Here is a 55,306-nt window from a genome sequence, read left to right on the forward strand (position 1 = left end):
GTTGGTGGTCAGGCGCTCCTTGGTGCAGCGCTCCCCGCCCGCTTTGCTATCGCCATAAAAAATGCCAAACGGCAGCTTGTGGGCAGCGTCCCGCGCCTTCAGCTCAACGCTTAAAGCCTGCATCTGATGAAATTGTTCCTTATTGTAAGGCATATCGCCAAACACGAGGAAATGCGTGTCCGCCGCCATGGCGTTTGCGGTTAACACCGCAGAAAGAAGCGTGGTTTTAATGACGGCTTTTAGCATTTTTCATCCCCTGCAAACGGCGCTCAAACGATCCCGCATTGATGCAGAGACTAATGACACAACCGTGACAGGCCAAACAAAAAAGCCCGGCAAAACCGGGCTTTCTCAATGACTGTAGCAGAAAAGGCTTAGACTTCCGTGTCCACCTTTTGCACTTCACCTTTGGCAACACCCACCATGGCCGGGCGCAACAAACGGTCCTTGATCACATAACCGGGCGCGATCACCTGCATGATGCTGCCGGGCACATGCTCGGTTGTGGGAGTTTCAAACATGGCCTGATGGAATTTATGGTCAAACGGTTCACCCACCTCTGGGTTAACCTTCTTGATGCCGTGACGCTCGAGAATGTTGAGAAGCTCCCGTTCGGTCATATCAACACCGTCGATGAAGCCTTTGAGGTCATCCGCCACTTTTTCAGGCATGCTATCAAGCGCGCGGCGCAGGTTATCTGAGATATTCAGCATATCGCGCGCGAAATTGGTAACACCGTATGCGCTGGCGTCCGCCTTGTCTTTCTCGGCGCGGCGGCGCACGTTTTCCGTCTCTGCCACAGCGCGCAGCAAGCGGTCCTTGAGGTCCGCGACCTCTGCTTTCAGCGTCGCTACCTCGTCGTCCGCACCAGCATCTTCCTGGCCCGTAAACGCGTCTTCAGCAAACTCTTCTTCCTGCACTTCTGGGTTTTCTTCTGGCATGTCGTTTGTCTGCTCTTGGCTCATATGTCTGCCCTACTCGTGTTTACTCTTCATCGCCTTAGAGAAGGCGGCCCACAACGCGCGCGGTATAGTCTACCATGGGCACGATGCGGGCATAATTCAGTCTCGTCGGGCCGATCACTCCGATCACACCGACAATTTTGTTCGCGCCATTCATATAGGGAGAAACAACGAGAGAAGAACCCGAAAGGGAAAATAAATTGTTCTCTGCCCCAATAAACAGGCGTACACCGCGCCCGTCTTTGGCAAGCTCCATCAGTTTGATCAAGTCTTTTTTGCGCTCAAGTTCGTCAAAAAGCTGGCGGATACGCTCAAGATCCTCCGCCGCCTGTACACTTTCAAGCAGGTTGCCCTGGCCTGAGATAATGAGGGACGCTGGCGCTTCCCCCCCGGTCCAGACAGCCAAGCCATCTTCCACCACTTTACTGGTGAGCGCATCAAGCTCTGCCTGCTTGGCGCTCAGCTCCGCCTGCACGGCACTTGCCACATCCTCAATCGAGCGGCCCACAAGCCGCGCGCTCAGGTAATTTCCCGCCTGAATAAGCGCGGACGCTGGCAAACCAATGGGTATATCAATGATGCGGTTTTCAACGCTGCCATCTTCTGCCACCAGCACCACAAGGGCGCGGCCCGGTGCGATGGGCACAAATTCGATATGGCGGACGGAAAGCTCCTGCTTTGGCACCATCACCACCGAAGCGCAGCGCGACAGGCCCGACAGCGCGCGGGTGGCTTCCGAGAGCACATCCTCCACCGCGCGGCCCGTTGTGGCGCATTTCCCGCGGATTGCCTCACGCTCCGATTTGGTGAGGTTACCCACCTCCATCAAACCATCCACAAAAAAGCGGAGGCCGATGTCGGTCGGGATACGGCCGGCAGAGGTATGGGGTGCGGCAAGCAGGCCCACATCCTCAAGGTCCGCCATCACATTGCGGATGGTGGCGGGCGAAACGCCAAGGCTGCCGGTACGGCTGATGGTGCGCGAGCCAACGGGATCGCCAGTTTCGAGATAAGTCTCGACAATCTGGCGGAAAATCGCCTTTGAGCGTTCATTGAGGTCAGCAAGCGACATAGGCATACTCTCCAATCACAGCAGTGAATGTAGGTATGCCGCCCCGCTTCGTCAATCACTCTAGATGCCGCTTCACACCGCAAAACAGGTGTGGCCCGAGTGAGGCGCAGCTGTGGCATAAGTGTGCGCGAAAGTGCGGCGCATATATGGGGTATGTGTGGCGTAATGTGTGGCATTTATGCGCACACCGCGCGAGAGCTTTACCGAGAGGTACCGCAAGGCTTTGACCTCGGAGGTCGGGCAGAGTAGAACGGGCATCTGTTGAAGCATAAAGAAGGATACCTCATGCGACCGAGCGGCCGTTCAAGCGACGAAATGCGTACCATCGAAATGACACCCGGCTTTGCCAAACATGCGGAAGGCAGTTGCCTGGTGAAATTTGGCGATACCCACGTGCTGGTGACCGCAACGTTTGAGGACCAGACACCGCCATGGCTACGGAACACCGGCAAGGGCTGGGTTACGGCCGAGTATGGCATGCTGCCACGGTCCACCCACGGCCGTATGCCGCGCGAAGCCGCAAAGGGCAAACAATCTGGCCGCACGCAGGAAATCCAGCGCCTGATCGGCCGGGCCATGCGCGCGGTTGTTGACCTCACCAAGCTTGGCGAAAAACAGATCCGTATCGACTGTGACGTTATCCAGGCTGATGGCGGCACCCGCACGGCGTCCATCTCCGGCGCCTATGTCGCCCTGCATCAGTGTTTTGAATGGATGATCAGTGAAGGGTACATTGAGGAAATGCCGTTTACCGATAGCATCGCCGCCATTTCCTGCGGTATCTATCAGGGTACCCCGGTGCTTGACCTCGACTATGACGAGGACAGCTCTGCCGAGACAGACGCAAACTTCGTGCTGACCGGCAAGGGCGGCATTGTGGAAATTCAGGGCACGGCAGAAGAAGAACCCTTCTCGGAAGAAGAGTTCCTGCGTCTCCTCCGGCTCGCCCGCATCGGCTGTGATGAGATCAAAGCTGCGCAAAACAAAGCGCTCGGGAAATAAACCCCATGGCCCGGCTTTTTGACGGCAACAAACTGGTGATCGCCAGCCACAACAAAGGCAAGGTGCGCGAGATAGGCGAGCTTTTGGCTCCCTTTGGTGTTGAAACCATCTCAGCCGGTGACCTTGGCCTGCCCGAACCCATAGAAGACGGCCTCACCTTTATCGCAAACGCGGAAATCAAAGCGCTGGCGTCCGCCAAGGCGTCCGGCTTGCCGTCGCTCGCGGATGATAGCGGTTTGGAAGTAAGCGCGCTGGGCGGTGAGCCCGGTATCTATAGCGCGCGCTGGGCGGGTGAAGAGAAAGACTTCACCATGGCCATGAAAACCGTGACAGAGAAGGTGGGCGATAATCCCGACAAGGGGGCCAACTTCACCTGCGCCCTCACCCTTGCCTGGCCCGATGGGCATATGGAAAGTTTTGAAGGCAAGGTGTTTGGCACCATCACCTGGCCCATGCGCGGTGAAAAAGGCTTTGGCTACGACCCGATTTTTATCCCCACCGGGCATACCACCACGTTTGCTGAAATGGAGCCTGAGGCCAAACACGCCATGAGCCACCGCGCTCATGCCTTCAAGCAACTGATCGATGCCTGCTTTAAAAACAGTTGAGCCACCTCTACTCGAAGCGAGCAACTATAAGGGGCCAGCCGCCATTTATGTGCATTGGCCTTTTTGCCTCAAAAAATGCCCTTACTGCGATTTCAACAGCCATGTGCGCGATGAAGTAAGCCATGACCGCTGGCGCGCCGCACTTGTGCGCGAGATTGATACATTCGCCGAGCACTTCCCGCACCTGACCGCCAGTTCCATCTTTTTTGGGGGCGGCACCCCAAGCCTGATGGAGCCTGAAACCACCCATGCGGTGATAGAGCGTGTGCGCCATCATTGGGGGAAACACGACTGGGGCAAGGACGATATTGAAGTCACGCTGGAGGCCAACCCCTCAAGCGTGGAAGCGGGTCGTTTCAAAGCTTATGCGGATGCAGGTGTGAACCGCATTTCTGTTGGTATTCAGTCACTTAAGGATGATGTGCTCAAGTTCCTTGGGCGGCTGCATTCCGCCGATGAGGCCCTCAAGGCCCTTAAAGTCGCGCAAGACAACTTTGAGCGCGTATCGTTTGACCTTATCTACGCGCGACCTCAACAAACACTTGAAGATTGGCGCAGAGAGTTAACACAAGCGCTTTCTTTTTCCACCTCGCACCTGTCGCTTTACCAGCTGACGATTGAGGAAGGCACCGCGTTTTACCATCAGTTTCACCGGGGCAAATTCACCCTGCCGGATGAAGACGAAGCTGCAGCGCTTTTTGACGTGACAACCGAGCTGACCACACTTGCGGGCCTGCCGCCTTATGAAACCTCAAACCACGCGAGGCCGGGTCAGGAAAGCCGCCATAACCTGAGCTATTGGCGCGGCGACTATTATGTGGGCATTGGCCCCGGCGCCCATGGCCGCATCCCGGCCCACAGCCATGGCGCCGCTTTTGCCCACGCGCAGGTGAAACGCCCCGAAGACTGGCTCGACCGGGTGGAGGGTTTTGGGCACGGCACCCTGGAGCTGGAGCATATCGACGCAAGCGACCGCATGGTGGAAGCCATCATGATGGGCCTGCGCCTCACAGGCGGTATTGAGATTAAAACCCTTGAAGACCGTTTCGGCGGCAAGGTGGAAGACATCATCAGCCTGGAAGCGAAAGATGACCTGATCGCGAGCGGGCATCTGGACGCAGACCCAGGCCATCTCAAGCTGACCCATAAGGGTCGCCCACTCCTCAATTTCATTATTGGGAAGCTGATCGTCTGAGCAATCTTTAAAAAAACCTTGCCTAAACAAAGAGTTGACCTATAACTTTTGTTTATAGTGTCATGAGTTCGGAGTTAAACAGCATGCGTTTCAGACAACTGGTTGTCCTTGCCCCCCTTTGTTTTTTCCTGATTTCTGAAGGGTCTTACGCTGCTTTTCCCGTGCCCCAAGCCTGCAAGGGTGCCACGATTGATATCGAACGTTATGAACGCGACGCCATCTACCCACCCGCGTGCACAAAAAATAAAAAATGCGGAAACAAAGACGCCATCCAAATAGCCGACTGGTTTGATGCTGTCTCAGAACAGATGGCCTCAACGCTGCGCGTTATTCCAAACTATTACGCAGGCGAGACCCAAAACACCCTGTGTACCGGGGTGTTTGCCATTTATACCCGGATTGGTGCCTTCACGGAGGTCGAGTTTGAAGAGCTCACCCCGGCTAGAGAACAGCTGATTTCTGAGGCGATTGCCTATGCTGCGCAAACGGCGGAGCGCGAAGTTGCCCGCCATTCCATGTCAAGGAATGACCTAAATAAAGCGAAGCGTAAAGACAGGGAAATTGTCAACGCGCGCAGGGAAGCACGCGCCGCCGCCAATGCTCGTGTTCAAGAAGAAGACAGACTAAAAGCTGCAAAGGCCGCAGAGCGTGCCAAAGCAGAGCATGACGCAGCGATAGCCGCTTTTCAGAACAAGGTAGTGGCTGCGCTGCTTCAGGATACGGATCAGGGTTTTATCCTCGACGAAGGCACCATGCGTTCAAACTATGAGGTACTTCCGGAAACCACATTCAATGACCTTATGATGTGGGCTGTCAGTCACTGGCACGCCAAGCGCAGCAACGACGCTAACGAAGACAGCTTCAAGCAGCCCTCAAAAGGCGAATTTGAAACCACCGCACAATATGAAGAACGTGTGGCTACAGCAAAAGCAGCCCATGAGAGAGACGCCGCAGCCCGCGCCCGCGAGGCTGAACAGATGCGGCTGGCGGACCTTGATGACAGTGTGGCCGCCGCAACCGGCGCATTCAAGGCCGATACCATTCGCTATGACGCGGATAACCAGCGCTTCATGGTCGAGATCAAAACAGGCAACGGTGTGTATGTGGGTGAAGGCTATATCGCCGTACCGCTTGATATCGCCCGCGAGGTGAAAAGCAGACTTGAGCGAGCAACTCTCATCGCTGGTTTCATGGCCACGGGCGATACCTTAAGCCTGAAACGGTTTGTCCTTGTCAATCAGGACAATGAAAGCCCGGCAAAGTCGGAAATTCACCAGATTGAGATGGAACCGCTACAGTTCGACATGTCACCAACCCGGGCCGCAGTGTGGCGCCAGGCCTATGAGGCAGCAAAACAGGAACGCAAACGACAAGCCGAGGCCGCAGACCTCGCCGAACGCAAGCGCATTGCCGAACTTTATCCATATCAGGCTCGGTTCAGCTGCAACCTCGGACAGATTTATATCTGTCTCGGGCGGGACGGCGGTATCAGTGTCCGTAGCGGTTCAGAGAGCAATCACTATACCGCCCATGACCTCACCGGCAGGTCTACCCTTGAAGTTTTCCTCATGAAAGATTTCGAGATCGCAGCACAAACAGGAAGCGGCAATGGCCGCAAGATGTCACTGGAGATTCGCGATTATGTTAGTGGCAAAACGCTCTACAGCGAAACAACGGCTGGTCCAAATGCGGTGATCAGGGTGACAGACTAGGCTGCCTCTACTCTGCCGGGCGTCAATATCGCTATTGCGAAGCTGATCGCCTGAGCGAATAGCCAAAGGCCGGGAAAGCAGTTGGCGCGGGGTCAATCACCTGCAAGCCCCTGCGGTGCACCTCAACAATCGCAAGTGCGCGCTCGTTGGTGCCGTCCGGCAACAAGCGGAAAAGGCCATCAATGCCGATGAAGCCATAACTTGCGGTCAGCCGGTCCTCAGAGAAGCGGTTTTTCTTCTTTGCAGTTTCATCGCGCGCAAGGGCAGCCACAAGGCTCATGGCGTCATAAGCGATGGAGGCAAGCCTTGGCGCTGGCTCACCATAGGTTTCCCGGTACCGATTGAGGAATGCGGTTGGTGCATCTGGGGTCGGGGCCGCGAACCAGGCGTTTTGAAGGGGTGGCTCCCTGAGGATGCTTTCATCATTCCAGAGGCCTGTGCCCAGAAGTTTCACCACATTGGGGTCAATCTCATAATAGGGCAACAGGGGCGCCACCGTGCGCAAAAGCTCGCCGCCCTCGGGCACAATCACCGCGTCGAACGGCACGGGGTCAAGTGCTTCCGCCGCCTCCAGCCGATTGGCGACCTCATCGGTCATGTCATCATTGAGGCTGCGCAGGAAGCGTATTTCATCACGGAGCGCCTGACGGCGTTCGTCATAGTTGCCAAGGCGTTTCACCGGCTCAAACACCGCTTCCGGGTCCGGCGGGTAGGTTTCCAGCGCTGACAAACGCCCGCCACCAAAACTCACAGCCTCCCCAAACGCCATCCGCACACGGTCACCATATTTGCCTTCAGGCAGCAGCGCCGCAAAACGCGAATGCCCGGCCTCAAGCGCATAGTCAACCACGCGCTGCACTTCGCTTTCAGGCATGAAACCAATGATATAGCGCCCAGGCGCGGCCACGCTTTGGTCGTTTGAGAAACCGATCATCGGGATACCCGCGCGCGCCAGCACATTGCCAGCGGCGGTAACGTTTTGCCCAAGAAGCGGACCAAGCACGATATCCGCCCCCGCTTCCACAGCCAAGCCCGCCACACGCTCGCTTTCCGTATAGTCGGCCTTGGTATCAAAGGGCAGCATCACAAGCCGGGGATCATAGGCATCAAAAAGCGCCATGGTAGCCGCACGCAACAGCGCATTGCCGGTAATGCCTTCTGCACCGCTAAGCGGCAGCAGGATGGCAACCTTGATCTTGTCGGCTTCATCTGCGGTTTTCAGCTCTTCCGGCGCTTGGTCCTCTGTGCCTTCCGTCACCGACCGCTCGGGCACAGGGCGCATGGGCACAGGGCTCGTGCGCGAGCTTGGCGCCGGGGTCTGGCCACCACACGCAGCCACAAAGACCAACAGGCTTATGGCCCATAAAGCTTTGCACTGTTTGAAGAAGCGGCTTGCAACCATATCCATCCTTGGTGTTATCTGATGCCCATATCGGTGCGCGGCGAAGCTCGTAACCGGTAGCCCGAGCGCCGAACCTAGTCTGAAATCAATCGGCTGTAAATCTGCGCCCTTGAGGGACACGGAAAAATTTAACGCCGATCAGCCTCGGATACCATAATGGGAGAGAAAAATGGCCGAATTCGGGTCTCAGCAGATCCTTAAACCCGGACTTTATGTGGTGGCCACCCCCATTGGCAATCTGGGTGATATCAGCGCGCGCGCAAAACATGTGCTGGGCCAGGTTGACGCCATTGCGTGCGAAGACACCCGTGTGACCGCAAAGCTGCTGACCGCCAACCTGATCAAAAAACCGCTCCTTGCTTACCACGAGCATAACGGCGCGGTGCAGCGGCCCAAGCTTCTCGCCATGCTGGCTGAGGGCAAGAAGGTGGCGCTGGTCTCAGACGCGGGCACACCATTGATTTCCGACCCCGGTTTCAAACTGGTGGCGGACGCGCAGGATGCTGGCCATTATGTAACCGCTATCCCCGGCCCTTGCGCCGCGATCATGGCGTTATCGCTCGCTGGTCTTCCCACCGACCGTTTCCTTTTCCTCGGTTTTCCGCCCAATAAATCAAAAGCACGGCAAACATGGTTTCACGTGGAACGCCAGACCCACGCGAGCCTTGTGTTTTATGAAAGCGCCAAGCGGTTGCCAGATTGCCTGCGGGACGCAGCAGAAGTTTTAGGCGCGCGGGAGGCTGCTGTGTGCCGTGAACTGACTAAGCGATTTGAAGAAGTCGTTCGGGGCGACTTGATGACACTTGCTGCGCATTATGCAGAAACAGGCGCCCCAAAGGGTGAGATTGTTGTGGTGATCGGCCCGCCGGAGAAATCCGTCCCTTCTGACGCCCAGGAGATGGATGCGGAAACCCTGCTCACCGCCGCCCTTAAGCATATGAGTGTGAAGTCCGCCGCCGCTTTTGTGGCCGAGCTTTCAGGCGTTCCCAAAAAACAGCTCTATAGCCGCGCGTTAGAGCTGAGCGGTAAGGGCTGAGCCTTTGCGGGCGCGACAAAAGGCGGAGAAACGCGGTCGCAGGGCCGAAAGCGCCGCTTGCATTCTTCTGTTCCTCAAGGGATACCGTATTCTTGAGCGTCGGTGCCGCACCCGCTATGGCGAGCTGGATATCGTGGCCGAAAAGGCGGGGCGCATTGTTTTTGTTGAGGTGAAACACCGCAAAAACAAGAGCTTGGCGCTTGAGGCTGTCACCCATAAACAGCGCAAACGCATTGAACGGGCGGCGCTTTCCTGGATGCAAAATCACCGCAAATTGAAGCAATCACTTCGCTTTGATGTGATAACCATTGCATGGCCGTACCTGCCGACCCATATCAAAGACGCCTGGCAGGCTGATCTTCAAGCAATGCTTTAAAGAATTACGTTTAACAGTGAGGTTTTTTCATGTCGAAACAAGGGCTTAAAGTCGCTTTTCAAATGGACCCGATGGAAGGGGTCAACATTCAGGGCGACAGCACATTTGTTCTGGCCCTTGAAGCGCAAGCACGCGGCCATAAGCTTTGGCATTATGTGCCGGAAGACATGAGCTATGTGGAAGGCAAGGTAATCGCGCACGCGCACCCGATGACCGTGAAACGTGAACTGGGTGCTCACTTTGAATATGGCGAACGGGAAGTCATCGACCTTGAAGACATGGACGTGGTGTGGATGCGCCAGGACCCACCGTTTGACATGGCCTATATCACCGCGACGCACCTCCTTGAACTTGTGCACCCGCGCACGCTGGTGCTCAATGACCCCGGCGAGGTGAGAAACGCACCTGAGAAGCTTTTTGTTACGAAATTTCAAGATCTTATGCCACCAACGCTGATCACCCGCCATGTAGGCGACGTGAAGGATTTCCGCGCCAAGTATGGCGAGATCATCGTCAAGCCGCTTTACGGCAATGGCGGCGCCGGTGTGTTTCACCTGCGCGGCGATGACAGCAACCTCTCAAGCCTCTTGGAGCTGTTTTTCGAGAATAGCCGCGAACCGGTGATGGTGCAGAAGTTCCTGCCCGAGGTGCGACACGGTGACAAACGCATTATCCTGATCGATGGTGAAGTAGCAGGCGCCATCAACCGTGTGCCGGCCAAAGGCGAAGTGCGCTCCAACATGGTGGTTGGCGGTGTGGCGGAACGCTCAACGCTGACGGCGCGGGAGCAGGAAATTTGTGACCGCCTGAAGCCCGAGCTGAAAGCACGCGGGCTTATTTTTGTGGGTATTGATGTGATTGGCGACTGGCTGACCGAGATCAACGTCACCTCCCCCACAGGGCTACAGGCTGTGAACCGCTTTGACGGCGTGAAGCTTGAAGCTGATATCTGGAACGCAATTGAGGCCAAGCTTTAACAAAAACCGCTGTCACTCCCGCGCAGGCGGGAGTCCACAGGCAGGCAGCCAAAACACAGAGCTTTAACTTATGGGCAGCGATGTTATTGGATGCCCGCCTTCGCGGGCATGACAGGAAAGCGTGCTAAAACCCGCAAACGCCGAGTTTTGAGCAAAGATCGTCCAGCTCTTCAAGCGTTGCGTAAGAGATGGTGACCTTGCCGCCCTCACCTTCATGGTCGATCGACACCTTCATGCCCGTGGCGGCAGACAGGTCTTTCTCAAGCGCGACCGTATCCGCATCCTTTTTGGCCGCAGAGGAACTGCTGCCACCCGGGCGCGGCTCACGGCGTGTACGGCCCTTGGCTTCACCTGCCAATGCTTCTGTCTGGCGAACGCTAAGCCCTTCATCTACAATACGTTTTGCAAGTGTGAGCGGGTCTTCGGCGCCAATAAGTGCCCGCGCATGCCCCATGGAGATTTTACCCTCATCCACCATGCCTTGCACTTTTTCAGGCAAGCTGAGAAGGCGTAGCAGGTTGGTTACATGGCTGCGGCTTTTGCCCACGCCTTCGGCCACTGCTTCCTGCGTGTGGCCAAATTCTTCAATCAGCTTGCGGTAGGCAACTGCTTCCTCGATCGCGCTTAGGTCCTGGCGCTGGATATTCTCGATAATGGCAATCTCAAGCACTTCACCGTCGGTGAGATCCTTGACGACAACCGGCACTTCATGAATGCCAGCCTTTTGCGCCGCGCGCCAGCGGCGCTCACCCGCCACGATCTGATACTGGTTTGGGCCAAGCTCACGCACCAGAATAGGCTGCAAAAGCCCCTTCTGTTTGATCGAGGTGGCGAGGTCAGCAAGCGCGTCTTCATCAAAATGATGGCGAGGCTGGTCTGCGTTCCGCTCCAGAAACTCGATCGGCAGCAGGCGGCGGCCTGAATTTGGGCCCGCAGACGGTGCAGCACCATCCGCGCTATCTTCAAACACCGGCCGGTCATCACCCAGAAGGGCCGACAGCCCCTTACCCAGTCCCTTACGTGCAGCTTTACTCATGATATACAGTCTAACCTATTGATTTTATTAAATATTATGCAGCTACTTTGCGGTCACGCCCGAGCAGTTCCCGCGCCAGTTTTATATAAGCCTGGCTGCCCACACAGCGGTGATCATAAAGAAGAACCGGCTTGCCGTGGCTTGGCGCCTCAGACACCCGTACGTTACGCGGGATCACCGTGCGGTAAACCTTGTCACCCAGATAATCACGCACGTCTGCGGCCACTTGCTCAGAGAGATTGTTGCGTTTGTCAAACATGGTCAGCACCACACCGTTGATGGTGAGATGCGGGTTGAGGCTGCCGCGCACCTGCTCAATGGTTTTGAGAAGCAGGCTCAGGCCCTCAAGCGCAAAAAACTCACACTGCAGCGGCACCAACACCGAATCGGCCGCGACAAGCGCATTGATGGTGAGAAGCGACAAGGATGGCGGGCAATCAATGAGGATATAATCGTATTCCTGCCGCGCGACGGCTTTCTCAAGCGCATACCGCAGGCGGAAATTACGGTGCGGCAACTCTGCAAGCTCAAGGTCAGCGCCAGACAGGTCAACGGTTGACGCCACAATCGAAAGCCCCGGCACTTCGGTGACAACAATGGCGTCCCCAAGCGGCGCGGCACCAAGTACAACATCATAAGAAGTGATTTCACGCGCACTGCGGTCAATGCCAAAGCCCGTGCTGGCGTTGCCCTGCGGGTCGAGATCAAGAATCAGCACGCGTTTTTTCACGGCTGCCATGGCCGTCGCCAGATTGATGGTTGTTGTGGTTTTACCCACGCCACCCTTTTGGTTGGCAACCGCGATGATATGTGCCCCCGCACCTGATTTTGACTGCATTTCCAACGACATGCGGTCACTCTCCCCTTGTGGGCCCACAGTGTGAACCCATGATCTGAACTGTTACAACCGTTGTATCGCTGAAAGCCTGAGGATGACCCCGGCCGGGTCTGAGAGGCTTTGATACCGATTGACGTCCATCTTCCAACAAGCTTGCGCTTCGGTCAATTCTTCTTCCGCCCCTTCTCCCTTGAGGAGCCACATTTCTACGCCTTCGTTCAAAAACGGCGCGGCCCAGTTCATCAACTGCAACACCCGCGCGCAGGCCCGCGAGGTGACAATATCAACCGGGAAAGGCTCGATCGCCTCGATTCGCTCGTTATGAATGGTGGCCGCCAGCGATGTTTCACGTGAAACCTGGTTCATGAAAACACATTTGCGGCCATTGGCTTCCACCATATGCGCGTGGCCGACATCCATCGCTGCCAGCACCAGACCGGGGAATCCGGCGCCCGAGCCGATATCAAGCATGGTGAGCTTACGCTCCCCAAACACGGCTTTCAGGTGCGGTGCCATTTGTGCCGAATCGAGGAAATGCCGCTGCCACATGGCGTCGAGCGTGGAGTTGGCGATAAGGTTTTTGGCTTTTTGCCATTTGGCGAGCAAGGCCGCATAGGTCTTGAGCCGCTCCAATGTTTCACGTGAAACATCGATATCGCGGGCAAGATCATCTGGTCCGTACATATAGGGTATTCCGGGAACTAGGCCGCGCGGCGGCGTTTTTTCACATGAGCCAGAAGAAGCGTGAGTGCAGCGGGAGTAACACCTGCAATGCGCGCTGCTGCACCAAGGGTCGCGGGTCGTGCCTCGCTGAACTTCTGCCGCATCTCATTTGAGAGCCCAACAACTTTGTCGAACTCAAGATCATCGGGGATCTCAAGCTGCTCGTCTTTCCTGAACGCTGCAACATCCTGTGCCTGCCGCTCCAGATAGCCCGCATACATGGCGTCGATCTCAAGCTGGCGCGCGATTACCGCGTCAACAGCCCCAAGCGCGTCAGGCCACACTTCTTTGAGCCGATCAAAATCGATGGTGGAGAACGCAAGTAATGCTTCACCGTTGCGGCGCACACCGTCCTGATTGATCTGGATACCAACCTTGGCAGCTTCATTTGGGGTGAGCGATAGTGACTTGAGTGTCGCATGCCCGGCGTCCAGCGCAGCTTTCTTTTTCAGGTAAGCTTCGGTGCGCTCCTGCCCCACAAGGCCAATGTCCATGGCTTTTGCGGTCAGACGCTGGTCCGCGTTGTCCGCGCGCAAAAGCAGCCGGTATTCGGCGCGGCTCGTAAACATACGGTAAGGCTCGCGCGTGCCTTGCGTGACAAGATCATCGAGCATCACACCGATGTAGGCATCCGCGCGGTCAAGCACAAAAGTCTCGCCCTCACCCTTCGCCCGAAGTGCCGCATTCACGCCCGCCATCAGGCCCTGGGCCGCTGCTTCTTCATAGCCCGTGGTGCCATTGATCTGCCCCGCGAGATACAGCCCCGGCGCACGGCGGGTCTCAAGTGTTACCTTCAACTCGCGCGGGTCAATAAAGTCATATTCAATCGCGTAACCGTGGCGGATGATACGCACATTCTCAAGGCCTGGTATCGAGCGGATCAGCTCTTCCTGAACTTCTTCCGGCAGGCTTGTGGAAATGCCGTTCGGGTAAACCGTGTCATCATCCAGCCCTTCAGGCTCAAGGAAAATCTGGTGGCTGGTTTTGTCTGCGAAGCGCACGATCTTGTCTTCGATCGAGGGGCAATAGCGCGGGCCCTTGCTTTCGATCTGGCCGGAATACATGGGCGAGCGATGAAGATTTTCTCGGATCACCTCATGAGTGCGGGCGCTCGTGCGGGTCATATAACAGCTGATCTGTGGCACGGTGATTTTGTCTGTAAGGAAGGAGAACGGCACCGGCGGTGTGTCGCCCGGCTGTTCTTCACACACTGACCAATCAATGGTTTTGCCGTCAAGCCGCGCGGGTGTGCCGGTCTTCAACCTGCCGAGCGCAAAGCCGATCTCCTCGAGCGTATCAGAGAGACCAAGCGCCGGGGCTTCATCTGCCCTGCCCGCCGGGATCTTCTTTTCGCCGATGTGAATGAGACCCCGCAGGAAGGTGCCGGTGGTGAGGATCACCGCCGCGGCTGTGATCTGTTTACCGTCCGCCGTGATCACACCTTCAACCACAGGCTTGTCGCCTGAGCGGTTTACAATAAGGTCTTCAACCGCGCCTGCTTCAATGCTCAGGTTTTTATAATCTTTAAGCGTGGCCTGCATGGCTTCACGGTAAAGCTTGCGATCGCTTTGGCAACGCGGGCCCTGAACGGCTGGCCCCTTGCGCTGATTAAGAAGGCGGAACTGGATGCCGCTCGCATCCGCCACACGGCCCATAATGCCATCAAGCGCATCGATCTCGCGCACCAGATGGCCCTTGCCCAAACCACCAATCGCCGGGTTGCAGGACATCTCGCCAATGGTTTCAACCTTGTGCGTAATAAGAAGCGTTTTCGCGCCCATGCGCGCAGACGCCGCCGCCGCTTCACAGCCAGCGTGCCCACCCCCAATTACAATGACATCAAAGTCTGCCATGGCAAAACCTACTCAAATATTCTCAGCAACCAGAAAGCAAAAAGAGGCCCTCAAACGAGGCCCCTCAATGCCGCAGGGTATAATAGACTTTGCCGATTAAGTCAAAGTTAAGCGCATGGCCTAAAAATACGATGTTTCACGTGAAACATCGGCCATGCCAAAGCGCGAGATTATTTGCCGATGCAGAAGTCTGAGAAGACCACATCAAGCACATCTTCAACCCCAACCCGCCCGGTGATACGGCCCAGCGCGCGCGCCGCCATGCGCACATCTTCCGCGGCCAACACGGCATCAAAACCGGCGTTGTCGGCAAAGCGGGTGAGATGATCCACCGTCTCCTCAAGCGACCGGCGATGCCGTACTCGGGTGAGCGACGGTGCTTCACGCGGTGCCATCGCATCGCTCACATGTGCCGCAAGAGTTTTGAACAAGTCATCAAGGCCATGATCATTTTTGGCGGAGACATAACTCACCCCCACAATGCCCTTTGGCAGTTTTTCATGTTTCACGTGAAACATCTCAGCGCGGTCGGTTTGCGTCAGCACCAGCATGGCCTTGTCATCGAGCCAGCGTTCCATCGCCACCGGGATCACCGGCCAGTCATCCGCGCGCACCAGAACGAGGCGCAGGTCAGCCTCTTCCGCGCGCTTAAGTGCCCGGCGAATACCCTCCTGCTCCACAGCGCCTAAGCTTTCCCGCACGCCTGCTGTATCCACAAGCCGCACCGGAAAACCGCCCAGGTCAAGCTGCACTTCAATGGCATCCCGCGTGGTGCCTTCCTCATCGGACACAATCGCAACATCAGATTTTGCTAGCGCGTTCAGGAGGGTGGATTTGCCCGCGTTCGGCTCCCCCATGATAACGATGCGGTATCCTTCTCTGAGCGCTTCACCGCGCCTGCCATCCACAAGATGTTGTGTTATCTCATCCCTCAAGGACAATATATTTGGCTTTACGGCACCCGCGACGCCTTCAGGCAGGTCTTCATCAGGGAAGTCGATATCTGCCTCTAGATGCGCGAGGTGGCCCACAAGCCGCCCGCGCCAATCTTCATAAAGGGCGCGCAAGGCACCGTCCATCTGACGGAGCGCCTGCTCCCGCTGCGCGGCCGTTTGTGCGTGGATAAGGTCATTGAGGCCCTCCGCTTCTGTGAGGTCAAGCTTACTGTTCTCGAACGCGCGGCGGCTATACTCCCCTGCTTCTGCCGGGCGAAGGTTGGGCATGCGGTCAAGCGCCTCCAACACACCGGAGACAACAGCGCGGCCCCCATGCAGATGCAGCTCAACCACATCTTCGCCGGTGAAACTGGCGGGGCCTTTGAAGGCAAGCACAAGCGCTTCATCAAGCCTCGCGCCGGTGTCCTGATCCTTAAGGAGACGAAGAGCCGCGAACCTTGCCGCTGGCACCGGCTTGCCGCTCAGGCTTTCAAGTGCCTGAAATGCCGCCGGGCCTGAAAGCCGAACCACAGCAACACCGGCCACACCTGCACCCGATGAAAGCGCAAAAATCGTATCGGTTTCAAAACTCATGAAACTGGGGTTCCTCTCATCATCATCACCGGGTGGGTAATGTCCCGCGCCCTACGCTGTGATGATTGTGCTTGCATGGCTCGCCCACGCGCAATAGCTATTAGCCTCATCCATATCGCGGGGGCAACCATGTCGCAACTCTCCATGCACACACCGGTGATTGATATCACCATCACAGAGTTTGATGGTGCCATCGTCTCGCTTGACTGGGGCTGGAGTCCGTTCCAGGAGCCAACGCCGCTTCTTATGGAAGCCAAACGCCAGCTTGATCTTTATTTTGATGGAGAGCTTACGAAGTTTGACCTGCCGCTTGCGGCCATGGGCACCAAACATCAGGAGAAGGTTTGGGCCGCCATGCAGGCCATCCCTTATGGTGAGATGCGCACCTATGGTGAGCTCGCGCGTGAGATCGGCTCTGCCGCGCAAGCGGTTGGCACAGCGTGCGGGCGGAACCCCATTCCCATCCTTGTGCCCTGCCACCGTATTATCGCACGCGAAGGCAAACTGGGTGGTTATTCGGGCGACGGTGGCCTCCACACCAAACGTGCGCTTCTTGTGCTTGAAGGGGCGCTCAGCGTTGAAGAAGGCATGGCGCTTGAAGCCTCCGGCGCGCTTGACTAGGCGCAAGTAGCACCTACATCAGATACCTAAACCCCAACCCCAAGGGAGATTTCCAAGTGGCTGAATGGATCAATATTGACGCAACAGACGGTAGCGGCAGTTTCAAAGCCTATGTAGCAAGGCCGGAGGGTGGCAAAGGCCCCGTGGTCGTAGCGCTGCAGGAGATTTTTGGGGTGAATGTGGGCATGCGGCAGATCTGTGACGACCTGGCTGCAGAAGGTTATATCGCCATCTGCCCGGACCTTTTCTGGCGCATGAAACCGGGTGTGGATATCACCGACAAAACCAAAGAAGAATGGGATCAGGCTTTCCATTATTTCCAGAATTTTGATCACCCGAAGGGCCATGAAGATATCGCAGCCACCGTTGCCAAAGCCCGCACCATTGAGGGTGGCAGCGGCAAGGTTGGCGCTGTTGGCTATTGCCTCGGTGGCCTGCTCGCTTTCATGACCGCCGTGAAAACAGACGTGGATGCGGCTGTGGCCTATTATGGTGTTGGGCTTGATACCAAGGTTGGCGAGGCAGACGCTATCACCAACCCGCTTCTCATGCATATCGCGGAAGAAGACGGCTTTGTGGATAAAGCAGCACAAGCAAAAATTCATCAGGCGCTTGATGGCCATGGCCAGATCACCATCCATGATTATGCAGGTGTTGACCATGCCTTCGCCCGGCCCGATGGCCAGAGCTGGAACGGGGAAGCCGCCGCGCTTGCCAACGGCCGTACCCGCGCGTTTTTTGAAAAACACCTGAAGGGCTGATATGAGCGACACGACCAACGCCATCGTTATCAAGGAAGCCGGCGGGCCGGATGTGCTATGCTGGCAAGAGGTTTCCCTTGATGCACCAAAAGCAGGCGAAGTGACCCTTCGCCACACTGCCATTGGGCTCAACTTTATCGACACCTATCACCGCACCGGGCTTTACCTCATACCTATGCCGGGTGTGCCGGGACTTGAAGCAGCCGGTGTGGTTGAAGCGGTAGGCGACGGTGTCACCGGCTTTGAGGTTGGAGACCGGGTTGCCTATCCTGCAGGCCCTATCGGGGCGTATGCGGAGCGCCGCACTTTCCCTGCAGCCAAGCTTATAAAACTGCCGGATGCCGTCTCGGATGAGGACGCCGCAGCGCTTATGCTCAAGGCCTGCACGGTGGAGTATCTGATCTTCCGCACCTATGCGGTCAAGGCCGGGGACACGGTGCTGTTTCACGCCGCTGCGGGCGGTGTTGGCTTGATTGCCTGCCAGTGGCTGTCTGCGCTTGGTGTGACCGTTATCGGCACCGTGGGCAGCGATGAGAAAGCCGAACTTGCGCGGGCAAACGGCTGCCACCACACCATCAATTATGCGCGGGAAGATTTCACCACCCGCGTGATGGAAATCACGAACGGCGAGGGTGTGCCTGTGGTGTATGATAGCGTGGGCAAAGATACCTTCATGGGCTCCCTTAATGTGCTTAAGCGCCGCGGTACACTCGCCACCTTTGGTAATGCCACCGGGCCGGTTGAGCCTTTCTCCCCCGGTTTGCTCGCGCAAAAAGGCTCGCTTTTTATCACCCGCCCCACGCTGATGGATTATACGGCCACACGAGACGAGCTGGAGCTGTGCACCGGCCGTGTGTTTGATGCCATCGCGCGCGGCCATATCAAGGCAGATATCAACCAGCGTTTTGCGCTCAAGGATGCCGCAGATGCCCACCGGGCGCTTGAAGCCCGCACCACCACCGGCCAAACGCTTCTGATGCCCTAGAGGCTAAAAGCCGCCAAAACGGAACCAAAAACCGACATGAAACCGGCCGTCTTTACCAAACTTTTATGGAAATGGACGGCCTACATGTTGTTAATCTTATATTAGAAGTCACAATATATAGTCAGTCATAGTGTAGTTTTGAAACGCAGCCTTATCGCCCTCCCCCTTGTTCAGCGATTGGCTGCACCAAGTCTACGGAGACTGGAAATGTATGGTGAATTCGACAGCTATAAGTTTCGCACCGCCGGTGAGGCAATGAAACATCAGGTCTGGCAAAAGGCGTCAAAAATCGAAGGCCATGATCCTGATATCTATCGCCGTGACAGCTGCGGCAAAACCATCCGTTTTGTTGACCACGGTAAACTGGGTGAATTTGGCTGGAAGGTAGACCTGATCACCCCACTTTCGCGTGGCGGCTCAGACGAAGCCTTCAACCTGCAGCCCCTGCATTGGCAGAACCATATGATCAAGCCCCAGCATTTTATCTGGATGCCAGAGCTTGGGGTTTCTGACTTTCGCCTGGCGTCGTAGGTTAGGCGGGTATCACGCTTAAGACCTCAGCGGTTGTGCTGATCACCGCATAATCGGCTTTTAGATGGGCAAGCGTGAGCGCATGAACATCATCCGCGGGCCACTATTGGCCCCGGCCGTCTGTCACCTCTGTTGCCGCTGTTGCGTCTGATACGACTGTGACATTAAAATCAAGGCTCGCCGCCATGCGGGCTGTTGTATCCACCGAATGCTGGGTCAACACACCAGCGATCGCCAGTTTTTCAACCCCCCGCCCTTTCAGCTCAGCCTCAAGAGATGTGCCCACAAAGGCATTGTTCGTGTGTTTGCCGATGATGGTTTCGCCCTCATCAGGCTTCACATCATCCTTAAACGCATGGAGAGGCTGCCCAGGTGCGTAAGGCGAGCCTTCCTCACGGCTATCGTGCCGGATATGGAAGATGGGCATCCCTTGGCCCCGCCACGCAGCCAGAAGCTTTACCATGTTCGCTTCCGCGCCTGGGTTATTGCGCTGCCCCCATTTGGGATGGTCAATGGCATGTTGCACATCAATGATGATCAAAGCGGTTGTCATAGCTTGATATCCTTTAAATGAAAAAGAGCCTGCAAAGGATGCAAGCTCTTGATCTAACTATAATTTCTTCGGCAGTGATCAGTTGTTCATCTGGGCGAAGAAATCTTCGTTGTTTGGTGCATCCTTGAGCTTGGACAGGAGGAACTCCATCGCGTCCACAGTGCCCATAGGCGTAAGGATACGGCGCAGCACCCACATTTTTGAAAGCGTGCCCTGGTCGACCAGAAGCTCTTCTTTCCGGGTGCCGGACTTGAGGATATCGATCGCCGGGAACACACGCTTGTCTGCAACCTTGCGGTCAAGCACCACTTCCGAGTTACCTGTGCCTTTGAATTCCTCAAAGATCACTTCGTCCATACGGCTGCCGGTTTCAATGAGCGCCGTTGCAATGATGGAAAGCGAGCCGCCTTCCTCAATGTTACGGGCGGCACCAAAGAAACGTTTCGGACGCTGGAGCGCGTTCGCGTCCACACCACCGGTGAGGACCTTACCGCTTGACGGCACCACAGTGTTATAAGCACGAGCGAGACGGGTGATACTATCAAGAAGGATCACAACATCCTTGCCGTGTTCCACCAGCCGTTTGGCTTTCTCGATCACCATTTCAGCAACCTGTACGTGGCGTGACGCGGGTTCATCAAAGGTGGAGGATACCACCTCGCCCTGCACGCTGCGCTGCATGTCGGTCACTTCTTCCGGGCGTTCATCGATCAGGAGAACGATGACATAACATTCCGGATGATTGGCGGAGACGCTTTTCGCGATATTTTGCAGAAGCACGGTTTTACCGGTACGCGGCGGTGCCACAATAAGCGCGCGCTGGCCTTTACCGATAGGCGCCACGAGGTCAATCACCCTTGGTGACTTGTCCTTCACCGTTGGATCATCAGGATCAAGCTTCAGTTTCTCATCGGGATAGAGCGGTGTCAGGTTATCGAAGTGAACCTTGTGTTTGGTTTTCTCAGGCTCGTCAAAATTGATTTTGGAAACCTTGAGAAGCGCAAAATACCGCTCGCCATCCTTGGGCGCGCGGATCTGGCCTTCAACCGTGTCACCGGTACGGAGCGCAAAACGCCGGATCTGGCTTGGGCTCACATAAATATCATCGGGGCCCGGCAGATAGTTTGCCTCTGGGCTGCGCAGAAAACCAAATCCATCAGAAAGGATTTCAATCACGCCGCCGCCCATGATTTCAATGTCATCATCAGCAAGATGCTTGAGGATAGCAAACATCATGTCTTGCTTGCGCATGCTGGAGGCGTTTTCAACGCCCACTTCTTCCGCAAGCGAAAGCAGGTCCGCCGGGGTTTTCTCTTTGAGATCCTGTAAATGCATGGGATCGTCCAACTTGTTGCTGTTAAGGGATTTTCCAGATTATCGGGGCCATATGCCCTGTCTTCGGAAAGTGATATTGCCGGGGATACTCACATCAAAAGGCGGCAATTTTTGGGAAATTTGGATGGCACGCGCCAGACGGGGCGCACACCGGATGCCTCAAGCTACCATGTTGCACCCACCTGTCAAGATATTTGGTACCGATGCGGTATAAAGTGAAACGCGCTTTAGAACGCCTTTGGCACCGCCAAAAGCACAATGGCAAAAATAAACACGGCCGGCACCTCGTTGATACGGCGGAAATAGGTTTCGCTTTTTGGACGTTCCCCGCGTTCAAAGGCTTTGCGGTATTTAGATAACATGCCGTGAAAGCCGGAAAGCAGAAACACCAGCAACAGCTTCACGTGCAGCCAACCACCAGCATCAAGCCCAATGTTGAACACTAGCATCAGGCCCAAAATCCAGGTGATGCTCATGGCCGGGTTGATGATGATACGCATCAGGCGGCGTTCACGCTCAATCCAGTTTTTATCTTCCTCCGAGCCAACCTCGGTTGTTGAATGATAGGCCATGTAGCGCGGCAGCATGAACATGCCTGCCATCCAGAAGATGACAAAAATGATGTGAAGGGCTTTCACCCAGAGATAAAACTCGCCCAGATAGCCTTCCATCCCATGTCCCCCAAAATAGTATTCTAGCGCCGGAAATTTTTAATGGTTTGTGAGAGAAGCGCCACATGCTCTGGCGGTGTCTCTGGCACAAAACCATGGCCCAGATTGAAGATGTGGGCACCGCCTTTGAGCGTTTCAAGGATACGGCGCGCTTCATCCACCATCAACTCACCGCCTGAAACAACCAGATGCGGGTCCAGGTTGCCCTGCACACAAACCTTGTTTTGCACATTGTCCCGCGCCCATTCAAGCGGCACGCCTGTATCAAGCGAAACCGCATTCACCCCGGTTTTTTCCACAAAAGTTGGCAGCATGGCGCCGGAAAGTCTCGGGAAACCAATGATGGGCACTTCTTTGTGCTTGGCGCGGATTTTATCTACAATCGCAGTTGTGGGTTCTATCACCCATTTATGGAACATGGTTTCAGGAAGCGCCGCTGACCAGCTGTCAAAAATCTGCACGGCGTCAGCACCTGCTTCAATCTGCGCGCAAAGATATTCAGCCGTCGCATCCACTAGGATATCCAGAATTTTCTGGAAAAGTTCCGGGTTGCCGTATCCCATCTGGCGTGCTGCTGCATGATCCTTGCTGCCTGCGCCTTCAATCATATAGGTGGCAACAGTCCAGGGCGCACCGGCAAAACCAAGCAAGGTCACATCTGAAGGCAATTCAGCCTTTAGCCTGCGCACGGTTTCATACACATTGCCCACCTTGTCGTGGAAAGCATTCATTGAAAGGCCATCAAAACCCGCTTGGTCCTTAATCGCTTCAAGTTTTGGGCCATGCCCTGCCTCAAACCACACTTTTTGGCCAAGCCCGTCAGGCACCACAAGAATATCCGCGAACAGGATGGCACCGTCCATGCCGTAGCGCCTGATCGGCTGAAGCGTTACCTCCGCCGCTTTATCCGGGCTATAACAAAACTCCATAAAGCTGCGTGTTGTGGCCCGTACTTCACGATATTCGGGTAGGTAGCGTCCTGCTTGACGCATGAACCAGAACGGAACCCGATCGCCGGGATTTCCTTGAAGGGTGTTTAAAAGCAGTTTTGGCATGAAGAACTCCTGAACGGTCAGGCACGGTTTTTAACCCGGTCTCGGTCTTCCTACTACTCAATAATATATAAATAAAAAATTGTAGTAGTTGTTGATGCCTGTGAATCATGTGGAAAACCATTTATCCACAATCTTGTGCACAAGCAATGTATGTGCGGCATTTTTACCCTGCTTTTGTGGGTAAGTTCCGGGAATAAAGTGTAATATTCCTGTAATGGCTTGTGAAAATAGCCTGTGGAAAGTGGGGAAAACATCAAAATATAGTGGTTGATGTGTGTCATTGTCCCCCTAGTCCACGCCTGTGGGCAATAAGAAAATTTTCGATAACAAACACTTCACAAACTGGGGTTAAACGCCGTAGGCTTTTTTTCAACCGGTTCATCCTCCAGTTATCCACAGGGTAATCCCATGGGTCTTTCAGACACTATTCCGGGCGAGCGCAAAGGGGTGCCAATGCCGCAAAAATCTGATGACGAGTTCCATCTTCACCTGGTTTCTGATTCAACCGGTGAAACGCTTGAGGCCATTGTTCAGGCTGCGCTGGTGCAGTTTGAAGGGGTGAATGTTAAAAAACACTATTGGCCGCTTGTGCGCTCAGCCATGCAGATGAGCCGTTTGATGGAGGATATCCGCGAAGAGCCGGGGCTTATCATGTATACGCTCGTGAATGTGCCGATCCGCGAAGCGCTCGAGCGGGAAGCTATGGAAGCAAGCTTGCCTGTTTTGTCGATCCTCGACCCTGTTATCAATCTGCTTGGGTCCTACTTCGGCGTGCAGGCGTCGCACAAACCGGGCCGCCAGCATAAGCTTGATGCGCACTATTTTGAGCGTATCGACGCGCTTCAGTTCACCATGGCGCATGATGATGGCCAGCTCACACAGGATATGCCGCAGGCGGATATCATCCTTGTGGGGGTTTCCCGCTCATCCAAAACACCCACCAGTATCTATCTGGCGAACAAGGGATATAAAACCATCAATGTTCCTTTTGTTCCCGGTTGCCCCATGCCGCGAGAACTAGATGAAATAAAAGGGAAATTTGTGATCGGGTTAACCACAAGCGCAGAGCGGTTGGTGGCTATCCGCACCAACCGCCTGCGGTCTATCAACCAGGATGAAGAGGGTGATTACACAGATATCTCCCACATTCAGGAAGAGATCAAAGAGTGCCGCAAATATTGTACGCAGCGTGGTTGGCCCACCATTGATGTAACCCGCCGGTCGATCGAGGAAACGGCGGCCGCGATCCTCAACCGCTATAACCAGTGGTTGGATAAAGAGATCGATGCCCAGAACGGCAAGGGCTGAACCTATGCCGGAGTTGATCCTCGCCTCTGGAAGCGAAACCCGCATTAAGATGCTTTTGGGTGCTGGTGTGGCATTCAAAAGCATCAAACCCGCTGTGGATGAAGATGCCATCAAGCAGGCGCTTTTGGCAGAAGGTGCCAAACCACGGGATATCGCCGATGCGCTCGCGGATATGAAAGCGCGCTCGGTCTCATATATGCATCCTGGCGCCCTTGTGCTTGGCTCTGACCAGGTCATCTCGAAAGATAACGTATTATTCTCGAAAGCCCGTAGCCGTGTGGAGGCGAAAGAAACACTGCTTGCCCTTTCTGGTGGCACGCATGAACTTGTGTCCGCCGCTGTGATCTATGAAGGCGGCGAAGCGATATGGCGAGCGCTCGACAGCGTGAAGCTGACCATGCGCGCCCTATCTGACGAGTTTATAGAAAGTTATCTCGACACCATAGGGGACGCCGCACTGTGGTCCGCCGGGGCTTATCAGCTTGAAGGTTTGGGCGCGCAGCTTTTCACGCGTGTGGACGGTGACTTTTTCACCGTGCTTGGCCTGCCGCTTTTGCCTGTGCTTGATTATTTGCGCCGGAGAGAGGTGCTTGCCGTATGACGACCCAAAAAAAAGCAGCGGTGATTGGTTGGCCGCTTACCCACACCCTTTCGCCTGTTATCCATAACCACTGGATGACAAACCATGGGGTGGAAGGTGTTTATGAGAAAATACCGGTCGCGCCCGACGCACTTGAAAGCACGGTCCATGGGTTGAAGGCTGAGGGATATGTGGGCTTTAACGTCACGGTGCCGCACAAGGAAGCTATTATTCCATACCTGGATAAAATAGCGCCGCTTGCGCGCCTGATGGGGGCGGTGAATACGGTGAAGATTGATGAAAACGGTATGACCACCGGGTTCAACACAGACGGTATTGGCCTTGTGGCGAACCTGCAGAAATCTGTGGCGTCATGGCCGAAGGACAAACCCGCGCTTGTGCTCGGGGCGGGCGGTGCAGCGCGCGCGGCAGCACTCGGCCTTCTAAACGAAGACCTGCCTTTTGTGATGATTTCAAACCGCACGCGGGCGAAGGCGGAAGCCGTGGCGGCGGAGGTAGGCCGTGGCCGCATGGTGGTCAGCGACTGGGACAACAGGCACGAAGCGGCAAGCTCCGCCGGGCTTATTGTCAACACCACGGTCCTTGGCATGCATGGCAACCCGCCTCTGGATGTGGACTTATCCAAAGCCGGTAAAGACACGGTTGTATATGACATTGTGTACCAGCCGCTTATCACGCCCCTGCTTGAACATGCGGCAGAGCACGGGCTGCGCACGGTCACGGGTCTTGGTATGTTGGTCTATCAGGCCGCAGCCGCGTTTAAAATCTGGTTTGATGTCATGCCGGAGTATGACGAAGGGCTGAAGGACAGGCTGGAGGCGGTGTTCAGATGAAGATCATTGGGCTCACGGGCTCCATCGGTATGGGCAAGTCAGAAACCGCGAAGATGTTTCGCGCGCTTGGGGTGCCGGTGTTTGATGCGGACGCTACAGTGCATGCGCTGCAAGCCAAAGGGGGCCGCGCTATCCCGCATATAGAGGCTGCCTTCCCCGGTGTGATTACAGATGGCATGCTTGACCGTACCAGGCTGGGTGAGATTGTATTCTCAGACGATGCCGCGCGGAAAAAGCTTGAGGCCATCATCCACCCAATGGTGGCAGAAGAACGCGCGAGCTTTTTTGAAGACGCGGAAAAACAGGGCGCGAAATTTGTTGTGCTTGATGTGCCGCTCCTTTTTGAAACGGGGGGAGATAAGGCTTGCGACAAGGTGGTTGTGGTGTCTGCGCCTGCGGCTGTGCAGCGCGCACGCGTGCTTGCCCGCCCCGGTATGACAGAGGCAAAGTTTGACGATATCCTCGCCAGACAAACGCCGGATAAAGTGAAGCGCGAAGGCGCCGATTATGTGATAGATACCAGCAAGGGCCTTGATCATGCGCGTGAGGCCGTGGGTAAAATAGTATTGGAACTGGAGAGTTGGGCATGAGTGTACGGGAGCTGATTTTTGATACGGAAACCACAGGCTTTGACCCCCTGAACGGTGACCGGCTTATTGAAATTGGCCTTGTTGAGATGGTGGACAGGAACCTTACCGGCCGTCACTACCATCAATATGTAAACCCGGAACGCGAGGTGCCGGAAGCGGCGGTGAAGGTGCATGGCCTCACAACCGATTTTCTGCGCGACAAGCCCGTTTTCTCAGACATCATGGACGAGTTTCTCGAATTTATAGGCGAAGATACCAAACTGGTGGCCCATAATGCCGATTTTGATATGCGCTTCATCAACTGGGAGCTTGAGAACGCTGGACGACCCGTGGTTCACGTGAAACGCTTTGTTGATACGCTGGCGATCGCGCGGAACAAGTTTCCCGGCGCAGCCAACTCCCTTGATGCGCTCTGTAAAAGATTTGGCGTCACCAATACCCACCGGACACTTCACGGCGCGCTTCTTGATGCCGAGATTTTGGCGGAAGTTTATATCGAGCTTCTGGGCGGCAGGCAGGCAGGCCTTGATCTGGCTGTTGATGACGATGGCGGCGTATCAAGGCGGGAGAAAAAAGTGCGGGAGAAACGCAGCTTCCCGGTAAGCGAGGAAGAACGCGCCATTCATGCCGCTTTTGTTGCCAAGCTCGAAAACCCGGTCTGGAACGGCTAAAATCATTTCTGGCCCGACGTTCATAGATTGACCGAAGCCATTTCGGGCTTACTTCATGAAAAGCAAATCAACTCACGCGAGGAAAGGGACCGCGGATGTTCAGTCATGTGATGTTGGGGGCAAATGATGTTGCCGAATCCAAAAAGTTTTATGATGCCTTGATGGAAGTACTCGGCCACCGGCCCGGGTTGATGGACGAAAAAGGCCGTTGTTTTTACTATGAAAAAACCGGCGTGTTTGCGCTCTCGAAACCGATCGATGGTGAACCTGCCTGTAATGGCAACGGCAGCACACTTGGCTTCGCTGCAGCAAACCCTGAGATGGTGGATGCGTGGCATGCTGCGGGTCTGGCCCATGGCGGTAAAGCGATTGAAGACCCACCGGGCATTCGTGAAGGCAGTGGCAAGAAAATGTATCTTGCTTATCTGCGTGACCCTAGCGGCAACAAAATCTGTGCGCTGCACCTGATGAAATAAACGCTTATAATTTAAGAGTTTAGAGAAGGCTGTGCCAGTTTGGGCGCAGCCTTTTTTCTTAGTTGATCAGGGTGAAGAAGCGCCCGAGCGGGATGCCAAGCGGGCAGGTGATTTCCTTGCCTTGGTCGCAGTCATAAAGGCTGAAGGTGGTGATATCGGCACGGCCCACAAGATAGGCGTGTTTCACAAAACCCATATTACCAAGCTCGCGGCTGTCGGCGGAGCCATCCCGGTTATCACCCATCATAAAATAATGCCCCTGCGGCACCACATAAAGCGAGGTGTTATCGTAGGGTGCGCGGTCGGTGCGCTCATAAATGCGGTGCTTTACGCCGCCAGGCAGGGTTTCTTCATATTCCTTCACCCGGCGCTCATGGCCGTTATAGTCCGTATAGTTCACATCGCGGATGAATGTGCGTTGTACCAGATCACCATTGATGTAAAGGCGACCGCCTTTCATCTGGATGGTGTCACCGGGCAGGCCGATCACACGTTTGATGAAATCATTGTGGTTGCGGTGCGGCAGAGTGAAAACGGCAACGTCCCCGCGCTCCGGCGCGTCATCAAACAGGCGGCCTTCGGGAATAAAGTCTGGGTCGAAATTGAAGGAGAAGCGGTTGTAACCATAAGAAAGTTTGGAAACAAAAATGCGGTCCCCAACCTCAAGGGTAGGTTCCATACTGCCGCTCGGGATGTGGAAGCTCCCCCAGCCGAAGGTGGTGAAAACCAGATAAAAAAGGACGATAACCCCAAGGTCTTTCAGAAGCACAGCGGCTTCATTCTTGGCAGGTTTCTTGGCTTCACCAGCCAATTCCTTGGTGTCTTCTGTCATTGGTTTCCCGCCCTTTGCCGTCGGCATTATTGTTTGTTTTTGTGATCTAGATCCGGTGGCGAGTTTAGCCAGAAGGCTTCCGTTTTCAATCTTTGTTTCGCTTATCATCGGATCATATTCCTTCATTCAAGCATCAACGCCGTATGCTTAAAAGACTTTTAACGCGTGAAAAACTTACAAAATTTATCGCAAACTACCCTTGCGGCCCTATGCCAGCGACCCTATATAGGCGCTGAAAGACGCTGAAAGCCGGACGTTTTGGCCTGACGCGATTGAACAAAAAACATGAACCCAAAGAGGCTGCGAAACGGGTGCCATATGGGCCCAAGCAGTCGGCTTGACGAAGGGAAAAGGTAATATGGGTAAAGTAATCGGTATCGATTTGGGTACGACAAACTCCTGCGTATCCATCATGGACGGGTCCAAACCAAAAGTTATTGAAAACTCAGAAGGCGCGCGCACCACGCCGTCTATCGTGGGTTTCACTGACAGTGGCGAACGCCTTGTTGGGCAGGCTGCAAAGCGCCAGGCCGTAACAAACGCTACAGACACTCTTTTTGCCATCAAGCGCCTGATCGGCCGCACATTTGATGACCCGACCACGCAAAAAGACAAAGGCATGGTGCCTTATAACATCGTGAAAGCCGATAACGGCGACGCATGGGTTGAAGCCAAGGGTGAGAAATACTCCCCAAGCCAGGTTTCCGCGATGATCCTTCAGAAGATGAAGGAAACCGCTGAAAGCTATCTCGGCGAAGATGTTGACCAGGCTGTGATCACGGTTCCCGCTTACTTCAACGATGCCCAGCGTCAGGCAACCAAAGATGCCGGTAAAATCGCGGGCCTTGAAGTTCTGCGGATCATCAACGAGCCAACCGCGGCAGCCCTTGCTTATGGCCTTGAAAAAGAAGAAGGCCACACGATTGCCGTGTTTGACCTTGGCGGTGGTACGTTTGACGTATCCGTCCTTGAGATCGGTGACGGTGTATTTGAAGTGAAATCCACAAACGGGGATACCTTCCTCGGTGGTGAAGACTTCGACATGCGCCTCGTTGATTATCTGGCGGAAGAGTTCAAGAAAGAAAACGGTATCGACCTCAAGGGCGACCGTATGGCTCTGCAGCGTCTGAAAGAAGCAGCAGAGAAAGCCAAGATCGAGCTTTCCTCTTCAACGCAGACCGAAGTGAACCTGCCGTTTATCACCGCTGACGCTTCCGGGCCTAAGCACCTTCAGCTTAAGCTGACGCGGGCGAAGCTCGAAAGCCTCGTTGAAGATCTGGTGAAGCGTACTCTTGAGCCCTGTAAAAAAGCGCTCAAGGATGCAGGCCTTTCTGCTGGCGAGATCGACGACGTTGTTCTCGTTGGTGGTCAGACCCGTATGCCGAAAATTCAGGAAGTGGTGAAAGAGTTCTTTGGCCGCGAGCCCCACAAGGGTGTGAACCCTGATGAAGTTGTGGCCATGGGTGCTGCCATTCAGGCTGGCGTGCTGCAAGGTGACGTGAAAGACGTTCTGCTTCTTGACGTAACACCACTGTCACTGGGTATCGAAACGCTTGGTGGTGTGTTCACACGCCTGATTGAGCGCAACACCACAATCCCGACCAAGAAAGCACAGGTCTTCTCAACAGCGGAAGACAATCAGGGTGCGGTAACCATCCGTGTCTTCCAGGGTGAGCGTGAAATGGCGGCGGATAACAAGCTCCTTGGTCAGTTTGACCTTGTGGGTATCCCACCGGCCCCGCGCGGTGTGCCGCAGATTGAAGTGGCCTTTGATATTGACGCGAACGGTATCGTGAACGTGTCCGCCAAAGACAAGGGCACCGGTAAAGAACAGCAGATCCGCATTCAGGCATCTGGTGGTCTTTCCGACGCGGATATCGAACAGATGGTCAAGGACGCGGAAGCAAATGCCGACGCGGACAAGAAGCGCAAGGAACTGGTTGAAGCCAAAAACCAGGCTGAAGCCCTGATCCACTCAGCTGAGAAAAACCTTGAGGAGCACAAAGACAAGGTAACCGACACAGACAAAGGCGCGATTGAAGCCGCTGTGACGGAACTGAAGTCCGCGCTTGAAGGTGATGACGTTGACGAGATCAAGCAGAAAACCGAAGCGCTTGCACAGGCAACCATGAAACTTGGTGAGCAGATCTATAAAGCTGGCCAGGAAGAAGGCGCATCTGACGCAGAGCAGGCTGACGCTGCAGCAAAAGCTGCAGAAGAAAGCGGTGATGACGTTGTGGATGTGGACTTTGAAGAAGTCGACGAAAACGACAAGAAATAAGATGGCTGCCTGACGCCATACCAATTTGGGCGCCGCCTCCCACATACCAGTGGCGGGCGGCGTACCATTTTAAGCCAGACGGCATGTTTGGTTTTGGTATAGCGGGGCAAAAAGCGCGGGGAGCCGCTTATGTCGAAACAAGATTATTATGAGCTTTTGGGTGTCGGCAAAGATGCCGATGAAGCGGCGCTGAAAAAAGCGTTCCGCAAACAGGCGATGCAATATCACCCGGATAAAAACCCGGGCGATGCTGAAGCCGAGAAGAAGTTCAAGGAAATCGGCGAGGCCTATGATGTCCTCAAAGATCCTGAAAAGCGTGCTGCTTATGACCGGTATGGCCACGCAGCGTTCGAGCATGGCATGGGCGGCGGTGGTCGTGGTGGCCACGGCGGCGCAGGCTTTGATTTCTCTGACGTATTTGAAGAATTTTTCGGTGATTTCATGGGCGGTGGCGGTGGCCGCAGGCGTCGTGGTGGCGGTGCCGCTGCGGGGCGAGGCAATGACCTTCGCTTCAACATGGAAATCAACCTTGAAGATGCCTACCGGGGCAAGACGGACCAGATCAGGGTACCAACATCGGTGCCGTGTGAACCGTGTGGCGGTTCCGGCGCTGAGCCGGGCTCAAAACCAGAGGTGTGTGACACCTGCGGCGGTGCCGGCAAGGTTCGGGCAAGCCAGGGCTTTTTCATGGTTGAGCGCACCTGCCCCAAATGTCACGGCAACGGCAGTGTGATAACCAACCCATGCCGCACCTGTTCTGGTGCCGGGCGGGTTCGTAAAGAAAAAACGCTTCAGGTTAAAATCCCGCAAGGGGTTGAAGAAGGCACGCGTATTCGTCTTGCCGGTGAAGGGGAAGCCGGGTCACGCGGGGCACCGCCTGGTGACCTCTATATCTTCCTGTCTATTCGTCCGCACCCGCTCTTCAAGCGGGACGGTGATATGCTCTATTGTCAGGTACCGATCCCCATGTCTACCGCCACGCTTGGTGGTGACATTGAGGTGCCGACCATTGAAGGCAAGCGCGCGCGTATCAAGGTGCCGGACGGCACGCAAAGCGGTCGCCAGTTTCGGCTTCGCGGGAAAGGTATGCCAGAGCTAAACGGTGGTTTCACAGGTGACATGATCATCGAAACCGTGGTGGAAACGCCGACCAACCTATCCAAACGCCAGCGTGAGTTGATGGAAGAGTTCGCAGCCGAAGGCGGCGATAGTGTTTCCCCGCGTTCGGAAGGGTTTTTCTCCAAGGTTAAAGACCTGTGGGATGACCTGACGGAATAGGGTTAGCCACAGTAGACAATCTTAAAGCCGCCTTCACCGGGCGGCTTTTTTGTTTTGGCAGGGCACCAAAAGGCTATCGCTGATAAGTCATTGGCTTAGGCATGACAAAAAGGTGATTTCATCAGGCTTCTTCAATATGGGGGTGATCGTCTAGTCTTTTATTGGGGACTGGTATTGGGGGTTGGTCCGCAACAGGTTTGGGGAGGAAACAGATGATCACATTCCGCAAGGTTTTTGGCGCGCTTTTCGCGGTCATGATGGCTTTGGTCTCAACAGGTCTGGCTCAGGCGGGCCCTATAGACGACGCCGATAAAACCGAGGTGATGATTGAGGCGGGGGACGTTACTCTGGGCGCAACGCTATATCGTCCCGCTGGCATAAGCGGTCCCTTGCCTGCGATTGTGACGGCGCATGGTTCCGCTCCTTCGACCCGGGACGGCGTGGGTTTTTACACCCACCACGCCCTGAAGATGGGGTTTGCGGTACTTTCTTTTGATAAGCGCGGTACTGGCAAATCGAGCGGTACATATGTGCCATTTTCTGTGGAGACCAGCGACAAGGTATTCCGGGGTCTGGCATCGGATGTGGAATTTGCTGTGCGCTGGATCGCTGCACAGCCGGATATCGACACCAGCCGCATCGGCCTTTTTGGTGGTAGTCAGGCGGGGTGGATCATGCCGCTCGCCGCCTCGCATGAGCCTCTTGTGTCGTTCATTATTATCGGGGAGGGCGTGCCGCTTACCGCTTATGAGGAAGATTTCCACGGCGATATTACGGGTGAGGGTGAATGGCTGGGAGATAAGATAAACGAGGCGGATCAGGCCCTGCGGGCCATGACGCTACCCGAGGACCCAGGTTTTGACCCGGCGCCGGTTCTCAAAGCGTTGGAGCTGCCAACCTTGTGGATATTTGGTCTACGTGACGCGGTGATCCCGATCGCACCCTCCATCGCCCGGCTGGAAGAGCTGATCAAAAGCGGAAAAACAAATAACGAGCTACATGTCTTTGCTTTTGGTGACCATAACTTCAGGAATGTGGCGACAGGTGAACGTTATGACGTTGGGGCGGTAGCAGCAGAATGGCTCAAAAGCAAAGGTGTTTTGCGCTAGGCAGTCTCGCTAACCGATATAGCCGGTCAACAGGATGGAGATTTCCTCAATCAGCGCATCGGCCACTGCTTCATCATCTTCCTCAATGGCCTGATCGATCAATACAGACAGGGTGGTGACGGCGGTGAGCATCATCACATCGTGCCGGTTCGCTGGTAACGTGACGCCTGCTATCTCAAGTGTCTTGATAACCAACTGCCCGAGGCTGCTTTCCGGGCCCGGTGTCACGTCCCACAGGGATCGCTGGCTGTTGGCCCAGCGGGTGAGCGGACGAAAGGTTTTATGGGCACGCGCGGCTTGCCAGAAAGCGCGGATCAGTTGTTCATGGGTGTCCTTGAACCCAAGCCCCGGCTTTATGGTGGTGAGCGCTGCCACAACTTCATTTTCCACCTCACCGTACGCGGTGTCATAGAGCGTGGAGATCACGTCGTTCTTATCTTCGAAATACTGGTAAATCGATCCAACCGGGATACCAGCAGTTTGGGCGATCGACGTTGTGGTTACAGCCAATGGGCCGCCCTCCAGCAACAGGGTTTCTGCCGCAGACAATATCTTGTCGCGGCGTTCAATTGCCCGTGCCTGGGTTGGCAGTTTTTTGGGTGTTCTAGGTTTCACGAAAGCTCCAACAACCGGGGTAACAGGATATTCTTAGCTTCAAAACACATCATAGTACAATGATGAGAAAATGAAAGAATTTCACTTTTCCTTTGACGAAGCCAAAACATGAGCGCATGATCAAGGCTGAAATTAATGGATTCCATTGATATGTGGGCAATGGTTTTCAGGGCGAATGCCTAAGGGGGAAGCAATGAAGAGACTTATTATCGCATTTTATGTGCTGGTTTTTGGCGCGGCTGGCGCGCCGGCATTCTCGCAAGAGGTTATTGAAATTGAACCCGGTGAAGGGGTTCAGGAAGCCTTGCAGGAAGCCCTTATCATGGCGGCACCCGGCAGCGTGATTGAGCTGAAAGCCGGGTTTTATGAACTGACGAACGCGCTTTCCCTTGATGTGCCCAATGTAACCATTCGCGGTGCGGGCATGGATGAAACCATCCTTTCCTTCAAGAATCAGATCAGTGGCTCAGAAGGGCTTCTCATCACCGCTGACGGTGCCCGTGTTGAGGCGCTCGCGGTTGAGGATACACCGGGTGACGGTATCAAAGCCAAAGGCGTGGACCAGATATCATTTATTGGCGTGCGCGTTGAATGGACCCGGGGCCCACACCCTGAAAATGGCGCCTATGGTCTTTATCCGGTCGAATCCAAAAACGTTCTGATCGATGGGTCTGTGGTTAAAGGCTGCTCTGATGCGGGCATTTATGTTGGCCAAAGCCAAGATATCATCGTGCGCAACAGCCGCGCGGAACTCAATGTAGCGGGTATCGAGATCGAGAACAGCTACCGCGCAGATGTGTATAACAATGTGGCGACCCATAACACAGGCGGCATTCTTGTGTTTGACCTGCCGAACCTGCCGCAAATGGGCGGTCATTCTGTGCGCGTGTTTGGCAACACGGTTGTCGCGAACGATACACCAAACTTTGCCCCGCCCGGTAACATCATTGCAACCGTACCCATGGGCACAGGCATTATGGTGATGGCGAACCGCGATATTGAAATTTTTGACAATGAGCTTAGCGACAACGCCTCAACCAATATCCTCTTGGCGGCTTACCCACGTGAATATAACGACCCAACCTATAACCCGCTGCCGCGTGCCATTTATGTACATGACAACAAACACGGCCGTGCGGGCTATGCGCCTGACGGTGCGGTGAAAGACCTGATCGCGCCGCTGACCGGTATGCCAGTGCCGCAAATTGTGTGGGATGGTGCTGTGGACGGTATCTGGGCGGCTTTCTTTGGCCCCGATGATGATCAGGCGATCTATATCCGCGAGGCTGAGGGCACAACGTTCGCGAACCTGCAGTTCGTGAAAGACATGGTGCTGCCATGGGGTGCATCGCCCGACACCAATATCAAAAATTATGATGGCTCCTTCCCCTCCCGTGAGCCAATCAGCCTGCCGCAGGACCAGTAAGCGGCCTTTAGTAAAACCAAAGGAGATAAGGAGAACTGCCATTGTTCAGATGTGTTTTGAGTAAGCTTGTTGTGGGCCTTTGTATGCTTGGTTTTGTTGCCACACCGGCAGGTGCGGAGGTCAATGATGCTGCGCTGATGAGCGCGCGGCCCGCTAAACTATTATCTGAATATGGCTTGTTTTCTGATGCCGCGCATCAGGCACCGGCAGAGGGGGTGTTACCCTACGACCTCGTCACCCCCCTGTTTACGGACTATGCGCACAAGTACCGTTTCGTTTATGTGCCAAAGGGCCAGAAAGCATCCTATGACGATCGGGAAGTGATGGCTTTCCCTGTTGGAACCACACTGGTTAAAACATTTGCTTACCCCGCGGACTTTCGCGAGCCCGGGAAGAATGTACGCATTATCGAGACGCGCCTTCTGATCCATCAGGAAAAAGGCTGGAACGCCTGGGCTTATGTTTGGGATGAAGCGCTTCAGGACGGTGTTCTCAAGGTGGCGGGAAAAACGCTTCCTGTCTCCTGGGTGGACCTCGGAGGCGAGACCCGTCAAACCAGCTACGTGGTGCCGAATAAAAACCAGTGCAAAGGCTGCCATACCTTCAACAAAGAATTCACACCCATCGGCCCCAAGGCGCGGAACCTCAATAAAACCTATCCGTATGCAAGCGGTGCCGCCAACCAGTTGGCGCATTGGGTTGAAGCAGGCATTCTTGAGGGGGCACCCACGCCAGAGCGCGCGCCAAAGGTACCGGCGATGGATGATGAAAGCGCCGACCTTGACGCCCGCGCTCGCGCTTACCTTGATATCAATTGCGCGCACTGCCACAGGCTTGAAGGCCCGGCGTCAACCTCCGGCCTTTTCCTTACCTGGGATGAAGACAACAAAACCACATGGGGATACAAGAAGCGCCCGGTGGCGGCGGGGCGCGGCTCGGGCGGGCTTGATTATGACATCATGCCGGGCAAGCCCGAGCAGTCGATCCTTATTCACAGGCTTCAGTCCACAGACCCTGGCGTGATGATGCCGGAAGTGGGCCGCACCACGGTGCATGAAGAAGGCATTAACCTATTGAAAGAATGGATTAACAGTATCGAGTGACAGTTGCGTTGTGACATTTGAGGCGGTAGCCGCCCGTCACCCTATTGGGCGATGGGTTATCTGCCGTTTGGGGTCGTAATTTTCGGTGGCAGCCAGACCACCACATGGCCAGTCCACTACATGAGAGGGAGGGGAGCCCATATGTGTATTAAACGTTTTAAGAAGACCTTGATGCTTGGTGTCAGCCTTGGCACCGTTTTTGGTTCAGGTGTAACGTCCGGCGTGCACGCTCAGGAAAGTGAGGACATGTTCTCACTTGAAGAGATCACCATCACCGCTCAGAAGCGTGAACAGTCAGCCCAGGATGTTCCGATCACGCTCAACGCTTTTTCAGGCGATTTTCTGCAAACTGTCGGCGCGGAAGATCTGCGCGATATCTCAACATATACACCGGGGCTTGAGATCAGCGGCGTCACTCAGCCAAGTTTCCGGCTGCGCGGTGTTGAAACGAGCGATTTTGGGGTGGGGACTGACCCGGCCGTTGGTGTGTTCATTGACGGTGTTTATGCCTCCCGCTCGGGTGCTGGCATTATCTTCTTCTCGGATATCGAACGGGTTGAGGTGCTTAAGGGGCCACAGGGCACGCTGTTTGGCCGCAACACGGCGGCGGGCGCTATCTCCGTTATCACCCGCAAGCCGGTGATCGGTGAAACAGAGGCACAGGTAAGGCTCCGCTATGGCCGGTTCGACAAGCAGCAGTTTGACGGCATGCTTAACCTGCCGCTCACCGATACTATCGCCATGCGCGCGAACTTCCTCGTCAACAAGCAGGACGGTTATGTGAAAGACGCGGTGACAGGCGACGATTATGGCCGGGAAGAAAACGTCACCGGTCGACTGCAATTCCGGTGGGAACCGTCCGACCGCACAACCGTCAACCTCGCCTATGAGTTTGACCATACCGAGCAGGATGAAGACGAACCACAGATCGGTGTGTCTGACGGCAGCCTGCGGGCTCCCGTCGGGGCCGAAACGGTGGGTGACCTGCCCGGCCACGGTGATTTTCTGGAGGCTGTTGCGCCGCTCTTTGGGTTGCCTATCACCAAGGATACCCCGCTTGATGTGCTTTATAGCATCCCGCTTGGCGCGATCTATGGCGGTTTTGGCGCGTTTGGTTATACGCCTGCGAACCCAAATGCGGACTGGAGCTTCTTCCGTGATGCCTCAAGCGTGGGTGGGGCAGACCCCTTGGGCCCAATCGCAAGTGATGTGGCAAACGGGGAAGAAAACCGGGATCTGGACGCCTTCACGCTTAACGTCACCCATGATTTTGGCTGGGCAACGCTTACATCGCTGTCTGCGTTCAAAAAATTCACCACCAACAACTTGGAGGAAGAGGACGGTACAGCAGACCCGGCTTTCTATTTTGACACCAACAACGTGGAAGAAAACGAGCATTTCTATCAGGAATTGCGGCTCAATGGTGTCTCCGGTGCGCTGACATGGACCGCGGGCCTCAGCTATTATTGGGAAAACGCCAAACAGCGGTCCGAGACCCATGCAACCACCGATTCGATTGAAACGGTGCTCTATAACCTTGGGGTGACACCGGGCGTATTGGCGGCAAGCTTCAACCCGCTTGACGGCATCAACACCTGTGAAAGCCGGTTTCTTGACAGCCTTGGGGGTTTCATCGGCTTCAACAGCCTGCCGCTCAATTGTATTGATCCAAGCCTGCCGGGCCTCTCCTTGGAAGAAATTGCCAATCTGGGCCTCACCACCATGAGTGGCCGCACATGGACAGAAACCATGTATGGCGAAGGCACTTTCAAGGCCTATGCTGCTTTTGCGGATGTGACCTTTGCGGTAACAGACAGGTTCAACATCAATGCAGGCGCCCGCTACACCAAGGACAAAAAGTCGTGGGAGTGGTTCAATGACCGCCGTGAAATCTCCGGTAGCGCCCGGCTTGATATCCCCGGTGTCGGTAACCTCGCCGATATTCAGCAGCAACTGCTGACAGGTATCTTCCAGGCTTTCGTGGGGCCAACCGCGTCAGGCGATATTGTCTTTGATGTGGGCGGGCTTGAGGGTGTGCCCTTCCGCCGGGATGAAAGCTGGGATAATTTCAGCCCGCGTATCGCACTTGATTACCGCGTGACAGACAACGCTATGCTCTATGCATCTTACGCGCGGGGGTATAAAGCCGGCGGTTTCAACAGTGTTGAGATCAACAGTTATTTCGATAACGAGAAGGTCTGGAACGTTGAAGCGGGCCTCAAGTCCCAGTGGTTTGACAACCGGGTGCGGTTCAACATCGCTGGCTGGAAGTATAAATATAATGACAAACAGTCGATCCGCCTCGTGGAGGTCGATGGCTCAAGCGTACCGCGCTACGTGACCCAAAATCAGGACGTGTCTGGCAAGGGGATCGATCTGGAGCTTCTGTGGGCACCGGTGGCGGGGCTTCGTTTCTTCGCGAATGGTGGGTATCAGGACATCACCTGCGTTGAGAGCTGCGGCAAATCTGCGGAAGGTGATCCAACCGGTGAGCCTTCAACGCGGCTATCGTTCGGTGGGGACTATAGCTTCTCGCTGAGCGATACAGCTGGCTCCATTACTTTCCATGCTGACCACAGTTACACCAGTGCGCGCCGCGAAAACGGCCAGTGCCGGGCGGACGGCGCCTGCGGCACCGTAACCTGGGGCACCACGACATGGGAAACGGGTGAGGCGCGCAACTTCACCAATGCCCGTATCACCTGGGCAAATGCTGATGATGACCTTAGCGTTTCACTGTTCGCGCGCAATATTTTTGCTAACCGCTACCGTGGTGGTGCCGGTGGTCTCGCGATTGAAACCTTTGGTGCGCCAATCACGGGCGTTGAAGAGCCCAGCACCTGGGGCATTGATGTAACCGCACGTTTCTAAGCGGCAGCATCAGAAAAAATTGGCAAGGCCGGGTTTCGCCCGGCCTTTCTTTTTGTGCAGGCGCCTGATAGCAAAGGAAAAGATCAATAGAGCGAGAGCAAACCATGGCGGATCAGGTAAAAGTTGGAATTCTGGGAGTGATGGGCCGGATGGGGCAGGCGGTACTGGCTTCAGTGCAAGCAAACGAAGATGCCATCTTCATTGCGGGCTGTGATCGCCCACGGCACCCTGATGTCGGTCAGCCAATCGCGGGTACCGCCGCCAGGTTGAGCGCGAAGCCGGAACAGGTTTTTGACGTGGCGGATGTGGTGATTGACTTTACCCCGCCGGGTGACACGGCATCGCACGCGAGGTTGGCCGCGCAATACAAAAAAGCATTGGTGGTCGGCACCACCGGGCTTTCAGGTGGGGATGAAAGCGCGCTTATGATCGCGGCGGGGTCAACGCGTATCATGCAGGCGGGCAACTATTCGCAAGGGGTTAACCTCCTGATGGCGCTGGTGCGGGAAGCTGCCAGCAAACTGGGGCCTGAGTGGGATATTGATATCCTTGAGATGCATCACCGGGATAAGGTGGACGCGCCTTCGGGCACCGCCCTTATGCTGGGTGACGCAGCAGCGGAAGGGCGCGGTGCTTCGCTTGACGATTTGCGCACTCCGGCGCGCGAGGGCCTCACCGGCGAACGCGTTGAAGGCAGCATTGGTTTTGCGGCGCTCAGGGGTGGCTCGGTGATTGGTGAGCATGACGTGATATTCGCAAGTGGAAGCGAGCGCATCACCTTATCTCATAAGGCAGAAAACCGGGGTTTGTTTGCTGACGGTGCGGTGCGCGCCGCGCTCTGGCTCAGCGCTCAGCCGAATGGCCGCTACAACATGCAGCATGTGCTCGATCTGAATTAGACATAAACGGGGAATAAGGGAATGGAAGAAGCGTTGATGGCCCTGTGGGCGGGCTTGCCGGTATTCATGGTACATTCGGGCACAAGCCTTTTGATCCTTCTTGTGGGCATTGCGCTTTACATGCGGCTCACCTCCCACGATGAGCTGGCGCTTATTCGTGAGGGGAACGTGGCGGCGGCGCTGTCGCTTGGTGGTGCGATCATCGGCCTTGCCCTGCCGCTCGCTTTTTCGCTCGCGGCATCAGTGTCTATCTGGGATCTGGTGTTCTGGGGCATTATCGCGCTTGCGTTGCAGCTTATTGCCTTCCGGCTTGTGGCCCTCCTGCTGCCCGACCTGTCTGCGCGCATTGAAAAGGGTGACATGGGGGCGGCTGTGCTTCTTGTATCTTTCAAGCTGGCCACAGCGAGCATCAACGCGGCAGCCATCACAGGCTAGGGATAGGCTATCATGCGCCGCCGCCGCGAAATATTCACTTATCTGGTGATCATCGTATTTTTCATCATACGATATGCCAACGTGGATGAGGTTGAGCCTCGCCGTCCCTTGCCGGAAGGCGCGGAGGAAACCCTGCCACCGGTTCTTATTCCTGATGATGGCCCGCTGCCGGATAATGATGATCGTGGTGTTACGGTTGAACTGGATTCAGAAGTCAAAAACGGAGTTGGTACCGCCTTTGCTGCGCGCGCGGACGGTATTTTCATTACCGCGCGCCATGTTGTGGATGGCTGTGGCAAAATATATCTGGTGAAAGGCCCACGCATGCTGGAGCCGGTGGCCTCTGCCACCAGTGAAACCAGCCGGGACTTTGCTGTTCTGCGCGCAAAAAGCCTCAAGCCTCAGGCGTTTGAACTTTCCGTAGATAGCCCAAAACGGGGCGATGATGGCTATATGATGGGCTTCCCACAGGGTAAACCCGCTGATGTGCGCGCCACTGTGATTGGGCGCACGGAGATGCGGTCAACCGGGCGTTACCGCATGCGTGAGCCTGTGGTTGCATGGGTGGAACGTGAGCGGCGCCCCACGTTTGGTGGCTCGCTCGGTGGTATATCCGGTGGCCCGGTATTTAATGGTGAAGGTTATGTGGTGGGCACGGTGGTTGCAGGCGCACCGCGCCGGGGCCGGGTTTACACTACACACCCCAAGGTGTTTGAGGATACGGGCCTCGCTGCACCTGTGGGTGGCACACAGCGCATGCTGATAAAGCGTGAAAACTTTGATGAAAACGGCAGGGCCTACCGGGCAAGCCGGTCTATCGCGCAAGTTTACTGTGAAGCCCCGTAACCGGGGTTTTGTGTTTTTGCCCGCCATGTGGCCAGCGCGTTCTCAAGCGCAATTTTAAACGCGCGGCGCTCGTCCGCCAGAAGACAGTCACCAAAATATACCGACTCCCCGTGCGAGCGCAGATAAAGCTCGTTATCGTCCTCGCCGCGTTCCCGCACCTTCACGCTGACCCAATAGGGCTCAAAGCGCCAGGTAGCAACACGGCCATTTGCGCTGACCCGGGTCAAAATCAGGTCCCTGTCTGTAAGCTGTATGGTTTCAAACGCTTTGGCCGCCCGGTAGTTGAAGAAAAACGCGAGCCAGAGCGCAATAAGGTCAATGCCCACAAATATCACGACTGGCCATGCGCCAATCATGATGAAACGGATCGCTGCAAACACACAAAATGCCGCAAGGATCATGATCATGCGGTTGAAGCTTTTTTTCGGCAGCGAGCGATGCGCATAAAGCGTGGCGTTGAAGTGAACCTTGCGCGCGCTATCACGTGCCGGGTTTGCCGCATTGCTGGAATGGATGCGAAATCTGGTGTCAGAGGTGGCGTGTGGCTCTTTCATGCATACCAGTATATCAGGGCGTGAGGCGTTCGCCTCGTAACAGTTTCGGGAGTTCACCGACCGTGCCGCGTGCGTGGCTCATGAAAAAATTCTTGAGCGGGGTCACTTCATTCACCGCCGCCATGCCAAGATCACGAGCTAGCTTGATCGGGCCGATGTCGTTTGAGAAAAGCCGGTTAAAGCCGTCTGTGATCGCATAAACGGCGGCGTTATCTGTGGTCCGCCACTGTGCGTAATTATCAAGAACCGACGTGGCGCCGATATCAAGGCCAACACGGCGGGCATCCACCAACACCTCAACAAGGGCCGCAACATCCTTGAGCCCCAGGTTCAGGCCCTGGCCCGAGATTGGGTGAATACCGTGGGCCGCGTCGCCAATAAGGGCTAGCCGGTCGGACACATAGCTGTGTGCATACTGAAGACTGATAGGATAGGCCCAGCGCCCCCCCATCACTTTCACCTCACCAAGGAAACCACCAATGCGGCGCGCAACTTCGCTCTCAAACGCGCGGTCTGAGAGGTTCATGATCGTATCCACAAGGTGGCTTTTCTCTGTCCAGACAAGGGAAGAGCGGTTGCCGGTGAGAGGCAGGATGGCGAAGGGCCCTGACGGCAGGAAACGCTCATGCGCGATGCCGCAGTGGCTGTGTTCATGCTCAACCGAGCACACGATGCCGTGCTGCTTATACTCAATATTGCTTGTGGGCAGGTCCGCGTGGCGGCGCACCACAGAGCCGCGCCCGTCAACACCGAGAAGAAGATCCGCCTCAACACGGGTGCCGCTTTCAAGCGTAACACATACCCCGGCTTTGTCGCGGCTGATGCTCGCGACTTTTTCAGGCGTGAGCAGGCGGATGTTGTCAAACTCTTCCAGACGCTTGAAAAGCGCAATGCGGGTGTGGCGGTTCTCGACCATATGGCCCAGCGGGCCATCGCCCAAAGTTTCATTGTCAAAATGAAGGTGCAGAAGGGACGGACCGTCAGAAACCCGGATTTCAAGAATGGGCTGTGCGTAAGGTGCCATATAGGGCCAAACGCCAATAGCCTCCAGAAGTTGGCACGACGCATAAGCGAGAGCGCTCGCGCGGCCGTCATAGCTCACAGCTGTCAGGTCGCCCTTTGGTGCCATATCAATAACCGAGACCTCAAAACCATGGTCTGCAAGGCCAATAGCTGCCGTGAGGCCCGCCATGCCGCCGCCAACGATAACAATCTCGCTTTTTATGGTTTTGGCTTTGTCTGCGCTCATCGCCACTCTCCTTATTGGCTTCATGTAGGCCCGATTGAAGTCTTCTGTAAAGAGACCTGATGCCGCAGGCGAGCGATTATCCGGCATCTATAGCCCTGTAAAATGACTGCCATGAAATCGCCGCTCTTGTCCTAAACCCTTGTTGAGCATTAAAGTGCAGCGAACAGGACAAGAATATGAGCCTCGTCGCCACATTTTGGCACCGGGTTTGAGCCTTCGGGCTTGAGGGAGCAAGAGATCAGTGTCGTCACGCAAACCTGCAAAGGCGGGTACAGCCAGTAAAAAAGCATCCAGGGACAAGGCGCCTTTGCTGCCACCTGCTTTTGTGGTTTTCCTCAAAAGCACCGGCTGGCGCCTGCTCGGGCTTGCCTTGATCGCATTTGCTATCAGTGTTGTGCTCTCGCTTGCGTCCTATAACCCCGCTGACCCCACCATCAATAATGAGGCGACACGGGCCGCCACCAACTGGCTGCGTGCTTATGGTGCCAATGTTTCAGATGTGCTGATGCAGACGCTGGCGCTTGCGGCTTACCTGTTGCCGCTGCCGCTCGCTATCTGGGGTGTGAAGATCCTGCGGCTCAAATGGCTGCCCATGTTCTGGCTTAACCTTACCTTTGTGCCCGTGAGCCTGATCCTGATTGCCATCGCACTTAGCGTGACCGCTCCTTCGCCTGATTTTGTGGTGCAGGCTGGTTATGGCGGGGCGCTTGGGCAGCGGCTTTACCTTATGGTGATTGAGCTGTTCGCCGGGCTTGTGGTACCTGCGTGGGCATTTGGTGTGGTGTTTTTGGTCCTTGGTGTGCCCGCCTATGCGTTCTCCTTTGCGCTCAACCGGGAAGAATGGACGAGTGTTTATCATGCCGTGAAAGCGGCGGTGATGGCGGTGGTGCGTGCGGTCCTTTGGCTGTTACGCACGATTGGTTCAGCGGTTGCGGCCACTTTCAGGCTTATCTTCCGTCGCGGCGCCCGTGAAGGCACGGACGAGTTTGACGACTATGACGACCCGCCGTTTGAGGTGGATGCAGCGCGTGAGCCCATGGCCCCCCGCAAGCCGGTGAAAAAAGCACCGATCCCTGAAAAACGGGTCAAGCCACAAGCGAAACCAAGCCGCGGCAAACGGGAAAGCAAAGAAGCACAAACGGTGCTTGATTTTGGCGATAGCGGCGGCTTTGGCCTGCCCGCGCTTGAGTTGTTGGCCCCGCCGCCACCCCCGGAAAAACTCGGTCGTATCAGTGAAGAATCGCTCGAGCAAAACGCCCGCATGCTGGAAGGTGTACTGGATGACTTCGGTGTGCAGGGTGATATCAACGATGTACGCCCCGGCCCCGTGGTCACGCTTTATGAACTTGAACCGGCGCGCGGCACCAAATCAGCGCGGGTGATTGGCCTTGCGGACGATATCGCGCGCTCCATGAGCGCGATCTCCGCCCGTGTGGCTGTTGTGCCGGGCCGCAACGCTATCGGTATTGAGCTACCGAACAACGACCGCCAAACCGTTTTCCTGCGTGAGCTTTTGGCCAGCCGCGATTATGAAGGCACCAAGGCCCGCCTGCCAGTCGTGCTCGGGAAAGACATTGGCGGCGCGCCCGTGGTGGCTGATCTCGCGTCCATGCCGCACTTGCTGGTGGCAGGTACGACCGGTTCCGGTAAGTCGGTGGGTATCAACACCATGATCCTGTCGCTTCTCTACCGCCACAGCCCTGAGACGCTCAGGCTCATCATGGTGGACCCCAAGATGCTGGAGCTTTCCGTTTATGACGGTATTCCGCACCTGCTGACGCCCGTGGTGACAGAACCCAAAAAAGCGGTTGTTGCGCTCAAGTGGGCGGTGCGGGAGATGGAAGAACGCTACCGCAATATGTCCAAGCTTGGGGTGCGAAACCTCGCGGCTTTCAACAAACGCATTCATGATGCGCGGGAGAGCGGTGAGCGCCTTTCCCGTGAAGTGCAGACCGGCTTTGACAAGGAAACCGGCCAGCCGGTGATGGAGCAGCAGGAGTTTGACTTCCAGCCGCTGCCGTTCATCGTGATCGTGATTGACGAGATGGCAGATCTGATGCTGGTGGCAGGCAAGGATGTGGAAGCCACGGTGCAGCGCCTCGCGCAAATGGCACGGGCGGCGGGTATCCACCTTGTGATGGCGACACAGCGGCCATCGGTGGATGTGATCACCGGGACCATCAAGGCAAACTTCCCGACCCGGATCAGCTTCCAGGTAACCTCAAAGATCGACAGCCGCACCATCCTTGGTGAGCAGGGGGCGGAGCAGCTCCTTGGTATGGGTGACATGCTCTTTATGGCAGGCGGCGGGCGCATCACCCGTGTGCACGGCGCTTTTGTCTCTGACAAGGAAGTTGAGAAGGTTGTGACCCACCTTCAGAAACAGGGCGCGCCAGAATATCTCTCTGAGGTGACAGAAGAACCTGAAGAGGGCTTTGACAGCCCGTTCATCCCAGGTCCATCTGGCGGAGGCGATGATAACAGTCTCTATGATCAGGCGGTGAATATCGTGCTGAGGGACCGGCGGGCGTCAACAAGCTATATCCAGCGCCGCCTGAAGATCGGGTACAACAAGGCCGCATCGCTCATAGAGGAAATGGAAGAACAAGGTGTGATCAGCGCACCAAACCATAAGGGCCAGCGCGAAGTGCTGGTGCCTGAACGGGAAGATGACTTCTAGTCACCCCGTATGATGACAGCAAGGATGATCTGATGCGGTTTCGCATGATGTTTTTAGTAACCTTTGGGCTTCTCGCCCCTGCCGTTTATGCGCAGGACAGCCTGCCGCCGCTTGAAGAACAGACGGTGGCGGAGGACAATAATCTCAAGGCGCTGCGGCAGGTTCAAACCTATATGGATGAGGTGGATAGCCTCACCGCAACCTTCCGCCAGCACGCACCCAACGGCACGGTGGCAACCGGCACCCTTTATCTGGAGCGCCCCGGCCGTATCCGGTTTGACTATGCAGACGACACCCCGTTCCTTGTGGTGGCAGACGGTAAAACCCTGAATTTCATCGACTACGAAATCGGGCAGGTAACCAAATGGCCGGTCAAGGATACCCCGCTTCGTGCGCTTCTTGGCGGCTCAATCGACCTAGCATCCCTGGGCGCGAATATCGAGCTGGAGCCCGCGGGCGCCACGGGTGTCATCGCGCTTATGGCGCAGGATACGGAGCGGCCTGAACTTGGCACCATCACGCTTTATTTCCGCCAGACGGACGGATTTGCAGGTGATATTACGCTCACCTCATGGGCTGTGGTGGACGCGGAAGACCGCGTGACATTCGTGGAACTGTCTGACCAGAGCCAGAATGTGAGCCTTGATGACAAGCTTTGGGAATTTGAAGACCCGCGCGGCATAGCGAAACGGCGGCGGATCCGCTAAAGGCTATGGCTTGAGAAGCGTCAGATTAATGTCCAATGAGGCTTTCACCGCCTCACGCGTGGCGTCCTGAAACTCGCTGATAAAGCTTTCAACCGCCGTGCGACTATACCCGGTCGTGTGAAGGCAGCTTCCCTCGCGGTCAAGGAACTGAAACAGGCCATCTTCAGGCATAATGTGGAACAGGCCCCTGTCTTCGTCGTTCATGCTGTCATAGGTGAAGGGCTTATCCATGCCGCCCGCTTGCCAACCGCGCAGGTTTTCAGATAGCTCAATAAAGGTAATGCTATTGAGAGACAGCTGCTGCGTGCCGAAGGTGAGCGTGACATCCCCTTCAATATTCACAAGCGCGTGATGCCACTTTGTGATCGTAAGCCCGGGTGGATCAAGGTGCACATTTGTGATTGCATACTCAATATCGGATGGCATGGTATCTCCGGATATAGTGATTGTGCCTGAGGGCCTGAACCCACGGCGGTCAGTCTGGTATTTTTAATAGAACTGCACTAAACCAACAAAAAGCAATATAAATTCTGACAGGGTTTCCGGTGGATATTGAAGACGATATTGAAGATATTCTTGATGACCTGCCGAGCCTGAAGGCGGTCTCCCCTTTTCTTGCCCTCGCGGAAAACGTACGCTGGTTTCGTGCTCTTGGTGAAGCGCCCGACCGCCGCACGGTAGAGATCGCGCGCGCTTATGCGGAGGCCCTTGGCTTCCCGGACGCAGAACCCGCTTTCCTGCCCGACTGGGCTGAGGCGGCGGATGCCGCCGAAAACACAGAGATCAACAGCCCGGCGTGGGAGGCTGAAGAGCAGCTTCGTGCTTCCCTGACCGATGATGTACTGGCCTTCATTGATGAAGACACACTCACCATGGTGATGACCCATGTGGCGCAAGGCGTGAGCGAGGCGATTGAAGCGGCGGCGATGGAAACCGCCGAAGAGCTCAGGATTTTTGATGAAGAGTTCCAGCGCGCCACAGCAGGTGCGGCGGTGCAGGCCTGTTATCAGGCGGCGCTTGCTGCCATGACCGGTGCTGAGGAAGATCACCCCTTTGCGCTCCGGTTCCAGCTTTTCGAGCGCGGCCGCTGGCCCATTGGTATTATCGGCAACAGCTTTTTGATTTTCTAGAAACAAGGCTCGCCCCCACCAAGGGCAGGCGAAAACAAACATATAGGGGGCAGCGGCCATGCGGATTATCACTTGGAACATCAACTCAGTGCGGGCGCGGCTCGATATCGTGCGCCAGCTCGTTGAAACCTATAAGCCTGACGTTCTGTGCCTGCAGGAAATCAAGGTGCATACGGATATGTTCCCGCGTGGTTTTTTTGAAGAGATCGGCATGCCGCATCTAGCCATTCATGGCCAGAAGGGTCACCACGGTGTGGCAACGGCGGCCAAGGCCCCCTTTGATGACAGCTTCCATATTGACTGGTGCGCCATGGGTGATGCCCGGCATATTGCCATCAAGCTCAAGGAAGGCCCAACGCTGCATAACTTTTATGTGCCTGCGGGCGGTGACGAGCCAGACCCCGCGCTGAATGATAAGTTTGCCCACAAGCTCAAGTTCGTGGAAGAGATGACCGCCTGGTCAAAAGAGCTGAAGGAACCCAGCATCTTGGTTGGTGACCTCAATATCGCGCCGTATGAGGACGATGTGTGGGACCACAAGAAGCTTCTTAAGGTGGTTTCGCACACCCCGGTCGAGACCGACGGTATGCTCGCCATGATGGCGGCCCATGACTGGGTGGATGTAATGCGCATTTTCAAACCGGTGCCGGAAAAGCTTTACAGCTGGTGGTCATACCGGGCGCGGGACTGGTCGCTTGCTGACAAAGGCCGCAGGCTTGACCATGTGTGGGTCAGCCCCAGCCTGAAGGACGCACCTGTGCATATGGAAGTGCTGCGCGATGCACGGGGCTGGGAAAAACCATCTGACCATGCCCCCGTGTTGGTTGATTTTAAGTTCTAGCGCGAGCGGGACATATGCCCACCGGGTATCATATCGAGCGAATGACCGCGGCAGACGTGCAAACCGCCATAAACTGGGCGGCCCACGAGGGCTGGAACCCGGGTGTGGATGACGCAGCCTGTTTTTTCAGCGCTGACCAGAATGGGTTTTTCAAAGGTGTGCTGAACGGTGAGACCGTCGCAACCGGCAGCGCGGTTTGTTATGACGATACCTACGCCTTTTGCGGGCTTTATATCGTGGCGCCCGAGCATCGGGGCAGCGGGTATGGGCTCGCGCTCACAAAAGCACGGCTCGAATACTGCAGGGGCCGCAATGTGGGCATCGACGGCGTGCTTGAGAATGTGAAAATCTATGAGCGCATCGGCTATGAAGCTTTCTATGAAAACTGCCGTTTTGAAGGTTTGGCAAAAGCCAGGGGCAAGGTTTCCTCTCATGTGCGCGCGATCACCCATGATGATTTTGATGCAGTCCGTCACTATGACCGGCAATGTTTCCCTGCCTATCGGGACGCTTTCCTGAAAGCATGGCTCGGGCAGGCACAGGCGCGCGCGGTGCTCTATGAAGAGGACGGCAGGGTCATGGGCTATGCGGTGCGCCGCAAGTGCTTAAACGGCCATAAGGTCGGCCCTCTGTCTGCTGATACTGCCGATATTGCAGCGCAACTTTTTGATGCCCTTCAAGGCGATATTGAAGGTGAGCTTATCATCCTCGATACGCCTGAAAATAACAGGGATGCTGTGCGGCTCGCCGAGCGGCGGGGCATGAAAAAGGTATTTGCCACGGCGCGCATGTACCAAAAAGGCCTGCCGGATATTGCAGCAGGCCAGATATTTGGCATCACGTCGTTTGAACTTGGGTAGGCGTTAAGCCCCCAGGCCCTGCAGGCTATAACCACCCGGTTCAGTGATCAGGATACGGGCCATATTGGGTTGTGGCTCGATCTTCTGCCTCAGGCGATACACATGGGTTTCAAGCGTGTGTGTGGTGACGCCTGAGTTATACCCCCACACCTCTGTCAGCAGCTCCTCGCGACCAACCGGCTTGCCGCTCGCGCGGTACAGATATTTGAGGATGGCGGTTTCTTTTTCGGTCAGGCGAACCTTCTTTCCGCTGTCTTTTTCTTCCAGAATTTTGCCGGAGGGACGAAACTGATATGGGCCAATGTCAAACGTGGCGTCTTCGCTTTGTTCATACTGGCGGAAATGCGCCCGGATGCGCGCGAGCAACACGGTAAAGCTGAAGGGCTTGTTGATATAGTCGTTGGCGCCAGCGTCTAGCCCCAGCACTGTGTCTGCGTCAGAGACATTGCCGGTCAACATCAGGATCGGCACAGTGATACCGTTTTTACGGATGCGTTTGCAAAGCTCGCGCCCGTCCATATCCGGCAGGCCAACATCCAAAATAATCATGTCCACCTGATTGTCCTTGAGGAAGGTCAGGGTATCAGCGGCGGTGCCTTGCTCAACGGTTGAGAACTCGTCGCAGAGCGCGAGTTGCTCGGCCAGCCCTTCACGCAAATCAACGTCGTCATCAACGAGCAGCAGTTTCCTCACAGCCATATGGTCCTCCGGGACAGTAGTAGAAAATTATTTCATAGTATGCTTCAACCACCCCTATATAAGAAGAGGAAAGCTATTCTGTCATCACGCACACTCACATTTGATTGATCAAAATGCGAGCGGGCCTAAAAACCAGTACTGACTTTATAGAACTTTCCCCTATATGAGGGTGCATGGCTGAAACCACTGATACATTGTTGATGCTTGAGCGTGCGGCGGATGACCTGCGCCGTGGCTGTCCCGCCGTGGTGAAAGACGGCGCGGATGCACTTGTGCTTTTGCCGGCGGAGCTCGCGAACACACCTTCGCTCAAGCGCTTTGATGCTATCGCTGTGGGCAGCTTTGTTTTGCTGACCAACAACCGCGCGGCCACGCTCAAGGTGGCGGGGGAAGATTGGGCTGTGGTGCGTCTCGCGCGCCCTTCATGGATGAGCGCGGACGATATCGTCGCCCTTGCCGACCCGACCCTTGATCTTTCAACCCCCCTTAAAGGCCCCTTCAAGCGGCTGGAGCACCGGGATGAAGCCGTAGACCGTGCGGCCATCAAGCTGACAAAATGGGCGCGGCTCCTGCCCGCTGTTGTGGCGGCTGAGGTTGAAAGTGGTTTTGCGGCAGCGCATGGCCTTTTTGAGGTCGATGCGGGCGCGGTGCTGGACGCTGACCTCACCCAAGCCCGGATGCTGAAGCAGGTGGCGTCCGCGCGCGTGCCGCTTGCGGGTGCTGAGAACACACGTCTTGTCTCCTTCCGGCCACTTGCAGGAGGGGTGGAGCATATCGCCATCGTGATTGGTGAGCCCAACACCCATGACCCGGTGTTAATGCGTATCCATAGCGAGTGTTTTACGGGCGACCTCTTGGGTTCCCTCAAGTGCGACTGTGGCGAACAGCTTCGCGGTGCCATCAAGCTGATAGGGGATGCGGGCGGCGGTGTGCTCCTATACCTCGCGCAGGAGGGGCGCGGCATTGGCCTTATCTCAAAGTTGAAGGCCTATGCGCTTCAGGATCAGGGCTATGACACGGTAGACGCCAACACCCGGCTTGGTTTTGATGTGGATGAGCGGGTGTTTGCACCCGCCGCCGAGATGCTCAAACAGCTTGGGTTCAAGGCGGTGCGCTTGATGACCAATAACCCCAACAAGGTTGAGGGGCTGGAGCGTTTTGGCATCCGCGTGGCAGAGCGTGTGGCCCATGCGTTTGAAGCCAATCCGCATAACGAGAATTACCTCGCCACCAAAAAAGCCCGTACGGGGCACCTTCTATAGCCATGGCTGTGTGGTCTGTCAGTGCAAGCGAAGAGGACGGCCGCAAGGGCACGCTCACCGGTCCCTTGTTTGAGGCTCCCTGTGCGCTTGGCCGGGGCGGCATGGTGGCAGACAGCAGCAAACGCGAGGGTGACGGCGCCACCCCCATCGGCAGTTACCCGTTCCGCTACGCTTTTTACCGGCCTGATAAGGTGGAAGAACCCTTGTCCATGCTGCCGGTGAAGATGTTAAAGCCGGATTTTGGCTGGTGCGATGACACCGAGAGCCCACATTATAACAAACTGGTCCGCCTGCCCTTCGGCCCGTCACACGAGAAGATGTGGCGCGACGATGATGTGTATGACCTCATTGTTGTGATCGGCCACAATGATGACCCGGTGGTGCCAGGGCGGGGCAGTGCTATTTTCATGCATGTGGCGCGCCTAGGTTTCACCCCAACAGAGGGCTGTGTTGCGCTCAAGCTAGATGCGCTCAAACGCTTCCTGCGGCTTGTTGGGCCGGACGATGTGCTGAGATTAGGTTAATCAGAAAATGGACTTAGGTGAAGTCGTATTCCCATTCTGGCGGTGGGGTCGATAGATAGTCTACTTTCACAAGTATCCTCGTACCAGTCGCCTGACATGCGGATAGCTTCTCTCCGAGAGAAGGGTCATCGCCGTCAACCTTTAAGCTTGCTACTTCCTGTGTGACCGGATTCCATAGCGGCGGAACCCATAGGTTTCCTTTGCAGGCGATCCATGCCGCCTTGTATACGGATGACAGTTGAGCACGAAGGGTGTCCCACCAAGGATCGGATGCTTTTCGGTACATTTTTGAGCAATGCAGATATTCACCCAGTTTACTCGTCTCTTTAACGAGGTGTTCTGTGACAGGGGTATAATAGAACTGATAGATTGGTTCGTCTGGGGAAAATTGCATTTCCAGATACGTTATTCTACTGGGGTCATATACACGTTGAAGGCGATTTTTGGTTTCCACCAACTTATGCACTTTGACCTTCCCTTTAAAATGTGGCCCTAGAGCGAGTGCATACTGTAATTGTCGGGCTTCAACACAGCATCTTAATTCATAGGCCGCGTAGAAGAGTTTTTCTCCTTCCGCCCGCCCAGCGAGCAGCGCCCGAGCGCGCCCCAAATATGCTCGGGCGCTGATTTCGTATTCTGGCCCTGTAGTCATAAAGCGTAATCCCGGGCGCCGAAGATAGCGGTGCCAACACGCACGTCTGTTGCTCCCATCGCTGCGGCCAGCGCATAATCCCCGCTCATGCCCATGGATAGCCGCTCAAGGCCCAATTCTTTTGCAAATTTCTTCAACAGCGCGAAGTGAAGCGAAGGATCGTCGCCCACGGGCGGGATGCACATCAGCCCAACCACATTGAGGCCCAGGGTTTTACATTCGTTATGGAGAGCGCCCAGGTCTTCCTTGAGCACGCCGCTCTTTTGGTCCTCGCGGCCCGTGTTGACCTGAAGGTAAATGGGCAGGCTTTTGCCTTGCTTCTCCATCTCGCGGGCCAGCGCGCGGGCAAGCTTGATACGGTCAACCGACTGAATCACATCAAAAAGCGCAACCGCGTCCGCGGCCTTGTTGGTTTGCAGGCTGCCGATCAGATGCAATATGACGCCGTCATACTCCGGCTTCAGGGTGCCCCAGCGCTCTGCCGCTTCCTGTACCCGGTTTTCACCAAACACCCGGTGGCCTGCATCAAGGGCCGCGCGCACCTTCTCAAGCGGCTGCACTTTCGAGACCGCAATCAGCTCCGGCTGGTTTTCCGGCACATCCGCATGCGCGCACATGCGGGTAATCTCATGGCGGACAGCATCAATATTGGCGGCGATATCGGGAAGCATGATCAGACCTCTGGCAAAGCTGTTTGTCATATTGGGCTTATGCACCCTATGTGCTAGGAAGCGGCTATGGTCAAGCGCGCAGACAAAAAAATCAGGGCCACCAGTTTATCACACCCGCTCTCACGCGCGGGCGGTGGGGCGTGGCTTGTTTTCATCACGGATGCTGCCCGTGTGCCAGACCCTGCCGGTGTGATAGCAAAGCTGCCTGTGGGCAGTATCGTGATCTGTCGGGACTATAAGCACAATGACCGGCTCGGTTTGGCGCTTAAGCTCCGTACCCTGTGCCGCAAGCGGCGGCTGGTGTTTCTTGTGGCGGGGGATGTGGCGCTTGCCCGCCATGTGGGTGCAGACGGTGTGCACCTGCCGGAGCATCTCTTGACCACCCGGCCCAACCTTATGGGATTCTCTTTCATCACTGCTGCTTGCCATGGGCGCACGGCCTTGCGGCGGGCAGCGCGTCTTGGGGTCGATCTGGCGCTTGTATCGCCCGTGTTTGAGACCAGAAGCCATGACGGTGCCGGGGCTTTGGGCTTGCACCGGTTCGCGCGGCTTGTGGCTGATGCGCCGCTGGCTGTGGCGGCCCTTGGCGGTGTGAATGTGCGAAGCGCCAAAAAACTAAGGCCGCTCAATTTGGCGGCCCTTGCAGCAATTGACGGATTGTCGGGGTAATAAGCCTAGAACTTCAGGCGGCCACCAAGGAAGACCATCTGGGATTTTTCACCCGCTTCAGGGTCAAGCATCATGCGGCTACCATAGTCATAGTACCGAACGCCGCCCTTAAGCCCCACATTGTCTGTGAGCCGGTAGCTTGCGCCCAGTTCAACAGAAATGATGTTACGGGCTTCGTTCTCGATGCCGTAAAGGTCCGCACCTTCTTTATATTCGCTGAGCGAGAGGCGCGCGGTCCAGCTTGTGGCCTGATAAGAGAAGCCAACGCCGTACCCGGAGATTTCGCGCTCAAACAGGCTTTCCTGCCGCATCACAGACGCATCAACGTTAAAGCCGGAATACCCGACCGAGAAGCCGAGGTTATAATGCCGCTCTGCCTGATCTGTTGAGCCAAAGCCGTTGGTGGCTGACAGGCCCTGCAAGGAAAGACGGTAATTGCTTTCAAGCGACAACTCAAAGCCGCGATCACTCGGCACACCGTTCGGGTCACCACCGAAGGTGATTCCCATGCGGGAGTTGGCGCCAAAGAGATCCTGCCCGTAGGAGCCGCGCACGGTGCCGTCAGGCGCCAGAAGCGATGAGAAGTCAGGCCGGTCATTCAGGTTGCCAGGCGCGCCGAGCGTGCCAGAGATGCTGGCGCTTCTGTCGCGCAGGTAAAGGAAACCGCTGTCATCCTTGCCGGATGTGTCCCGAAGGCTAAGCTCAAGGTCTTTGATAGCCTCGCCTTTATCGGTTTTGTGATTGCCACGAAGTTTGGCGATCTGTTCCGCCACAAAAAGGTCAAGGCTTTGCATAAAGCCGGTCGCTTCAAAACGAGCTTTATCTTCAGCTGCGGAGGCAACTGAAATGCCGCAAACCATTAGGGCGGCGATGCTATGTTTTAACGCGTACTTCATGACCTGGGGGAGACTCGCTCTCGTAACTTATGCACATGGTATTGAATCTACCCCCCACTATGCAAGATGGCAGGGCAAAAATAGGGCGATCTGTGGCCTCCTTGCCACTATTTCATCAACTTTCTGGCTGGTCAGCAGCCTATAGGGTCGTTATAACCCGCAAGTAAGCCATGATTGTTACACATTTAGTGGGTAACAACATGCGTCGATAAAAACGAATCTACGGGGTGTAGCATGCAGAATTTTGCCCGGACCATGATGGCGCTGACAGTAGCCTTAACGCTTGGTGCCTGTTCCGGATTGTTTGGTGGTGGTGATGACGATGGCCGTGGCCTCGCTCCCCGCACAACAGCGATTGGTGTAAATGGATACCTGTGGCAAGCAACGCTTGATACGCTTTCCTTCATGCCGTTCGACCAGATTGAGCCGTCAGGCGGTGTGATTGTTACCGATTGGCATTCAACGGCCACGGCACCAAATGAGCGTGTGAAGGTAACGGTTCAGTTCCTCTCGGAAGACCTGCGCTCTGACGCGGTTCGGGTTTCTGTTGTCCGTCAGGAGCGGGAAGAAGGTGGCGCTTGGCTCTCTGTTCCCGTGCAGGCATCAACAACCCTGCAGGTTGAAGAAGCCATTCTGGCGCGCGCCCGTCAGCTTCGGGTTGAGGCGCGCCGCTAAGGCCTTTTGCCTCGGCTTCGGCGCGAGGTAAAAGCCGGTAAGAGTTCCATATGCGCCGGGCATCTGCCCGGCTGTTTCAGTTTAAAATTCGCCGCATCCATACGGCCAGTAGACCGAGATCGAACATGTCGCGCTATAACGCTAAGGCAACCGAAGCCAAATGGCAGAAGATTTGGACCGACGCCAAAACTTTCCAGACCGATAGCAAATCAGACAAGCCAAAATATTAT

58 protein-coding genes (2 of these 58 only partly in view) are annotated in these 55,306 nt (G+C 55.7%); 36 read left to right on the plus strand and 22 right to left on the minus strand.

Annotated features, from left to right (window positions below; translation table 11 throughout):
• From ACN0XZ_RS03530 to hrcA, 3 genes are all read right to left on the minus strand, one after another.
• A protein-coding gene (locus tag ACN0XZ_RS03530; RefSeq protein WP_417456329.1) for a hypothetical protein crosses the window boundary here: on the minus strand, window positions 1–246 show its beginning. The gene continues 741 nt to the left of window position 1, outside the view; only the first 246 of its 987 coding nucleotides appear in the window; the start codon lies at window positions 244–246; its stop codon lies beyond the left edge, outside the window.
• A gap of 128 nt (window positions 247–374) precedes the next feature.
• Window positions 375–965: a nucleotide exchange factor GrpE gene (grpE, locus tag ACN0XZ_RS03535; RefSeq protein WP_417456330.1), complete on the minus strand. Its 591-nt coding sequence runs from the start codon at window positions 963–965 to the stop codon at window positions 375–377.
• Between the two features lie 34 nt (window positions 966–999).
• Entirely contained in the window at window positions 1,000–2,034 is a 1,035-nt protein-coding gene (gene hrcA / locus ACN0XZ_RS03540) for a heat-inducible transcriptional repressor HrcA (RefSeq protein WP_417456331.1), read from the minus strand.
• Window positions 2,035–2,319: 285 nt separating this feature from the next.
• On the opposite strand from hrcA, the gene rph reads away from it, so the two are divergent.
• The 4 genes from rph (at window position 2,320) to ACN0XZ_RS03560 (ending at window position 6,551) form a co-directional block, all read left to right on the plus strand.
• The gene (gene rph, locus ACN0XZ_RS03545) at window positions 2,320–3,036 is read left to right on the plus strand and encodes a ribonuclease PH (RefSeq protein WP_417456332.1); all 717 of its coding nucleotides are present in this window, start codon (window positions 2,320–2,322) and stop codon (window positions 3,034–3,036) included.
• A gap of 5 nt (window positions 3,037–3,041) precedes the next feature.
• Window positions 3,042–3,644: an RdgB/HAM1 family non-canonical purine NTP pyrophosphatase gene (gene rdgB / locus ACN0XZ_RS03550; RefSeq protein WP_417456333.1), complete on the plus strand. Its 603-nt coding sequence runs from the start codon at window positions 3,042–3,044 to the stop codon at window positions 3,642–3,644.
• On the plus strand, window positions 3,622–4,839 hold the full coding sequence (gene hemW / locus ACN0XZ_RS03555) for a radical SAM family heme chaperone HemW (RefSeq protein ID WP_417456334.1): 1,218 nt from the start codon (window positions 3,622–3,624) through the stop codon (window positions 4,837–4,839). Before rdgB ends, hemW begins: the two co-directional genes overlap by 23 nt.
• Before the next feature lie 83 nt (window positions 4,840–4,922).
• Entirely contained in the window at window positions 4,923–6,551 is a 1,629-nt protein-coding gene (locus tag ACN0XZ_RS03560; protein WP_417456335.1) for a hypothetical protein, read from the plus strand.
• Between the two features lie 31 nt (window positions 6,552–6,582).
• Here the strand turns inward: ACN0XZ_RS03560 and ACN0XZ_RS03565 are convergent, their stop codons facing one another.
• Window positions 6,583–7,959 (minus strand): penicillin-binding protein activator, encoded by a 1,377-nt coding sequence (locus ACN0XZ_RS03565; protein ID WP_417456336.1) that lies wholly within the window; start codon window positions 7,957–7,959, stop codon window positions 6,583–6,585.
• Window positions 7,960–8,122: 163 nt separating this feature from the next.
• Here ACN0XZ_RS03565 and rsmI point away from each other — a divergent pair, with 163 nt between their 5' ends.
• The 3 genes from rsmI to gshB are packed head-to-tail and all read left to right on the plus strand — an operon-like array spanning window position 8,123 to window position 10,342.
• A complete protein-coding gene (rsmI, locus tag ACN0XZ_RS03570; RefSeq protein WP_417456337.1) occupies window positions 8,123–8,989 on the plus strand; it encodes a 16S rRNA (cytidine(1402)-2'-O)-methyltransferase in 867 nt (288 codons plus the stop codon).
• 4 nt (window positions 8,990–8,993) lie between these two features.
• Complete coding sequence (locus ACN0XZ_RS03575) at window positions 8,994–9,365, plus strand: YraN family protein (protein WP_417456338.1); 372 nt, start codon at window positions 8,994–8,996, stop codon at window positions 9,363–9,365.
• A gap of 29 nt (window positions 9,366–9,394) precedes the next feature.
• Window positions 9,395–10,342, plus strand: a complete 948-nt coding sequence (gene gshB / locus ACN0XZ_RS03580) for a glutathione synthase (RefSeq protein ID WP_417456339.1) — start codon at window positions 9,395–9,397, stop codon at window positions 10,340–10,342.
• Between the two features lie 124 nt (window positions 10,343–10,466).
• On the opposite strand, the gene ACN0XZ_RS03585 is transcribed toward gshB, so the two are convergent.
• The 5 genes from ACN0XZ_RS03585 to mnmE all read right to left on the minus strand — a co-directional run bounded on the left by ACN0XZ_RS03585 (window position 10,467) and on the right by mnmE (window position 16,321).
• A complete protein-coding gene (locus ACN0XZ_RS03585) occupies window positions 10,467–11,378 on the minus strand; it encodes a ParB/RepB/Spo0J family partition protein (protein ID WP_417456340.1) in 912 nt (303 codons plus the stop codon).
• A 34-nt stretch (window positions 11,379–11,412) separates the two neighbouring features.
• A complete protein-coding gene (locus tag ACN0XZ_RS03590; RefSeq protein ID WP_417456341.1) occupies window positions 11,413–12,228 on the minus strand; it encodes a ParA family protein in 816 nt (271 codons plus the stop codon).
• A 51-nt stretch (window positions 12,229–12,279) separates the two neighbouring features.
• Entirely contained in the window at window positions 12,280–12,900 is a 621-nt protein-coding gene (gene rsmG / locus ACN0XZ_RS03595; RefSeq protein WP_417456342.1) for a 16S rRNA (guanine(527)-N(7))-methyltransferase RsmG, read from the minus strand.
• Window positions 12,901–12,917: 17 nt separating this feature from the next.
• Window positions 12,918–14,792, minus strand: a complete 1,875-nt coding sequence (mnmG, locus tag ACN0XZ_RS03600; RefSeq protein WP_417456343.1) for a tRNA uridine-5-carboxymethylaminomethyl(34) synthesis enzyme MnmG — start codon at window positions 14,790–14,792, stop codon at window positions 12,918–12,920.
• Between the two features lie 170 nt (window positions 14,793–14,962).
• Window positions 14,963–16,321: a tRNA uridine-5-carboxymethylaminomethyl(34) synthesis GTPase MnmE gene (mnmE, locus tag ACN0XZ_RS03605; protein WP_417456344.1), complete on the minus strand. Its 1,359-nt coding sequence runs from the start codon at window positions 16,319–16,321 to the stop codon at window positions 14,963–14,965.
• 129 nt (window positions 16,322–16,450) lie between these two features.
• On the opposite strand from mnmE, the gene ACN0XZ_RS03610 reads away from it, so the two are divergent.
• The 4 genes from ACN0XZ_RS03610 to ACN0XZ_RS03625 all read left to right on the plus strand — a co-directional run bounded on the left by ACN0XZ_RS03610 (window position 16,451) and on the right by ACN0XZ_RS03625 (window position 19,219).
• Window positions 16,451–16,942, plus strand: coding sequence for a methylated-DNA--[protein]-cysteine S-methyltransferase (locus ACN0XZ_RS03610; RefSeq protein WP_417456345.1), 492 nt, complete (start codon window positions 16,451–16,453; stop codon window positions 16,940–16,942).
• Between the two features lie 56 nt (window positions 16,943–16,998).
• Window positions 16,999–17,703: a dienelactone hydrolase family protein gene (locus tag ACN0XZ_RS03615; protein ID WP_417456346.1), complete on the plus strand. Its 705-nt coding sequence runs from the start codon at window positions 16,999–17,001 to the stop codon at window positions 17,701–17,703.
• 1 nt (window position 17,704) lies between these two features.
• On the plus strand, window positions 17,705–18,688 hold the full coding sequence (locus tag ACN0XZ_RS03620; protein ID WP_417456347.1) for a quinone oxidoreductase family protein: 984 nt from the start codon (window positions 17,705–17,707) through the stop codon (window positions 18,686–18,688).
• 207 nt (window positions 18,689–18,895) lie between these two features.
• On the plus strand, window positions 18,896–19,219 hold the full coding sequence (locus ACN0XZ_RS03625) for an HNH endonuclease (RefSeq protein WP_417456348.1): 324 nt from the start codon (window positions 18,896–18,898) through the stop codon (window positions 19,217–19,219).
• 103 nt (window positions 19,220–19,322) lie between these two features.
• Here the strand turns inward: ACN0XZ_RS03625 and ACN0XZ_RS03630 are convergent, their stop codons facing one another.
• The 4 genes from ACN0XZ_RS03630 to hemE form a co-directional block, all read right to left on the minus strand.
• Window positions 19,323–19,772, minus strand: coding sequence for a cysteine hydrolase family protein (locus ACN0XZ_RS03630; RefSeq protein ID WP_417456349.1), 450 nt, complete (start codon window positions 19,770–19,772; stop codon window positions 19,323–19,325).
• A gap of 78 nt (window positions 19,773–19,850) precedes the next feature.
• Window positions 19,851–21,107: a transcription termination factor Rho gene (gene rho, locus ACN0XZ_RS03635; RefSeq protein WP_417456350.1), complete on the minus strand. Its 1,257-nt coding sequence runs from the start codon at window positions 21,105–21,107 to the stop codon at window positions 19,851–19,853.
• Between the two features lie 227 nt (window positions 21,108–21,334).
• Window positions 21,335–21,778, minus strand: coding sequence for a CopD family protein (locus tag ACN0XZ_RS03640; protein ID WP_417456351.1), 444 nt, complete (start codon window positions 21,776–21,778; stop codon window positions 21,335–21,337).
• Between the two features lie 23 nt (window positions 21,779–21,801).
• Window positions 21,802–22,833 carry a uroporphyrinogen decarboxylase gene (hemE, locus tag ACN0XZ_RS03645; protein ID WP_417456352.1) on the minus strand — a complete coding sequence of 344 codons (1,032 nt, stop codon included), beginning with the start codon at window positions 22,831–22,833 and terminating at the stop codon, window positions 21,802–21,804.
• Between the two features lie 453 nt (window positions 22,834–23,286).
• Between hemE and ACN0XZ_RS03650 the strand changes: the two genes are divergently transcribed.
• The 6 genes from ACN0XZ_RS03650 (at window position 23,287) to ACN0XZ_RS03675 (ending at window position 27,312) form a co-directional block, all read left to right on the plus strand.
• Window positions 23,287–24,141, plus strand: coding sequence for a pyruvate, water dikinase regulatory protein (locus ACN0XZ_RS03650; RefSeq protein WP_417456647.1), 855 nt, complete (start codon window positions 23,287–23,289; stop codon window positions 24,139–24,141).
• 4 nt (window positions 24,142–24,145) lie between these two features.
• A complete protein-coding gene (locus tag ACN0XZ_RS03655) occupies window positions 24,146–24,742 on the plus strand; it encodes a Maf family protein (RefSeq protein WP_417456353.1) in 597 nt (198 codons plus the stop codon).
• Window positions 24,739–25,575: a shikimate dehydrogenase gene (locus ACN0XZ_RS03660; protein ID WP_417456354.1), complete on the plus strand. Its 837-nt coding sequence runs from the start codon at window positions 24,739–24,741 to the stop codon at window positions 25,573–25,575. The genes ACN0XZ_RS03655 and ACN0XZ_RS03660 overlap by 4 nt, the downstream gene beginning before the upstream one ends.
• Window positions 25,572–26,165: a dephospho-CoA kinase gene (coaE, locus tag ACN0XZ_RS03665; RefSeq protein ID WP_417456355.1), complete on the plus strand. Its 594-nt coding sequence runs from the start codon at window positions 25,572–25,574 to the stop codon at window positions 26,163–26,165. The genes ACN0XZ_RS03660 and coaE overlap by 4 nt, the downstream gene beginning before the upstream one ends.
• Window positions 26,162–26,836 carry a DNA polymerase III subunit epsilon gene (gene dnaQ / locus ACN0XZ_RS03670; RefSeq protein WP_417456356.1) on the plus strand — a complete coding sequence of 225 codons (675 nt, stop codon included), beginning with the start codon at window positions 26,162–26,164 and terminating at the stop codon, window positions 26,834–26,836. Before coaE ends, dnaQ begins: the two co-directional genes overlap by 4 nt.
• A 95-nt stretch (window positions 26,837–26,931) precedes the next feature.
• A complete protein-coding gene (locus ACN0XZ_RS03675) occupies window positions 26,932–27,312 on the plus strand; it encodes a VOC family protein (protein WP_417456357.1) in 381 nt (126 codons plus the stop codon).
• Window positions 27,313–27,370: 58 nt separating this feature from the next.
• Here ACN0XZ_RS03675 and lepB read toward each other — a convergent pair whose 3' ends face one another.
• On the minus strand, window positions 27,371–28,144 hold the full coding sequence (lepB, locus tag ACN0XZ_RS03680) for a signal peptidase I (RefSeq protein WP_417456358.1): 774 nt from the start codon (window positions 28,142–28,144) through the stop codon (window positions 27,371–27,373).
• Between the two features lie 358 nt (window positions 28,145–28,502).
• Between lepB and dnaK the strand changes: the two genes are divergently transcribed.
• From dnaK to ACN0XZ_RS03695, 3 genes are all read left to right on the plus strand, one after another.
• A complete protein-coding gene (dnaK, locus tag ACN0XZ_RS03685) occupies window positions 28,503–30,425 on the plus strand; it encodes a molecular chaperone DnaK (RefSeq protein ID WP_417456359.1) in 1,923 nt (640 codons plus the stop codon).
• Between the two features lie 129 nt (window positions 30,426–30,554).
• A complete protein-coding gene (dnaJ, locus tag ACN0XZ_RS03690) occupies window positions 30,555–31,703 on the plus strand; it encodes a molecular chaperone DnaJ (RefSeq protein WP_417456360.1) in 1,149 nt (382 codons plus the stop codon).
• 212 nt (window positions 31,704–31,915) lie between these two features.
• Entirely contained in the window at window positions 31,916–32,812 is an 897-nt protein-coding gene (locus ACN0XZ_RS03695) for an alpha/beta hydrolase family protein (RefSeq protein ID WP_417456361.1), read from the plus strand.
• A gap of 9 nt (window positions 32,813–32,821) precedes the next feature.
• Here the strand turns inward: ACN0XZ_RS03695 and ACN0XZ_RS03700 are convergent, their stop codons facing one another.
• Window positions 32,822–33,427, minus strand: a complete 606-nt coding sequence (locus ACN0XZ_RS03700) for a TetR family transcriptional regulator (protein ID WP_417456362.1) — start codon at window positions 33,425–33,427, stop codon at window positions 32,822–32,824.
• 193 nt (window positions 33,428–33,620) lie between these two features.
• On the opposite strand from ACN0XZ_RS03700, the gene ACN0XZ_RS03705 reads away from it, so the two are divergent.
• The 6 genes from ACN0XZ_RS03705 (at window position 33,621) to ACN0XZ_RS03730 (ending at window position 41,007) form a co-directional block, all read left to right on the plus strand.
• Window positions 33,621–34,853, plus strand: a complete 1,233-nt coding sequence (locus tag ACN0XZ_RS03705; protein ID WP_417456363.1) for a parallel beta-helix domain-containing protein — start codon at window positions 33,621–33,623, stop codon at window positions 34,851–34,853.
• Between the two features lie 83 nt (window positions 34,854–34,936).
• The gene (locus ACN0XZ_RS03710) at window positions 34,937–35,956 is read left to right on the plus strand and encodes an SO2930 family diheme c-type cytochrome (protein WP_417456364.1); all 1,020 of its coding nucleotides are present in this window, start codon (window positions 34,937–34,939) and stop codon (window positions 35,954–35,956) included.
• A 141-nt stretch (window positions 35,957–36,097) separates the two neighbouring features.
• Window positions 36,098–38,827, plus strand: a complete 2,730-nt coding sequence (locus ACN0XZ_RS03715) for a TonB-dependent receptor (RefSeq protein WP_417456365.1) — start codon at window positions 36,098–36,100, stop codon at window positions 38,825–38,827.
• A gap of 104 nt (window positions 38,828–38,931) precedes the next feature.
• Complete coding sequence (gene dapB, locus ACN0XZ_RS03720; RefSeq protein WP_417456366.1) at window positions 38,932–39,726, plus strand: 4-hydroxy-tetrahydrodipicolinate reductase; 795 nt, start codon at window positions 38,932–38,934, stop codon at window positions 39,724–39,726.
• 21 nt (window positions 39,727–39,747) lie between these two features.
• Window positions 39,748–40,161 (plus strand): DUF350 domain-containing protein, encoded by a 414-nt coding sequence (locus ACN0XZ_RS03725; RefSeq protein WP_417456367.1) that lies wholly within the window; start codon window positions 39,748–39,750, stop codon window positions 40,159–40,161.
• Window positions 40,162–40,173: 12 nt separating this feature from the next.
• Window positions 40,174–41,007, plus strand: a complete 834-nt coding sequence (locus ACN0XZ_RS03730) for a trypsin-like peptidase domain-containing protein (protein ID WP_417456368.1) — start codon at window positions 40,174–40,176, stop codon at window positions 41,005–41,007.
• Here ACN0XZ_RS03730 and ACN0XZ_RS03735 read toward each other — a convergent pair.
• A complete protein-coding gene (locus ACN0XZ_RS03735) occupies window positions 40,989–41,561 on the minus strand; it encodes a DUF2244 domain-containing protein (protein WP_417456369.1) in 573 nt (190 codons plus the stop codon). The genes ACN0XZ_RS03730 and ACN0XZ_RS03735 overlap by 19 nt on opposite strands.
• A 13-nt stretch (window positions 41,562–41,574) precedes the next feature.
• Window positions 41,575–42,810, minus strand: coding sequence for a UbiH/UbiF/VisC/COQ6 family ubiquinone biosynthesis hydroxylase (locus tag ACN0XZ_RS03740; protein ID WP_417456370.1), 1,236 nt, complete (start codon window positions 42,808–42,810; stop codon window positions 41,575–41,577).
• Between the two features lie 310 nt (window positions 42,811–43,120).
• Here ACN0XZ_RS03740 and ACN0XZ_RS03745 point away from each other — a divergent pair, with 310 nt between their 5' ends.
• Both ACN0XZ_RS03745 and ACN0XZ_RS03750 read left to right on the plus strand, forming a co-directional pair.
• Entirely contained in the window at window positions 43,121–45,490 is a 2,370-nt protein-coding gene (locus ACN0XZ_RS03745; RefSeq protein ID WP_417456648.1) for a DNA translocase FtsK 4TM domain-containing protein, read from the plus strand.
• A 32-nt stretch (window positions 45,491–45,522) separates the two neighbouring features.
• Window positions 45,523–46,197, plus strand: coding sequence for a LolA family protein (locus tag ACN0XZ_RS03750; RefSeq protein ID WP_417456371.1), 675 nt, complete (start codon window positions 45,523–45,525; stop codon window positions 46,195–46,197).
• Between the two features lie 3 nt (window positions 46,198–46,200).
• Here ACN0XZ_RS03750 and ACN0XZ_RS03755 read toward each other — a convergent pair whose 3' ends face one another.
• Window positions 46,201–46,623 carry a hypothetical protein gene (locus tag ACN0XZ_RS03755; RefSeq protein WP_417456372.1) on the minus strand — a complete coding sequence of 141 codons (423 nt, stop codon included), beginning with the start codon at window positions 46,621–46,623 and terminating at the stop codon, window positions 46,201–46,203.
• A gap of 119 nt (window positions 46,624–46,742) precedes the next feature.
• Here ACN0XZ_RS03755 and ACN0XZ_RS03760 point away from each other — a divergent pair, with 119 nt between their 5' ends.
• From ACN0XZ_RS03760 to ACN0XZ_RS03770, 3 genes are read left to right on the plus strand one after another with little or no spacing between them, the layout of a single operon-like run.
• A complete protein-coding gene (locus ACN0XZ_RS03760; protein ID WP_417456373.1) occupies window positions 46,743–47,327 on the plus strand; it encodes a hypothetical protein in 585 nt (194 codons plus the stop codon).
• A 58-nt stretch (window positions 47,328–47,385) separates the two neighbouring features.
• Entirely contained in the window at window positions 47,386–48,168 is a 783-nt protein-coding gene (xth, locus tag ACN0XZ_RS03765; RefSeq protein ID WP_417456374.1) for an exodeoxyribonuclease III, read from the plus strand.
• A gap of 14 nt (window positions 48,169–48,182) precedes the next feature.
• Window positions 48,183–49,028 carry a GNAT family N-acetyltransferase gene (locus ACN0XZ_RS03770; protein WP_417456375.1) on the plus strand — a complete coding sequence of 282 codons (846 nt, stop codon included), beginning with the start codon at window positions 48,183–48,185 and terminating at the stop codon, window positions 49,026–49,028.
• A gap of 3 nt (window positions 49,029–49,031) precedes the next feature.
• On the opposite strand, the gene ACN0XZ_RS03775 is transcribed toward ACN0XZ_RS03770, so the two are convergent.
• Window positions 49,032–49,727, minus strand: a complete 696-nt coding sequence (locus ACN0XZ_RS03775; RefSeq protein WP_417456376.1) for a response regulator transcription factor — start codon at window positions 49,725–49,727, stop codon at window positions 49,032–49,034.
• Between the two features lie 173 nt (window positions 49,728–49,900).
• Between ACN0XZ_RS03775 and ribA the strand changes: the two genes are divergently transcribed.
• A complete protein-coding gene (gene ribA, locus ACN0XZ_RS03780; RefSeq protein WP_417456377.1) occupies window positions 49,901–50,989 on the plus strand; it encodes a GTP cyclohydrolase II in 1,089 nt (362 codons plus the stop codon).
• Window positions 50,990–50,991: 2 nt separating this feature from the next.
• Entirely contained in the window at window positions 50,992–51,513 is a 522-nt protein-coding gene (locus ACN0XZ_RS03785; RefSeq protein ID WP_417456378.1) for a L,D-transpeptidase family protein, read from the plus strand.
• 13 nt (window positions 51,514–51,526) lie between these two features.
• On the opposite strand, the gene ACN0XZ_RS03790 is transcribed toward ACN0XZ_RS03785, so the two are convergent.
• Window positions 51,527–52,165, minus strand: coding sequence for a hypothetical protein (locus tag ACN0XZ_RS03790; protein WP_417456379.1), 639 nt, complete (start codon window positions 52,163–52,165; stop codon window positions 51,527–51,529).
• The gene (locus tag ACN0XZ_RS03795) at window positions 52,162–52,836 is read right to left on the minus strand and encodes a YggS family pyridoxal phosphate-dependent enzyme (RefSeq protein WP_417456380.1); all 675 of its coding nucleotides are present in this window, start codon (window positions 52,834–52,836) and stop codon (window positions 52,162–52,164) included. The genes ACN0XZ_RS03790 and ACN0XZ_RS03795 overlap by 4 nt, the downstream gene beginning before the upstream one ends.
• A gap of 66 nt (window positions 52,837–52,902) precedes the next feature.
• Here ACN0XZ_RS03795 and ACN0XZ_RS03800 point away from each other — a divergent pair, with 66 nt between their 5' ends.
• The gene (locus tag ACN0XZ_RS03800) at window positions 52,903–53,505 is read left to right on the plus strand and encodes a thiamine phosphate synthase (protein WP_417456381.1); all 603 of its coding nucleotides are present in this window, start codon (window positions 52,903–52,905) and stop codon (window positions 53,503–53,505) included.
• 5 nt (window positions 53,506–53,510) lie between these two features.
• On the opposite strand, the gene ACN0XZ_RS03805 is transcribed toward ACN0XZ_RS03800, so the two are convergent.
• Window positions 53,511–54,401: a porin gene (locus tag ACN0XZ_RS03805; RefSeq protein WP_417456382.1), complete on the minus strand. Its 891-nt coding sequence runs from the start codon at window positions 54,399–54,401 to the stop codon at window positions 53,511–53,513.
• Window positions 54,402–54,635: 234 nt separating this feature from the next.
• On the opposite strand from ACN0XZ_RS03805, the gene ACN0XZ_RS03810 reads away from it, so the two are divergent.
• Window positions 54,636–55,076 carry a DUF3576 domain-containing protein gene (locus ACN0XZ_RS03810; protein WP_417456383.1) on the plus strand — a complete coding sequence of 147 codons (441 nt, stop codon included), beginning with the start codon at window positions 54,636–54,638 and terminating at the stop codon, window positions 55,074–55,076.
• 125 nt (window positions 55,077–55,201) lie between these two features.
• On the plus strand, window positions 55,202–55,306 hold the 5' portion of the coding sequence (gene leuS / locus ACN0XZ_RS03815; RefSeq protein WP_417456649.1) for a leucine--tRNA ligase. 2,460 nt of this gene lie beyond the right edge of the window; only the first 105 of its 2,565 coding nucleotides appear in the window; it begins with the start codon at window positions 55,202–55,204; the stop codon falls past the right edge of the window.

It is taken from the genome of Kordiimonas sp. (assembly GCF_048264555.1).
In the GTDB taxonomy this organism is placed as follows: Bacteria; Pseudomonadota; Alphaproteobacteria; order Sphingomonadales; family Kordiimonadaceae; genus Kordiimonas.

What these genes read in the sequence shown, in the direction of transcription:
- grpE (WP_417456330.1), bottom strand. Translation starts at nt 965, where the DNA reads ATGAGCCAAGAGCAGACAAACGACATGCCAGAAGAAAACCCAGAAGTG.
- hrcA (WP_417456331.1), bottom strand. Translation starts at nt 2,034, where the DNA reads ATGTCGCTTGCTGACCTCAATGAACGCTCAAAGGCGATTTTCCGCCAG.
- rph (WP_417456332.1), top strand. Translation starts at nt 2,320, where the DNA reads ATGCGACCGAGCGGCCGTTCAAGCGACGAAATGCGTACCATCGAAATG.
- rdgB (WP_417456333.1), top strand. Translation starts at nt 3,042, where the DNA reads ATGGCCCGGCTTTTTGACGGCAACAAACTGGTGATCGCCAGCCACAAC.
- hemW (WP_417456334.1), top strand. Translation starts at nt 3,622, where the DNA reads ATGCCTGCTTTAAAAACAGTTGAGCCACCTCTACTCGAAGCGAGCAAC.
- ACN0XZ_RS03560 (WP_417456335.1), top strand. Translation starts at nt 4,923, where the DNA reads ATGCGTTTCAGACAACTGGTTGTCCTTGCCCCCCTTTGTTTTTTCCTG.
- ACN0XZ_RS03565 (WP_417456336.1), bottom strand. Translation starts at nt 7,959, where the DNA reads ATGGATATGGTTGCAAGCCGCTTCTTCAAACAGTGCAAAGCTTTATGG.
- rsmI (WP_417456337.1), top strand. Translation starts at nt 8,123, where the DNA reads ATGGCCGAATTCGGGTCTCAGCAGATCCTTAAACCCGGACTTTATGTG.
- gshB (WP_417456339.1), top strand. Translation starts at nt 9,395, where the DNA reads ATGTCGAAACAAGGGCTTAAAGTCGCTTTTCAAATGGACCCGATGGAA.
- ACN0XZ_RS03585 (WP_417456340.1), bottom strand. Translation starts at nt 11,378, where the DNA reads ATGAGTAAAGCTGCACGTAAGGGACTGGGTAAGGGGCTGTCGGCCCTT.
- ACN0XZ_RS03590 (WP_417456341.1), bottom strand. Translation starts at nt 12,228, where the DNA reads ATGTCGTTGGAAATGCAGTCAAAATCAGGTGCGGGGGCACATATCATC.
- rsmG (WP_417456342.1), bottom strand. Translation starts at nt 12,900, where the DNA reads ATGTACGGACCAGATGATCTTGCCCGCGATATCGATGTTTCACGTGAA.
- mnmG (WP_417456343.1), bottom strand. Translation starts at nt 14,792, where the DNA reads ATGGCAGACTTTGATGTCATTGTAATTGGGGGTGGGCACGCTGGCTGT.
- mnmE (WP_417456344.1), bottom strand. Translation starts at nt 16,321, where the DNA reads ATGAGTTTTGAAACCGATACGATTTTTGCGCTTTCATCGGGTGCAGGT.
- ACN0XZ_RS03610 (WP_417456345.1), top strand. Translation starts at nt 16,451, where the DNA reads ATGTCGCAACTCTCCATGCACACACCGGTGATTGATATCACCATCACA.
- ACN0XZ_RS03620 (WP_417456347.1), top strand. Translation starts at nt 17,705, where the DNA reads ATGAGCGACACGACCAACGCCATCGTTATCAAGGAAGCCGGCGGGCCG.
- ACN0XZ_RS03625 (WP_417456348.1), top strand. Translation starts at nt 18,896, where the DNA reads ATGTATGGTGAATTCGACAGCTATAAGTTTCGCACCGCCGGTGAGGCA.
- ACN0XZ_RS03630 (WP_417456349.1), bottom strand. Translation starts at nt 19,772, where the DNA reads ATGACAACCGCTTTGATCATCATTGATGTGCAACATGCCATTGACCAT.
- rho (WP_417456350.1), bottom strand. Translation starts at nt 21,107, where the DNA reads ATGCATTTACAGGATCTCAAAGAGAAAACCCCGGCGGACCTGCTTTCG.
- ACN0XZ_RS03640 (WP_417456351.1), bottom strand. Translation starts at nt 21,778, where the DNA reads ATGGAAGGCTATCTGGGCGAGTTTTATCTCTGGGTGAAAGCCCTTCAC.
- hemE (WP_417456352.1), bottom strand. Translation starts at nt 22,833, where the DNA reads ATGCCAAAACTGCTTTTAAACACCCTTCAAGGAAATCCCGGCGATCGG.
- ACN0XZ_RS03650 (WP_417456647.1), top strand. Translation starts at nt 23,287, where the DNA reads ATGCCGCAAAAATCTGATGACGAGTTCCATCTTCACCTGGTTTCTGAT.
- ACN0XZ_RS03655 (WP_417456353.1), top strand. Translation starts at nt 24,146, where the DNA reads ATGCCGGAGTTGATCCTCGCCTCTGGAAGCGAAACCCGCATTAAGATG.
- ACN0XZ_RS03660 (WP_417456354.1), top strand. Translation starts at nt 24,739, where the DNA reads ATGACGACCCAAAAAAAAGCAGCGGTGATTGGTTGGCCGCTTACCCAC.
- coaE (WP_417456355.1), top strand. Translation starts at nt 25,572, where the DNA reads ATGAAGATCATTGGGCTCACGGGCTCCATCGGTATGGGCAAGTCAGAA.
- dnaQ (WP_417456356.1), top strand. Translation starts at nt 26,162, where the DNA reads ATGAGTGTACGGGAGCTGATTTTTGATACGGAAACCACAGGCTTTGAC.
- ACN0XZ_RS03675 (WP_417456357.1), top strand. Translation starts at nt 26,932, where the DNA reads ATGTTCAGTCATGTGATGTTGGGGGCAAATGATGTTGCCGAATCCAAA.
- lepB (WP_417456358.1), bottom strand. Translation starts at nt 28,144, where the DNA reads ATGACAGAAGACACCAAGGAATTGGCTGGTGAAGCCAAGAAACCTGCC.
- dnaK (WP_417456359.1), top strand. Translation starts at nt 28,503, where the DNA reads ATGGGTAAAGTAATCGGTATCGATTTGGGTACGACAAACTCCTGCGTA.
- dnaJ (WP_417456360.1), top strand. Translation starts at nt 30,555, where the DNA reads ATGTCGAAACAAGATTATTATGAGCTTTTGGGTGTCGGCAAAGATGCC.
- ACN0XZ_RS03695 (WP_417456361.1), top strand. Translation starts at nt 31,916, where the DNA reads ATGATCACATTCCGCAAGGTTTTTGGCGCGCTTTTCGCGGTCATGATG.
- ACN0XZ_RS03705 (WP_417456363.1), top strand. Translation starts at nt 33,621, where the DNA reads ATGAAGAGACTTATTATCGCATTTTATGTGCTGGTTTTTGGCGCGGCT.
- ACN0XZ_RS03710 (WP_417456364.1), top strand. Translation starts at nt 34,937, where the DNA reads ATGCTTGGTTTTGTTGCCACACCGGCAGGTGCGGAGGTCAATGATGCT.
- ACN0XZ_RS03715 (WP_417456365.1), top strand. Translation starts at nt 36,098, where the DNA reads ATGTGTATTAAACGTTTTAAGAAGACCTTGATGCTTGGTGTCAGCCTT.
- dapB (WP_417456366.1), top strand. Translation starts at nt 38,932, where the DNA reads ATGGCGGATCAGGTAAAAGTTGGAATTCTGGGAGTGATGGGCCGGATG.
- ACN0XZ_RS03725 (WP_417456367.1), top strand. Translation starts at nt 39,748, where the DNA reads ATGGAAGAAGCGTTGATGGCCCTGTGGGCGGGCTTGCCGGTATTCATG.
- ACN0XZ_RS03730 (WP_417456368.1), top strand. Translation starts at nt 40,174, where the DNA reads ATGCGCCGCCGCCGCGAAATATTCACTTATCTGGTGATCATCGTATTT.
- ACN0XZ_RS03735 (WP_417456369.1), bottom strand. Translation starts at nt 41,561, where the DNA reads ATGAAAGAGCCACACGCCACCTCTGACACCAGATTTCGCATCCATTCC.
- ACN0XZ_RS03740 (WP_417456370.1), bottom strand. Translation starts at nt 42,810, where the DNA reads ATGAGCGCAGACAAAGCCAAAACCATAAAAAGCGAGATTGTTATCGTT.
- ACN0XZ_RS03750 (WP_417456371.1), top strand. Translation starts at nt 45,523, where the DNA reads ATGCGGTTTCGCATGATGTTTTTAGTAACCTTTGGGCTTCTCGCCCCT.
- ACN0XZ_RS03755 (WP_417456372.1), bottom strand. Translation starts at nt 46,623, where the DNA reads ATGCCATCCGATATTGAGTATGCAATCACAAATGTGCACCTTGATCCA.
- xth (WP_417456374.1), top strand. Translation starts at nt 47,386, where the DNA reads ATGCGGATTATCACTTGGAACATCAACTCAGTGCGGGCGCGGCTCGAT.
- ACN0XZ_RS03770 (WP_417456375.1), top strand. Translation starts at nt 48,183, where the DNA reads ATGCCCACCGGGTATCATATCGAGCGAATGACCGCGGCAGACGTGCAA.
- ACN0XZ_RS03775 (WP_417456376.1), bottom strand. Translation starts at nt 49,727, where the DNA reads ATGGCTGTGAGGAAACTGCTGCTCGTTGATGACGACGTTGATTTGCGT.
- ribA (WP_417456377.1), top strand. Translation starts at nt 49,901, where the DNA reads ATGGCTGAAACCACTGATACATTGTTGATGCTTGAGCGTGCGGCGGAT.
- ACN0XZ_RS03785 (WP_417456378.1), top strand. Translation starts at nt 50,992, where the DNA reads ATGGCTGTGTGGTCTGTCAGTGCAAGCGAAGAGGACGGCCGCAAGGGC.
- ACN0XZ_RS03790 (WP_417456379.1), bottom strand. Translation starts at nt 52,165, where the DNA reads ATGACTACAGGGCCAGAATACGAAATCAGCGCCCGAGCATATTTGGGG.
- ACN0XZ_RS03795 (WP_417456380.1), bottom strand. Translation starts at nt 52,836, where the DNA reads ATGCTTCCCGATATCGCCGCCAATATTGATGCTGTCCGCCATGAGATT.
- ACN0XZ_RS03800 (WP_417456381.1), top strand. Translation starts at nt 52,903, where the DNA reads ATGGTCAAGCGCGCAGACAAAAAAATCAGGGCCACCAGTTTATCACAC.
- ACN0XZ_RS03805 (WP_417456382.1), bottom strand. Translation starts at nt 54,401, where the DNA reads ATGAAGTACGCGTTAAAACATAGCATCGCCGCCCTAATGGTTTGCGGC.
- ACN0XZ_RS03810 (WP_417456383.1), top strand. Translation starts at nt 54,636, where the DNA reads ATGCAGAATTTTGCCCGGACCATGATGGCGCTGACAGTAGCCTTAACG.